The sequence below is a fragment of the Kitasatospora sp. NPDC001664 genome (genome assembly GCF_053596675.1).
Genome location: NZ_JBSFGS010000038.1, coordinates 1 through 57,671, shown reverse-complemented (window position 1 = coordinate 57,671; position 57,671 = coordinate 1). Strand labels below are relative to the sequence as shown.

Annotated in this window: 45 protein-coding genes (1 of these 45 running past the window's edge); 35 read left to right on the top strand and 10 right to left on the bottom strand. The window is 73.1% G+C overall.

Annotated elements, in window-relative coordinates:
* Positions 1-199, top strand: partial view of a ZIP family metal transporter gene (locus ACWCYY_RS35745; protein WP_345285628.1) — the 3' end only. Its footprint begins 569 nt before the window's first position; only the last 199 of its 768 coding nucleotides appear in the window; the start codon falls outside the window, past its left edge; its stop codon occupies positions 197-199.
* A gap of 42 nt (positions 200-241) precedes the next feature.
* Here the strand turns inward: ACWCYY_RS35745 and ACWCYY_RS35740 are convergent, their stop codons facing one another.
* Positions 242-1,144 (bottom strand): LysR family transcriptional regulator, encoded by a 903-nt coding sequence (locus ACWCYY_RS35740; RefSeq protein WP_345285630.1) that lies wholly within the window; start codon positions 1,142-1,144, stop codon positions 242-244.
* Positions 1,145-1,313: 169 nt separating this feature from the next.
* Between ACWCYY_RS35740 and ACWCYY_RS35735 the strand changes: the two genes are divergently transcribed.
* Positions 1,314-2,276, top strand: coding sequence for an EamA family transporter (locus tag ACWCYY_RS35735; protein WP_449798442.1), 963 nt, complete (start codon positions 1,314-1,316; stop codon positions 2,274-2,276).
* Here the strand turns inward: ACWCYY_RS35735 and ACWCYY_RS35730 are convergent.
* A complete protein-coding gene (locus tag ACWCYY_RS35730; RefSeq protein WP_345285632.1) occupies positions 2,188-2,676 on the bottom strand; it encodes a MarR family winged helix-turn-helix transcriptional regulator in 489 nt (162 codons plus the stop codon). The genes ACWCYY_RS35735 and ACWCYY_RS35730 overlap by 89 nt on opposite strands.
* 142 nt (positions 2,677-2,818) lie before the next feature.
* Between ACWCYY_RS35730 and ACWCYY_RS35725 the strand changes: the two genes are divergently transcribed.
* Positions 2,819-3,151 carry a DUF2218 domain-containing protein gene (locus ACWCYY_RS35725; protein ID WP_345285634.1) on the top strand — a complete coding sequence of 111 codons (333 nt, stop codon included), beginning with the start codon at positions 2,819-2,821 and terminating at the stop codon, positions 3,149-3,151.
* A gap of 76 nt (positions 3,152-3,227) precedes the next feature.
* On the opposite strand, the gene ACWCYY_RS35720 is transcribed toward ACWCYY_RS35725, so the two are convergent.
* Together ACWCYY_RS35720 and gabT are read right to left on the bottom strand one after the other, a co-directional pair.
* Positions 3,228-3,842, bottom strand: coding sequence for a phosphatase PAP2 family protein (locus ACWCYY_RS35720; RefSeq protein ID WP_449798435.1), 615 nt, complete (start codon positions 3,840-3,842; stop codon positions 3,228-3,230).
* Between the two features lie 409 nt (positions 3,843-4,251).
* Positions 4,252-5,592, bottom strand: coding sequence for a 4-aminobutyrate--2-oxoglutarate transaminase (gabT, locus tag ACWCYY_RS35715; RefSeq protein ID WP_345285638.1), 1,341 nt, complete (start codon positions 5,590-5,592; stop codon positions 4,252-4,254).
* Between the two features lie 219 nt (positions 5,593-5,811).
* Between gabT and ACWCYY_RS35710 the strand changes: the two genes are divergently transcribed.
* The 9 genes from ACWCYY_RS35710 (at position 5,812) to ACWCYY_RS35670 (ending at position 17,564) form a co-directional block, all read left to right on the top strand.
* A complete protein-coding gene (locus tag ACWCYY_RS35710; protein WP_449798434.1) occupies positions 5,812-7,896 on the top strand; it encodes an ATP-binding protein in 2,085 nt (694 codons plus the stop codon).
* Between the two features lie 142 nt (positions 7,897-8,038).
* Positions 8,039-9,601, top strand: coding sequence for a PucR family transcriptional regulator (locus ACWCYY_RS35705; protein ID WP_449798433.1), 1,563 nt, complete (start codon positions 8,039-8,041; stop codon positions 9,599-9,601).
* Positions 9,602-9,942: 341 nt separating this feature from the next.
* Complete coding sequence (locus ACWCYY_RS35700) at positions 9,943-11,385, top strand: aldehyde dehydrogenase family protein (protein WP_345285644.1); 1,443 nt, start codon at positions 9,943-9,945, stop codon at positions 11,383-11,385.
* A 118-nt stretch (positions 11,386-11,503) separates the two neighbouring features.
* Positions 11,504-11,908, top strand: coding sequence for a hypothetical protein (locus tag ACWCYY_RS35695; protein WP_345285646.1), 405 nt, complete (start codon positions 11,504-11,506; stop codon positions 11,906-11,908).
* A gap of 31 nt (positions 11,909-11,939) precedes the next feature.
* Complete coding sequence (gene dxr / locus ACWCYY_RS35690; RefSeq protein ID WP_449798432.1) at positions 11,940-13,160, top strand: 1-deoxy-D-xylulose-5-phosphate reductoisomerase; 1,221 nt, start codon at positions 11,940-11,942, stop codon at positions 13,158-13,160.
* A 38-nt stretch (positions 13,161-13,198) separates the two neighbouring features.
* Positions 13,199-14,503: a M50 family metallopeptidase gene (locus ACWCYY_RS35685; RefSeq protein ID WP_449798431.1), complete on the top strand. Its 1,305-nt coding sequence runs from the start codon at positions 13,199-13,201 to the stop codon at positions 14,501-14,503.
* A gap of 141 nt (positions 14,504-14,644) precedes the next feature.
* A complete protein-coding gene (gene ispG, locus ACWCYY_RS35680; protein WP_345285652.1) occupies positions 14,645-15,805 on the top strand; it encodes a flavodoxin-dependent (E)-4-hydroxy-3-methylbut-2-enyl-diphosphate synthase in 1,161 nt (386 codons plus the stop codon).
* A gap of 116 nt (positions 15,806-15,921) precedes the next feature.
* Positions 15,922-16,800 (top strand): GNAT family N-acetyltransferase, encoded by an 879-nt coding sequence (locus ACWCYY_RS35675; RefSeq protein ID WP_345285692.1) that lies wholly within the window; start codon positions 15,922-15,924, stop codon positions 16,798-16,800.
* Positions 16,801-17,003: 203 nt separating this feature from the next.
* A complete protein-coding gene (locus tag ACWCYY_RS35670; protein ID WP_345285654.1) occupies positions 17,004-17,564 on the top strand; it encodes a GNAT family N-acetyltransferase in 561 nt (186 codons plus the stop codon).
* Here the strand turns inward: ACWCYY_RS35670 and ACWCYY_RS35665 are convergent.
* The gene (locus ACWCYY_RS35665; protein ID WP_345285656.1) at positions 17,537-18,457 is read right to left on the bottom strand and encodes an aminoglycoside phosphotransferase family protein; all 921 of its coding nucleotides are present in this window, start codon (positions 18,455-18,457) and stop codon (positions 17,537-17,539) included. The two genes, ACWCYY_RS35670 and ACWCYY_RS35665, sit on opposite strands and share 28 nt — an antisense overlap.
* A gap of 152 nt (positions 18,458-18,609) precedes the next feature.
* A complete protein-coding gene (locus ACWCYY_RS35660; RefSeq protein WP_449798430.1) occupies positions 18,610-19,704 on the bottom strand; it encodes a ferritin-like domain-containing protein in 1,095 nt (364 codons plus the stop codon).
* A gap of 231 nt (positions 19,705-19,935) precedes the next feature.
* Between ACWCYY_RS35660 and rimP the strand changes: the two genes are divergently transcribed.
* From rimP to ACWCYY_RS35610, 10 genes are all read left to right on the top strand, one after another.
* Positions 19,936-20,487: a ribosome maturation factor RimP gene (gene rimP, locus ACWCYY_RS35655; protein ID WP_345285660.1), complete on the top strand. Its 552-nt coding sequence runs from the start codon at positions 19,936-19,938 to the stop codon at positions 20,485-20,487.
* Positions 20,488-20,533: 46 nt separating this feature from the next.
* Positions 20,534-21,547, top strand: a complete 1,014-nt coding sequence (gene nusA / locus ACWCYY_RS35650) for a transcription termination factor NusA (RefSeq protein WP_345285661.1) — start codon at positions 20,534-20,536, stop codon at positions 21,545-21,547.
* 69 nt (positions 21,548-21,616) lie between these two features.
* Complete coding sequence (locus tag ACWCYY_RS35645; protein WP_345285694.1) at positions 21,617-21,910, top strand: YlxR family protein; 294 nt, start codon at positions 21,617-21,619, stop codon at positions 21,908-21,910.
* A 186-nt stretch (positions 21,911-22,096) separates the two neighbouring features.
* Positions 22,097-25,234 (top strand): translation initiation factor IF-2, encoded by a 3,138-nt coding sequence (gene infB / locus ACWCYY_RS35640; RefSeq protein ID WP_345285662.1) that lies wholly within the window; start codon positions 22,097-22,099, stop codon positions 25,232-25,234.
* A gap of 130 nt (positions 25,235-25,364) precedes the next feature.
* Positions 25,365-25,661 (top strand): DUF503 domain-containing protein, encoded by a 297-nt coding sequence (locus ACWCYY_RS35635; RefSeq protein ID WP_345285664.1) that lies wholly within the window; start codon positions 25,365-25,367, stop codon positions 25,659-25,661.
* Between the two features lie 147 nt (positions 25,662-25,808).
* Positions 25,809-26,252 (top strand): 30S ribosome-binding factor RbfA, encoded by a 444-nt coding sequence (gene rbfA / locus ACWCYY_RS35630; RefSeq protein WP_345285666.1) that lies wholly within the window; start codon positions 25,809-25,811, stop codon positions 26,250-26,252.
* 2 nt (positions 26,253-26,254) lie between these two features.
* Positions 26,255-27,376, top strand: a complete 1,122-nt coding sequence (locus tag ACWCYY_RS35625) for a DHH family phosphoesterase (RefSeq protein WP_449798429.1) — start codon at positions 26,255-26,257, stop codon at positions 27,374-27,376.
* Between the two features lie 41 nt (positions 27,377-27,417).
* On the top strand, positions 27,418-28,347 hold the full coding sequence (gene truB, locus ACWCYY_RS35620) for a tRNA pseudouridine(55) synthase TruB (RefSeq protein ID WP_345285670.1): 930 nt from the start codon (positions 27,418-27,420) through the stop codon (positions 28,345-28,347).
* Between the two features lie 339 nt (positions 28,348-28,686).
* Positions 28,687-32,487, top strand: coding sequence for a hypothetical protein (locus ACWCYY_RS35615; protein ID WP_449798428.1), 3,801 nt, complete (start codon positions 28,687-28,689; stop codon positions 32,485-32,487).
* A gap of 65 nt (positions 32,488-32,552) precedes the next feature.
* Positions 32,553-33,500 (top strand): bifunctional riboflavin kinase/FAD synthetase, encoded by a 948-nt coding sequence (locus ACWCYY_RS35610; protein WP_345285674.1) that lies wholly within the window; start codon positions 32,553-32,555, stop codon positions 33,498-33,500.
* Between the two features lie 86 nt (positions 33,501-33,586).
* Here ACWCYY_RS35610 and ACWCYY_RS35605 read toward each other — a convergent pair whose 3' ends face one another.
* The 3 genes from ACWCYY_RS35605 to eccE form a co-directional block, all read right to left on the bottom strand.
* Entirely contained in the window at positions 33,587-35,602 is a 2,016-nt protein-coding gene (locus tag ACWCYY_RS35605; RefSeq protein WP_449798427.1) for a MinD/ParA family ATP-binding protein, read from the bottom strand.
* A 166-nt stretch (positions 35,603-35,768) separates the two neighbouring features.
* Entirely contained in the window at positions 35,769-36,527 is a 759-nt protein-coding gene (locus ACWCYY_RS35600) for a hypothetical protein (RefSeq protein WP_345285675.1), read from the bottom strand.
* Positions 36,527-37,783 carry a type VII secretion protein EccE gene (gene eccE / locus ACWCYY_RS35595; protein ID WP_380149480.1) on the bottom strand — a complete coding sequence of 419 codons (1,257 nt, stop codon included), beginning with the start codon at positions 37,781-37,783 and terminating at the stop codon, positions 36,527-36,529. The genes ACWCYY_RS35600 and eccE overlap by 1 nt, the downstream gene beginning before the upstream one ends.
* 355 nt (positions 37,784-38,138) lie before the next feature.
* Between eccE and ACWCYY_RS35590 the strand changes: the two genes are divergently transcribed.
* The 4 genes from ACWCYY_RS35590 to mycP all read left to right on the top strand — a co-directional run bounded on the left by ACWCYY_RS35590 (position 38,139) and on the right by mycP (position 42,036).
* Entirely contained in the window at positions 38,139-39,713 is a 1,575-nt protein-coding gene (locus ACWCYY_RS35590) for a type VII secretion protein EccB (protein ID WP_380149481.1), read from the top strand.
* A gap of 180 nt (positions 39,714-39,893) precedes the next feature.
* On the top strand, positions 39,894-40,199 hold the full coding sequence (locus tag ACWCYY_RS35585) for a WXG100 family type VII secretion target (RefSeq protein WP_380149482.1): 306 nt from the start codon (positions 39,894-39,896) through the stop codon (positions 40,197-40,199).
* A 79-nt stretch (positions 40,200-40,278) separates the two neighbouring features.
* Positions 40,279-40,569, top strand: coding sequence for a WXG100 family type VII secretion target (locus tag ACWCYY_RS35580; RefSeq protein WP_380149483.1), 291 nt, complete (start codon positions 40,279-40,281; stop codon positions 40,567-40,569).
* A gap of 162 nt (positions 40,570-40,731) precedes the next feature.
* Positions 40,732-42,036 (top strand): type VII secretion-associated serine protease mycosin, encoded by a 1,305-nt coding sequence (gene mycP, locus ACWCYY_RS35575; protein WP_449798426.1) that lies wholly within the window; start codon positions 40,732-40,734, stop codon positions 42,034-42,036.
* Between the two features lie 78 nt (positions 42,037-42,114).
* Here the strand turns inward: mycP and eccCa are convergent, their stop codons facing one another.
* Entirely contained in the window at positions 42,115-46,068 is a 3,954-nt protein-coding gene (eccCa, locus tag ACWCYY_RS35570; protein ID WP_380149485.1) for a type VII secretion protein EccCa, read from the bottom strand.
* A 354-nt stretch (positions 46,069-46,422) separates the two neighbouring features.
* Here eccCa and eccD point away from each other — a divergent pair, with 354 nt between their 5' ends.
* From eccD to ACWCYY_RS35525, 9 genes are all read left to right on the top strand, one after another.
* Positions 46,423-47,880 (top strand): type VII secretion integral membrane protein EccD, encoded by a 1,458-nt coding sequence (gene eccD, locus ACWCYY_RS35565; RefSeq protein WP_380149486.1) that lies wholly within the window; start codon positions 46,423-46,425, stop codon positions 47,878-47,880.
* Positions 47,881-48,030: 150 nt separating this feature from the next.
* Positions 48,031-48,321 (top strand): 30S ribosomal protein S15, encoded by a 291-nt coding sequence (gene rpsO, locus ACWCYY_RS35560; protein ID WP_345288773.1) that lies wholly within the window; start codon positions 48,031-48,033, stop codon positions 48,319-48,321.
* 425 nt (positions 48,322-48,746) lie between these two features.
* A complete protein-coding gene (locus ACWCYY_RS35555) occupies positions 48,747-50,957 on the top strand; it encodes a polyribonucleotide nucleotidyltransferase (protein WP_345288774.1) in 2,211 nt (736 codons plus the stop codon).
* Positions 50,958-51,055: 98 nt separating this feature from the next.
* Positions 51,056-52,435, top strand: coding sequence for a M16 family metallopeptidase (locus tag ACWCYY_RS35550; RefSeq protein ID WP_380149487.1), 1,380 nt, complete (start codon positions 51,056-51,058; stop codon positions 52,433-52,435).
* 30 nt (positions 52,436-52,465) lie between these two features.
* Positions 52,466-53,203, top strand: a complete 738-nt coding sequence (gene dapB / locus ACWCYY_RS35545; protein WP_345288776.1) for a 4-hydroxy-tetrahydrodipicolinate reductase — start codon at positions 52,466-52,468, stop codon at positions 53,201-53,203.
* A gap of 7 nt (positions 53,204-53,210) precedes the next feature.
* A complete protein-coding gene (locus ACWCYY_RS35540) occupies positions 53,211-53,672 on the top strand; it encodes a tetratricopeptide repeat protein (RefSeq protein WP_345288777.1) in 462 nt (153 codons plus the stop codon).
* Positions 53,669-54,391, top strand: coding sequence for an FAD-dependent thymidylate synthase (thyX, locus tag ACWCYY_RS35535; RefSeq protein ID WP_345288778.1), 723 nt, complete (start codon positions 53,669-53,671; stop codon positions 54,389-54,391). Before ACWCYY_RS35540 ends, thyX begins: the two co-directional genes overlap by 4 nt.
* A 238-nt stretch (positions 54,392-54,629) precedes the next feature.
* Positions 54,630-55,529, top strand: coding sequence for a 4-hydroxy-tetrahydrodipicolinate synthase (gene dapA, locus ACWCYY_RS35530; protein WP_449798425.1), 900 nt, complete (start codon positions 54,630-54,632; stop codon positions 55,527-55,529).
* A gap of 172 nt (positions 55,530-55,701) precedes the next feature.
* The gene (locus ACWCYY_RS35525; protein ID WP_345288781.1) at positions 55,702-57,387 is read left to right on the top strand and encodes a ribonuclease J; all 1,686 of its coding nucleotides are present in this window, start codon (positions 55,702-55,704) and stop codon (positions 57,385-57,387) included.
* Positions 57,388-57,671 lie beyond the last annotated feature (284 nt).

The following is a 57,671-nucleotide window of genomic DNA, read 5'->3' as shown; positions in this document are numbered from 1 at the left end:
TGCCGCGATCACGCTGCTGTTCACCATCCCGGAGCAGGCGCTCGGCCTGTACCTGGGGTTCTTCGCGGGGTTCCTGCTCTACCTGGCGACCTCGGACATCCTGCCGGAGGCGCACAGCCCGCACCCGTCCCGCACCACGCTGATCTGCACGGTGCTCGGGGTGGCGTTCATGTGGCTGGTGATCGGCTTCGCCGAGTAGGACCGCCCCCACGGCCGGTCGGCCGGCCCGCCTGACCGTCCGTCAGTGCGTGGCGTCCCACTGCTCGCGGACGGCGGCCAGGGCCGCGGCCACGGCGGGCCGCCGGCTGGTCCTGGTCCGCCAGAGGACGAACACCCGCCGGGCCGGTTCGGGCACCACGGGTCGGGCGACCACCCCGGGCGGCAGCGGGCCGCGGCCGAGCCGGGGGACGAGGCCGAGGCCGAGCCCGGCCTCGATCAGTGCGATCTGGGTCTCGAACTCGCCGACCTGGTAGACCACGTCGGGTTCCTCGCCGGCCTCCCGCATGGTGCGCACCAGCCAGTCGTGGCAGATGTTGCCGGGCGGCACGCTGGTCCAGCGTTGCCCGAGCAGGCGCTGGACGGGGACCACGGCGAGGGCCGCGAGCGGGTGTTCGGCACGCAGCAGCAGGTCGACCGGGTCTTCGCCGAGGTCGAGCCGGGAGAGGCCGTCCTGGACGGGGAGCGGGACGGTGGGCCAGTCCTGGACGAGGGCGAGGTCGACCTCGCCGCGCGCGACGAGTTCGGCGGCCTGGTAGGGGTCGGACTCCAGCAGCCGGACCTCCAGGTCGGGGCAGTCCCGCCGGAGGGCGGCGAGCGCGCCGGGCAGGACGCCGCGGGCGCCGGTGGCGAAGGAGGCGACCAGCAGACGGCCGACGGCGCGGCCGCGCTGGCGCTCCAGGGTGACCTCGGCCTGTTCGACCAGGGCGAGCACCTCACGGGCGGTGTCGGCGAGGGTGCGGGCGGCGTCGGTGAGGACCACGCCGCGGCCCTGCTTCTCCAGCAGTACGGTGCGGGTCTCCCGCTCCAGCTTGGCGATCTGCTGGGAGACCGCCGAGGGGGTGAAGCCGAGTGCGGCGGCCGCGCCGCCGACCGATCCGTGCACGGCGACGGCGTGCAGGGCGCGGAGCCGTCCGAGGTCCATCACGTGTGCCTCCTCTCCCCGGGCAGCATCGGGCTGTCGGGCTGTCGGGCTGTCGGGCGGGGCAGGCGGGGCGGGCCTGCGCCCGTCATCGTGCAGTGATGCTAAAGCATTCCCTGTAGGACAAGTCGCTGGTGCTACACGATCCCGCCGGGCCATGCTGACGGGCATGCAGATGAGCCCCCGTCACATCGCCCTCGCCGTGCTGGTCGCCGCCGTGTGGGGGGTCAACTTCGTGGTGATCCACGTGGGCCTGGGCCACTTCCCGCCGTTCCTGTTCGGGGCGCTGCGGTTCGCGGTGGTGGCGGTTCCGGCGGTGTTCTTCGTGGGGCGGCCGCGGGTGGCGTTCCGCTGGGTGGTGGCGGTGGGGCTGACGCTCGGAGTGGCCAAGTTCGGGCTGCTGTTCTTCGCGATGAACGCGGGGATGCCCTCGGGACTGTCGTCGCTGGTACTGCAGAGCCAGGCGGTCTTCACGGCGGTGTTCGCCGCCGTGCTGCTGCGCGAGCGTCCGCCGGTGCAGCGGATCGCCGGGCTGGCGATCGCCTTCGCCGGGATCGGCGTGGCGGCGGTGGACCGCGGGCTGAACGGCCCGGTCGGGGCGTTCGCGCTGGTGATCCTCTCGGCGGCGTTCTGGGGGCTGTCCAACGTGCTGACCAAGAAGGCCGCGCCGGCGGACGCGCTGCGCTGGATGGTCTGGATGAGCGCGGTGCCGGTGCTGCCGCTGCTGGCGCTCTCGCTGCTGTTCGAGGGTCCGTCGGCGGCGGGGGAGGCGTTCGCGGCGCTGAGTCCGGCCGGGATCGGGGCGGTGCTCTACGTCGGGCTGGGGTCGACCCTGTTCGGCTTCATGGCCTGGAGCTTCCTGCTGGGGCGCTACGACGCCTCGGCGGTGGCGCCGTACTCGCTGCTGGTGCCGGTCTTCGGGATGTCCTCGTCCTGGTTGCTGCTGGGGGAGGGGATCAGCCCGCTGGGGGCCGGGGCCGCGCTGCTGGTGGTGCTCGGCATCGGGCTCACCGCGTTGCGTCCGGGGGCGCTGGGTTCCGTCCGGGTGCTCAGCTCCGGTCGGCCGACCGGGCTGCTTCGAAGGCGAGTTCGGCCTGTCGCAGGGCCCGCAGCAGAGCCTCCTGCTCGACTCGGCTGACCGGCCCGAAGTACTCCTGGGCGACCTCCTGGCGGACCAGGCCGATCCGCTCCAGCGCGCCGTGCCCGGCGGCGGTCAGGACCACCCGCACGGCCCGGCGGTCGTCCGGGTCGGGGGTGCGCTCGACCAGGCCGGCCTCCTCCAGGGCGTCCACCACGGTGGTGGCGGAGCGGGGGGCGATGTGGAGGCGTTCGGCGAGTTCGCTCAGCCGCATGGTCTCCCGGCCCTCGCAGCCGGGGGCGTGCGCCAGGGTGCGCAGCGCCCGGGCCTGGCCGGGGGTGATGCCGTAGGGCTCCAGGCGCACCATGGTCTGCCGGCGGATCCGCTTCATCGCCCGGGTCAGTGCGTCGGCGAGGTCCGCGGCGGTCTCGGCGGGCGGCTCGGCGGCGGGCACGGACATGGGGGCGGCTCCTGGGACGGTAGGTGGCCACCAGGGTATCGGGGCTGCCGGAGAGCCCTCCGGGGTGTCGCCGTCGAAATACCTTGAGCTTGACTCACCATTCACTTAGGCTGACCTAATCTTAACCAAGAGGAGTACACCGATGTCCGTTTCCCAGGCCCGTGTCGTCACGGACCGTCCGTCCCGCTACGGCAAGCAGCTGGCTGCCCACATGGGCCGCAAGATCCAGGCCGACTGGTCCGAGGAGAGCGGCCGCGGCGAGCTGGTCTTCAGCGCCGGCACCGCCGTGCTGACCGCCGAGGAGGGTGCCCTGCTGCTGGTGGTCGAGGGCGCCGAGGAGAACCTCCCGCAGCTGGAGGACGTGGTCGGCCGCCACCTGGTCCGCTTCGGCACCCGCGACGAGCTGGTGGTGGAGTGGCAGCGCGAGAGCGGCGCCCCCGGCACCGTTCAGCGCAACGACGCTCCCGAGGAGTAGGGCCGCACCCGAGGAGCAAGGCCGCACCCGAGCAGCAAGGCCGCACCAGCACGGGCGGCCCGCGTCCGACGAGCGGTCAGCTCCGGCGCCGCGCCCACGGGATGACGTACCGCCACAGGCACCAGAGCGCCGTCCCGGTCAGGCACCAGCTGGCCACCACGTCCAGCAGCCAGTGGTAGTCGCTCCACACCAGCCCGGCCCCGACGCCCAGGCAGAGCAGTGCGGTCAGCCCGTACAGCCACTGCCGGGGGCGCCGGGCCAGGGTGGGGCCGAGCAGCAGGGCGGCGGTGCCGTAGGCGAGGGCCGAGGTGGCGGTGTGCCCGGACGGGTACCAGCCGAGCTGATCGGCGGCCAGCGGCACGCCGAACGGGCCGGGGCGGGCGAACAACGCCTTGGCCGGGACCACCAGCAGCGGCACCAGCAGCCCGGCTGCCGCTGCCAACGGCAGCGGGTACCACCAGCGCCGCCGCCCGGCCGTCCGCTCCCGCGCGGCCGCCAGCGCGGCCGCGCCGAGCAGCACCGGCATCGCGGGGAAGGGCCCGCCGAGGTCGGCCAGGCCGGCGCCCAGGTGGTTCAGCAGGGTGCTGTGCAGACCGGTGCGGACGGCCCGGGTGGAGCGCCTGGCCCAGTCGTCCAGCTCCAGCAGCGGACCGTCGGCGGCCACCTGCCAGGAGACCACCGCCAGCACCACGAGCAGCAGCGCCGGGAGCCAGAACCCGCCCAGGACATGCGAGAGCCGCCCCGGAGCAGGGGGGAGAGCTCCGGGGCGGCTGGGGAGATCGCCGTTCCGTGCGCCCCGGGGGGTGTGGGCCGGACGGTCGGTCGATCGGTCCTCGGCTGCCGCTGCCCCCGAGGGGGCGGGTGGCGTCGTCGGTAAGGAGTGTGGCTCGCTGTCCATCTGTCATGACAGTACGTCAGAACCCGGCGGAACAGGGCGGGCCGCGCGGTTTGCCACAGCATCTTCACCACTGCGCGTGCAGCCAGCGCGAGCATTCAGCGTGCGCATCCGACCGGCGCATCCGGCGCAAGCAAACGGAGGGGCCCGGTCCGTGCGGACCGGGCCCCTCGCGCGTGACGCGGCGTCAGGCGGAGCGGACGGTTCAGACCGCCGCGAAGGCGCTCTCGATGATGTCCAGGCCCTCGACCAGCAGGTGCTCCGGCATCACCAGCGGCGGCAGGAAGCGCAGCACGTTGCCGTAGGTGCCGGCGGTCAGCACGACCAGGCCCTCGGCGTGGCAGGCCTTCGCCACCGCGGCGGTGAACTCCGGGTTCGGGTCCTTGGTGCCCGGCTTGACCAGCTCGACCGCGATCATCGCGCCGCGGCCGCGGACCTCGCCGATCACGTCGAACTTCTCCTGCATGGCGCGCAGACGGCCGAGCATGACCTCGCCGATCTGCCGGGCCTTGCCGTTCAGGTCCTCGGACTTCATGGTCTCGATCGAGCCGAGCGCGGCGGCGCAGGCCACCGGGTTGCCACCGTAGGTGCCGCCCAGGCCGCCGGCGTGCGCGGCGTCCATGATCTCGGCGCGGCCGGTCACGGCGGCCAGCGGCAGGCCGCCGGCGATGCCCTTGGCGGTGGTGATCAGGTCCGGGACGATGCCCTCGTCGTCGCAGGCGAACCACTGGCCGGTGCGGCAGAAGCCGGTCTGGATCTCGTCGGCGACGAAGACGATGCCGTTCGCCTTGGCGTACTCGACGATGGCCGGCAGGAAGCCCTTGGCCGGCTCGATGAAGCCGCCCTCGCCCTGGATCGGCTCGATCACGATCGCGGCGACGTTCTCGGCGCCGATCTGCTTGTTGATCAGGTCGATCGCCTGGGCGGCGGCCTCGGGGGCGCAGTTCTCGGCGCCGGTCAGCCAGCGGTAGGGGTAGGCGACCGGGACGCGGTAGACCTCGGGGGCGAACGGGCCGAAGCCCTGCTTGTACGGCATGTTCTTCGCCGTCATGCCCATGGTGAGGTTGGTGCGGCCGTGGTAGCCGTGGTCGAAGACCACGACGGCGGTGCGCTTGGTGTAGGCGCGGGCGATCTTGACCGCGTTCTCGACGGCCTCGGCGCCGGAGTTGAACAGCGCGGTGCGCTTCTCGTGGTCGCCCGGGGTCAGCTCGTTGAGCTGCTCGGCCACGGCCACGTAGCCCTCGTACGGGGTCACCATGAAGCAGGTGTGGGTGAAGGCCTCCAGCTGCGCGGTGGCCTTGGCGACCACGGCGGCCGCGCTGTTGCCGACGTTGGTCACGGCGATGCCGGAGCCGAAGTCGATCAGCGAGTTGCCGTCCACGTCCTCCAGCACGCCGCCGCCGGCGCGCGAGACGTACACCGGCAGGGTGGTGCCGACGCCGGCCGCCACCGCGCCCAGCTTGCGGGCCTGCAGCTCCTGCGACTTCGGGCCCGGGATCGCGGTGACCAGGCGACGCTCCTGCGGAAGCGGCGTTGCAGTGCTCATCGTGTGTTCTCCATGTCTAGGGGCCCGGAATTACGAGGCGCGGTCCTCGCAGGCTACGGCCGGGTACGGCCGCCGGGCATGCGCCACTCGGTAGCAGTGGGCCACCCGAATTGTCCGGGGCGGCCAGCGCACGAGATCAGTTACGCGGCGCCTCCGCTCCACTACATTGGTGCCGACCTTCCAACGGGGGAGCGCGGGCAGAGGGAGCGGGGCCGCCACATGGGACTGGACGGGACCTACGGGCAGCGGGCGGCCGAGCAGGCCCAGGTCGCGGTGCCGCCGCAGCGCGGCGTCGCCCCCTTCGACCTGACCGCCTGGGTGAACGCGCCCAGACCCGAACTCGCCCCCGGCGTCTGGCGGCTGAACCACCGTCAGCGCACCGAGGCCGACCGCGAGGCGGCCGCCGTCCCGGCCGGCCCGCTGCTGTGGCGGGCGGCGCTGAACGCGCTGGTCGCCTGGTTCGCCTACCTCTACGGGGTCGAGCTGGTCTTCTGGGTGGCCGGTCTGCTCGACCTGCTGGACGGCCTCGGCCAGGCCACCTCGGTGATCGCCCTGCTGGTGGTCAACGGCCTGGTGCTCACCGTGGTGATCCGCGTGTTCGGCCGGATGGGCCGCTGGCCCGAGGTCTGGCGCCGCTGGGTCACCCCGCTGCTGGCCCGCACCGTCACCCAGGAGCAGCCGTCCGAGGACGCCGAGCCCGCCGGCCCCACCGACCCGTGGGCCGCACTCCGCCAGGGCGGCGCCGCCGAGGCGGCCCGGCTGCTGGACGGACGGCCGGTCGGCGACGTGGACTACGTCCGGATCCAGCGCGCCTGGGAGACGGTCCGGCAGGACCCGGCGCTGCTGCCCGCCTTCACCGAGCAGGTCGCGGCCCGCGGCCCCGCCGCCTGCGCGCACCCCTCCGAGGCCCGCGACCTGACCGGCCGCGGCCCCGGCCACGACCTGCTGACCCGTCAGGTCCGGCTCGGCGCGGCCCAGGACGTGGTGAAGAACCCGCAGACCCACCGGGCCACCGGCTTCGCCCTCGACCCCGCCCTGCTCGGCACCTCGCTGCTCGCGGTCGGCCCGGCCGGCACCGGCAAGACCGCCGGGCTGGCCCGTCCGCTGGCCGAGGCGCTCTGCCTCCAGGCGCTGGCCGGCACCGCCTGCGCGGTGGTGCTCGGCTCGGCGGAGGCCGATCTCGGCCCGGACGACTGGTACGACGTGGTGATCGCCCCGGGCGACCCGTCCTCCCCATACGGGCTCGACCTGTTCGGCGCCGCCGTCGAGGTGGAGCAGGCGACGGCCCGGCTGGCCGACGCGCTGCTGCCGGACGAGCTGGCGCCGCGCGGCGAGGCGGCCCGGGCCGCGCTCCAGCAGACCGTCGGCCCGTTCCACGCGGCCTACGGCCGCTACCCCGGGGTGCGGGAGCTGCGCGCGCTGCTCGGGGGCGCGGCCGCGGCCTGGCAGACGCTCCGTCAGACCCTCGACGACAACGGCCTGCTGGCCGCGCACGAGGCCGACCTCCAGCACCGGGAGCGCCAGCACGGCCGGGCCGACGACCCGGGCACCCTGCTGGCCGACCGGCTGGCCCTGCTGGACCGCCCGGCCTTCGCCGGGCACTTCCCCGGCGACGGCCCGGGCCGCCCGGCCTTCGCCGGGCACTTCCCCGGCGACGGCCCGGGCCGCCCGGCCTTCGCCATGCGGGCGCTGGACCACCCGCTGCGGGTGCGGGTGAAGCTGCCCGAGCGCGGCCACCCGGAGGCGGCCCGGATGCTGTCGCGGCTGCTCGCCGGCCAGTTCGTCCAGGCGGCCGCGGCCCGCACCGAGCGGGCGCTGTTCGCCGGCCTGGTGGTGGACGACGCCTCGGCGGCGGTGGACGCGCAGGTGATCCGCGGCCTGCAGGGCATGCGCGGGGCCAACGCGGGCGCGGTGCTGCTGCTGCGCACCCTGGTGGACCTGCCGGAGGCGCTGCGCACCGCGCTGTTCGGCGCGGTCGGCTGCCGGATGGCCTTCCCCGGCATCGCGCCCTGGGACGGCAAGCTGTTCTCCGAGGCCTGGGGCACCCACCTGGTCCGCGAGACCGCCGTCACCCACACCCCCGACACCTCCGGCGGGATGTTCCGCAAGGCCGGCCGGGGCCTGCGCAAGGCGCTGTCGGGCACCGCCGCGCAGACCGAGAGCGTCACGGTCCGGGACGTGGAGCGGCACCGCTGGTCACCCTCGGACCTGGCGCACGCGCTGCCGAGCGGGCACGCGGTGATCTCGCTGGCCTCGGTGACGGGTGATCAGGTCCCGCCGCTGCTGGTCGACCTGAGGGGTTAGTACCGGAGGAGGCGCGCGGCGGCGGACTACGGTCCGGAGGATTCGGTCCGTCCGCTTGTCCGGAGCGTCCATAATGGGGGAAGAAGCCCTCATCGCCAGGCCGCAACGGCGCGTCCCCGGCGGCAAACACTCCGAAGGTGCCATGCCCCCCACACTCGCCTCCGTCGTCCGCAACAGCTCGCTCCACCTGACGGTCCTCGCCGGCGCGGACCACCTGGAGCGGCCGGTCCGCTGGGTGCACACCAGCGAGCTGGACGACCCCACTCCGTTCCTGGAGGGCGGGGAGCTGCTGCTCACCACCGGCATCAAGCTGGGCAAGGCGGCCGCCAAGCTCCAGGCGTACGTGCACCGGCTGGCCGACGCGGGGGTGGTCGGGCTCGGCCTCGGCGTCGGGCTCTCGCACACCGAGGTGCCGCAGGCCCTGGTGGACGCCGCCGCCCAGCGCGGCCTGCCGCTGATCCGGGTGCCGGAGGCCACGCCCTTCATCGCGATCAGCAAGGCCGTCTCGGCCGCCCTGGCCGCCGAGCAGTACGAGGCCGTCACCACCAGCTTCGAGGCCCAGGAGGAGCTGACCCGGGCCGCCCTCGGCAAGGACGGCACCACCGCGGTGGTCCGCCGCCTGGCCGCCCGCCTCGGCGGCTGGGCCGCGCTCTACGACGGCTCCGGCGCGCTCTCCGCCGTCGCCCCCGACTGGGCCGCCCGCCGGGCCGGCCGCCTCGCCGCCGAGGTGGACCGGCTGCGCCGCCGTCCGGCCCCCTCCAGCGCCGCGCTGCAGGGCCGCGCCCCCGGCATCGACACCGCCGACGAGGACTACGTGGTGGTCCAGTCGCTCGGCGCCGACCGCCGCGCCCGCGGCTTCCTCGCCGTCGGCACCGAGGACCGGATCACCCCCACCGAGCGCTACGTGCTGAACGCGGCCGTCGCCCTCCTCACCCTCACCCTGGAGCGCTCCCGCGAGCTGCGGCAGGCCGAGGAGCGGATGGGCGCCGCCCTGCTCGGCATGGTGCTGGCCGGCGAGGCGGCGACGGCCCGTCAGGTCGCGGCCGGGCTGTTCGGCGGCCTGCCCGAGGGCACCGTCCGGGTGCTGGTCGGGGGCCTCGGCCCGAACGGCGACCCGGAGGCGCTGAACGAGCTCGGCGACCGGGCCGAGCAGGCCGGCAGCCGGGTCGGCGAGCGGCTGCTGGTCTCCCGCGAGGACGGACCGCACGGCCCCCGGCTCACCGTGCTGGCCCCCGACGGCGGCTCGGCCCACCGCGCCTGCCTGGGCGCGGCCGAGGAGCACGAGGGGATCGCCCTCGGCGTCTCCGCCCCGTGCACCGTGGAGGAGGCGGGCACCGCCTTCGCGCAGGCCGAGCGGGCCCTCGCGGTGGCACTGCGCGGCGGGCGCCGCTCGGTGGACCACGAGGAGGTCGGCGCCGGTTCGCTGCTGCCGCTGCTCGGCGAGGAGGCGGTCACCGCCTTCGCCGAGGGGCTGCTCAGACCTCTGCGCGAGCACGACCGCACCGCCCGCGGCGACCTGGTCGCCTCGCTGCGCGCCTGGCTCTCCCGACACGGTCAGTGGGACGCGGCCGCCGCCGACCTCGGCGTCCACCGGCACACCCTGCGCTACCGGATGAAGCGGGTCGAGGAGCTGCTCGGCCGTTCGCTGGACGACACCGACGTCCGGATGGAGCTCTGGCTGGCGCTGCGCGCGGGCGAGGACTGAGCCTGCTCCGGTGCGCGACGTTCGGTTGCGGCCGCCCAGGGGCGCGGGGCTCTGCTGATACGCGGCTCCGCCGTGCGGGCGCGCTTCGGACGGCGGATCACCGGCAACTGGATCGCCGTCAGCCGGTCGCACGTGCTGCGGCTCCCCCGCGCGCAGTTCCTCGCGCCCCTGGTGGCACAGCCACGTGCGCCCCGAGATCGCCGATCGTCGCCGGGCCACGTGCCGATCCGGAGTAGCGGTGTGCCGCAGTCCGCCGCCGTGTCCAATCCTGCTCGCGCGGGTGCGCCCCTACCGTGGATCCGGTAGAGCACCACACGACGACAGAAGGGGCCGGTACGACCGTGACCACCACCCATGAGTTCTGGCTGGCCGGCCGCAAGGCGTCGGGCGACGCCGAGTTCGAGGTCCGCCACTCGTACGACGGCAGCCTGGTCGGCAAGGTCAGCATCCCGACCGACGCCCAGGTCGAGGAGGCGCTGGACGCCGCCGTCGCGGTAGCCCCGGCCCTGGCCGCCACCCCCGCGCACGTGCGCGCCACCGCGCTGGACCACGTGGCCCGCCGGCTGACCGAGCGGACCGAGGAGATCGCCCGCCTGATCACCGCCGAGAACGGCAAGCCGATCAAGTGGGCCCGCGGCGAGGTCGGCCGCGCCGCCTCGGTGTTCCGCTGGGCCGCCGAGGAGGCCCGCCGGACCAACGGCGAGACCATGCGCCTGGACACCGACCCGGGCGGCGTGGGCCGCTTCGCGGTGGTGCGCCGCTTCCCGCGCGGCGTGGTGCTGGGCATCGCCCCGTTCAACTTCCCGCTCAACCTGGTCGCCCACAAGATCGCCCCGGCGATCGCGGTCGGCGCTCCGATCATCCTCAAGCCGGCCCCCGCCACCCCGCTCTCCGCGCTGGTGCTCGGCGAGATCCTGGCCGAGACCGAGCTGCCGGCCGGCTCCTGGTCGGTGCTGACGGTCGAGAACGAGAAGATGCCCGCCCTGGTGCAGGACAAGCGCCTGCCGGTGATCTCCTTCACCGGTTCGGACAAGGTCGGCTACCAGATCATGGACTCGGTGCCGCGCAAGCACGTCACCCTGGAGCTCGGCGGCAACGCCGCCGCCGTGGTGCTCGCCGACTGGTCGTCCGAGGCCGACCTGGAGTGGGCCGCCACCCGGATCGCGATGTTCTCCAACTACCAGGGCGGCCAGTCCTGCATCTCGGTGCAGCGCGTGATCGCCGACGCCTCGGTCTACGACGCGCTGGTGGAGAAGGTCGTCGCCAAGGTCGGCGCCCAGGTCACCGGCAACCCCTCCGACGACTCGGTGGACGTCGGCCCGCTGGTGGACGAGAACGCCGCCAAGCGCGTCGAGGCCTGGGTCGAGGACGCCGTGACCAAGGGCGCCAAGGTGCTGGCGGGCGGTACCCGCGAGGGTGCCACCTACGCCCCCACCGTGCTGGCCGAGCTGCCCGCGGACGCCATCCTGGCCAAGGCCGAGGTCTTCGGCCCGGTGCTCTCGCTGCACAAGGTCGACTCCACCGACGAGGCCTTCGCGCTGGTCAACGACTCGCCGTTCGGTCTGCAGACCGGCGTCTTCACCCACGACCTGCAGGCCGCCTTCAAGGCCCACCAGGTGCTCGAGGTCGGCGGCGTGATCATCGGCGACGCCCCGTCCTACCGCGCCGACCAGATGCCGTACGGCGGCGTCAAGGACTCCGGCGTCGGCCGCGAGGGCGTCAAGTACGCGATGGGCGACTTCACCTACGAGAAGGTCATGGTCCTCACCGGCCTCGACCTCTGAGCCACCCCCTGAAGCACCTTCTGATGCCCCGTCACCGACCGCTGGTGACGGGGCATCGGCCCGTCTTGACACCTCCCCGGGGCGGGCGTAGTCCGGAAGGACAGGAAGGGAGGTCGTCATGCTGGGTGACCTCATCGGACAGGAATCGGGGACGATCACCGGCCGTCGCGTGGTCGGTGGCGAGCACGGCCTGGCCCCGACGGTGGAGACCTCGTTCGCGGCCGGCGGCACGCTGCTCGGCGTCGAGGTGCAGGACATGGGGACCTACCAGGCGCGGATGCGCGCCGACGGGACCCTGGAGGGTGAGGGCCACGGCGTGCTGATGGGCCCGGGCGGCGCGAACGCGACCTGGCACGGCTGGGGCGTCGGCAGCTTCACGGAGAACGGCAACAGCTGGCGCGGCGCGCTGATCTACACCAGTGGCTCGCCCGAGTTCGCCGCACTGCGCGGCAAGGTCGGCGTCTTCGAGTGGGAGGTGGCGGCGGACGGCACGGCCGAGGGGAAGCTCTGGGCCTGGCAGTGAGCGCCCCGTCCGACAGGACACAATGGGGCGCATGACTTCGCTCGCCCACCCGCAGCTGCGCTTCTCACCCGTCGTCAGGGACCCGGAGGGGCCCCGGGAACTGGTGATCCTCGGATCGACCGGCTCGATCGGCACCCAGGCCATCGACGTGGTGCTGCGCAACCCCGGCCGGTTCAAGGTGGTCGCCCTCTCGGCGGCCGGCGGCCGGGTCGCCCTGCTCGCCGAGCAGGCGATGGAGCTGGGCGTGCACACCGTGGCGGTGGCCGACGAGGCCGTCGTCCCGGCGCTGCGCGAGGCGCTCGCCGCCCGGGCTGCCGGGCGGCCGCTGCCCGAGGTGCTGGCGGGCCCGGACGCGGCCACCGAGCTGGCCGCGATGGAGTGCCACTCGGTGCTCAACGGCATCACCGGCTCGATCGGCCTGCGGCCCACCCTGGCCGCCCTGCGGGCCGGCCGGGTGCTGGTGCTGGCCAACAAGGAGTCGCTGATCGTCGGCGGCCCGCTGGTCAAGGCGGTCGCGAAGCCGGGCCAGATCGTGCCGGTGGACTCCGAGCACGCCGCGCTCTTCCAGGCGCTGGCCGGCGGTACCCGCTCCGATGTGCGCCGTCTGGTGGTCACCGCCAGCGGCGGCCCGTTCCGCAACCGCACCCGGGACGAGCTGGCCGGGGTGACGCCGGACCAGGCACTGGCCCACCCGACCTGGGCGATGGGCCCGGTGGTCACCATCAACTCCGCCACCCTGGTCAACAAGGGCCTGGAGGTGATCGAGGCGCACCTGCTCTACGACGTCCCGTTCGACCGGATCGACGTGGTGGTGCACCCCCAGTCGGTCGTCCACTCGATGGTCGAGTTCACCGACGGCTCCACCCTGGCCCAGGCCAGCCCGCCGGACATGCGGATGCCCATCGCGCTCGGCCTCGGCTGGCCCGACCGGGTGCCGGACGCCGCCCCCGGCTGCGACTGGACCAAGGCCGCCACCTGGGAGTTCTTCCCGCTCGACACCGACGCCTTCCCGGCCGTCGACCTGGCCCGCGAGGTGGGTACGCTCGGCGGGACCGCCCCGGCGGTCTTCAACGCCGCCAACGAGGAGTGCGTGGACGCTTTCCTCAAGGGGCGGCTCCCCTTCACCGGAATCGTGGACACTGTGGCGAAGGTGGTGTCCGAACACACGGTGGGAACTTCGCTCACGGTGGAGGACGTACTCCACGCGGAGACCTGGGCACGTGCCCGGGCCCGCGAGCTGGCAGCCGGCTAGCGAGCAGACCTAGGGAGCGGCATGACGGAGGCTCAGCGGTGACATTGGTGTGGTGGGGCCTGGGCATCCTGGTCTTCTTCGGCGGCCTGCTGTTCTCGATCGCCTGGCACGAGCTGGGCCACCTGTCCACCGCCAAGCTCTTCGGCATCCGGGTGCCGCAGTACATGGTCGGCTTCGGCCGCACCGTCTGGTCCCGGAAGAAGGGCGAGACCGAGTACGGCCTCAAGGCGATCCCGCTCGGCGGGTACATCCGGATGATCGGGATGTTCCCGCCGGGCGAGGACGGCCGGATCACCCAGCGCTCCAGCTCGCCCTGGCGGACGATGATCGAGGACGCCCGGGAGGCCTCCTACGAGGAGATCAAGCCCGGCGACGAGGACCGGATGTTCTACACCCGGAAGCCGTGGAAGCGCGTCATCGTGATGTTCGCCGGGCCGTTCATGAACCTGGTCCTGGCCTTCGCGCTCTACCTCGCCGTGCTGATGGGCGTCGGTCAGCTGAACGCCGTGCCCACCGTCTCCTACGTCAACAAGTGCGTGGTGGCGGTCGGCCAGCCGACCGACAAGTGCCCCGACGGCGCGCCCGACAGCCCGGCCCTGCAGGCCAAGCTGCAGGAGGGCGACACCTTCCTCTCCTTCGGCGGCGTCCCGGTCACCGACTACAAGCAGCTCCAGGGCGAGATCCGCAAGGCCGCCGGGAAGCAGGTGTCGATCGTGGTCGAGCGGGGCGGCCGGCAGGTCACCCTGACGGCCAAGCCGGAGAAGAACGTCGTCCAGAAGATCGACGAGGACGGGTACCCGGTCAAGGGCGAGACCGTCGAGGCGGGCTTCCTGGGCTTCGCCCCGCGCCAGGTCATGCAGACCCTGACCTTCGGCGAGAGCGTCGACCAGATGGGCACCATGGCCCAGAACGGCATCTCCTCGCTGATCGCTCTGCCCGGCAAGATCCCCGGCCTGTGGCACGCCATCGTCAGCGACGACCCGCGCCCGGCCGACTCCCCGATGGGCATGGTCGGCGCGGCCCGGATCGGCGGCGAGATGTTCGAGATGGACATCCCCTCCTCCAGCAAGGTGGTCGGCATGGTCCAGCTGCTGGCCGGGATCAACCTCTCGCTCTTCCTCTTCAACATGCTCCCGCTGCTCCCGCTGGACGGCGGCCACATCGCGGGCGCCCTGTGGGAGTCGGTCCGCCGCCGCTGGGCCAAGCTGTTCCGCCGCCCCGACCCGGGCCCGTTCGACGTGGCCAAGCTGATGCCCGCCGCGTACGTGGTGGCCGGTGTGTTCATCTGCTTCACCGCGTTGGTGATGGTGGCCGACCTTGTCAACCCCATCCGCCTGAACTGACCCGGTTCCGTCGGGTACGTGCGTTGGCCACCTCGCCCGTGCCGTACCGTTGGACGCCGGGCGCCTCCTGACTACCGGGGCGCCCGGCCCGGCCGGAGCCGATGGCCGGACCACCACCGCACCCCTGGGGAACCTGCGCACATGTCCGCGATCTCGCTCGGAATTCCGTCCCTGCCGCTCAAGCCGCTGGCGACCCGTCGCGTCTCCCGGCAGATCATGGTCGGCAACGTCCCGGTCGGCGGCGACGCCCCGGTCTCGGTCCAGTCGATGACCACCACCGTCACCGCCGACATCAACGCCACGCTGCAGCAGATCGCCCAGCTGACCGCCTCCGGCTGCCAGATCGTGCGGGTGGCCGTCCCGACCCAGGACGACGCCGACGCGCTGGCCGTCATCGCCAAGAAGTCGCAGATCCCGGTGATCGCGGACATCCACTTCCAGCCCAAGTACGTCTTCGCCGCGATCGACGCCGGCTGCGCCGCGGTCCGGGTCAACCCGGGCAACATCAAGCAGTTCGACGACAAGGTCGGCGAGATCGCCAAGGCGGCCAAGGACGCCGGCACGCCGATCCGGATCGGCGTCAACGCCGGCTCGCTCGACAAGCGCCTGCTGGAGAAGTACGGCCGGGCCACCCCCGAGGCGCTGGTGGAGTCCGCGCTCTGGGAGTGCTCGCTGTTCGAGGAGCACGACTTCCGCGACATCAAGATCTCGGTCAAGCACAACGACCCGGTCGTGATGATCAACGCCTACCGCCAGCTGGCCGCCGCCTGCGACTACCCGCTGCACCTCGGCGTCACCGAGGCCGGCCCGGCGTTCCAGGGCACCATCAAGTCGGCGGTCGCCTTCGGCGCGCTGCTGGCCGAGGGGATCGGCGACACCATCCGGGTCTCGCTGTCCGCGCCGCCGGCCGAGGAGATCAAGGTCGGCATCCAGATCCTGGAGTCGCTGAACCTCCGTCAGCGCGGCCTGGAGATCGTCTCCTGCCCGTCCTGCGGCCGCGCCCAGGTCGACGTCTACAAGCTCGCCGAGGAGGTCACCGCCGGCCTCGAGGGCATGGAGGTGCCGCTGCGCGTCGCCGTCATGGGCTGCGTCGTGAACGGCCCGGGCGAGGCCCGCGAGGCCGACCTCGGCGTCGCCTCCGGCAACGGCAAGGGCCAGATCTTCGTCAAGGGCGAGGTCATCAAGACCGTCCCCGAGTCGAAGATCGTCGAGACCCTGATCGAGGAGGCCCTCAAGCTGGCCGAGCAGATGCAGGCCGACGGCGTGGAGTCCGGCGCGCCGGTCGTGACCGCCGCCGAGTAGTGCATTCCGGGAGGTGCGGGCGCTCGCTCGCTCGCACCTCCTCTCCGGCGGGGCGGGCGGAGTAGGGTGCGACAAGCGTTCCTAGTGGTGAGGTGCCCGTGCTCGATCGAGGTGTGATGCTCCCCGGCCCGTTCCAGGTGGCCCGGGCCCTGGCGACCACCCGGGTGCTCGACCCCCAGGACCTCGACGAGGCGCTGGAGATCCTGCACCGGGACCCGGTCGCCAACGCCTTCGTCGCCACCCGGGTGGAGGCCGTCGGGCTCGACCCCTGGCGGCTCGGCGGCGAGATGTGGGGCTGGTACGACGCGGACGGCCGGCTGGAGTCCCTCTGCTACGCCGGGGCCAACCTGGTGCTGGTCGACGCCGGCCCCGAGGCCGTCCGCGCCTTCGCCGAGCGGGCCCGCCGCCAGGGCCGCCGCTGCTCCTCCATCGTCGGCCCCGCCGGGCCCACCGCGGCCCTCTGGGCCTGCCTGGAGCGCAGCTGGGGCCCCGCCCGCGAAGTCCGCGCCCACCAGCCGCTGATGGCCACCCAGAGCCCCGCCCCGGCCTCGATCACCCCCGACCCGCTGGTCCGCCGGGTCCGCAAGAACGAGGTCGACGCCCTGATGCCGGCCTGCGTCGCGATGTTCACCGAGGAGGTCGGCATCTCCCCGCTGGCCGGCGACGGCGGCCTGCTCTACCAGGCCCGGGTCGCCGAACTGGTCGGCGGCGGCCGCTCCTTCGCCCGCTTCGACGAGGACGGCTCGGTGGTCTTCAAGGCCGAGATCGGCGCCGTCACCGCCGGCGCCTGCCAGATCCAGGGCGTCTGGGTCGCCCCCGCCCACCGCGGCCGGGGCCTCTCCGTCACCGGCATGGCCGCCGTCCTCGACATCGCCCTGCGCGAGGTCGCCCCGACCGTCTCGCTGTACGTCAACGACTACAACCTCCGCGCCCGCGCCAGCTACGCCCGGGTCGGCTTCCGCGAGATCGGCGCCTTCATGAGCGTGCTGTTCTGACGCCCGTTCAGCCCGCCGTCCGGCCGGAGCCGAGCTCCGCCACCACCCGGGGCGGGGAGGACCGCGGTCACCACGGCGAGGAACGCCAGGAACCCGTTGGACGGGTTGCGGTACATCGTCATGGTGGTCCGGCAGCCTTTCGTGATCTTCCCCGGCGCAGGGAGACGTACGTCGGGGAGGCGGGGAGAGTAACGTCCGGGGGCATGGAGCAGCTGACCGAGGTGACGATCGAGGCCGTGGAGTTGGCGGCGTGGGCGGCGGAGGCACTGGAGGTGCAGGCGGTCGCCTTCGGGCTGACGGCCGACGAGGTGGCGGTGCGGCTCCAGATCGTGCGGCGGCACGCGCTGCAGCCGGGGGTGCTGGCCTTCGGGGCGTTCAGCGGGCAGCGGTTGGTGGGCTTCGGGTACGGGATGCCGAACCGGCGCGAGCACTGGTGGAGCACGGTGATCGAACCGCACCTGGAGCACAACGGGTACGGCGACTGGCTGGACGGGACCTTCGCGGTGACCGAGCTGCACGTGCTGCCCGGCTTCCAGGGGCAGGGGGTGGGGACGCGGCTGATCCGGACCCTGACGGAGTGTTCGGGGGCGGACCGCAGCATCCTGTCGGCGATCGACGCCGAGACGCCCGCCCGCCGGCTCTACCGCTCGCTCGGCTACCAGGACCTGGCGCGGATGGTGGTGTTCCCGAACACGGTCCGTCCGTACGCGGTGATGGGGGCTCGACTGCCGCTGCTTCAGAGCCAGTCGGCGAACTCCAGGTAGAGCTCGGCGGTGTCGGTGGCGCCCGCCTCCAGGTGGCGCAGACCGGCCTCGACGGTCCGGAAGAGGGTCCAGCCGCGCAGCCGGTCGTGGTCCACCTCGACGGCGTCGGCGAGCTGGTGGAGGCGGCGGCGGACGGCGCCGCGCTGGCCGGGGGAACCGGCCAGGGTGTCCATCCGGTCCTGGGCCAACCGGGCCAGGTCCCAGGCGCGTTCGCCGACCAGGGGGCGGGGGGAGACGGCCAGCCAGGGGGAGCGGTCGGCGGCCAGCACCTTGCCGTGGTGGAAGTCGCCGTGCAGCAGGTACGACTCCGCGCCGGAGCCGAGGAGGCCGGTGGCCAGCTCCACCGCCTCGTCGGCCAACGGCGCCGCCTCCGGGGCGAGTTCGCGACGGCGTCGGACGCCGTCCGCCAGCTCGGCGACCCGCTCGGCCAGCGGGGTGAGGGCGTGGCCGTCCGGCGGTGCGGTCCAGAGCCGCTGGAGCAGTCCGGCCGCCTCCAGCATGGCCTTGGCCTCGGCCAGCGAACGCAGCGGGATGTCCCCGTGCAGGCGCTCCAACAGCAGTGCGCCGTCGGCCGGTTCGGCGGCCAGCGCCAGGACGGCGCCGCGTCCGGCCCAGTGGGCGAGCGCTTCGTGCTCCCGGGCGTTCTCGGGGGTGACCAGGGAGGTCTTCAGGACGGCCGGGGAGCCGTCCTCCCGCCGTACGGTGCAGACCAGCGAGAGCCGGCCGCCGGGCTCCACCACCCGCTCGGGGGTGAGCTCCCAGCGCTCCAGCCCGGTGCGGACCAGTCCGGGCAGGGCGGACAGCCAGGCCGCTCCCTCGGCGCCGTACCGGGACCGGACGGCCTCCGCGAGCCGCGCCGGGACGGTGATCTGCTGCCCTGCTGCTGCCGACATGCTGGCCTCTCGGTTGGCACCACCCGGCCGGGCCGGTGCGGCGGTTCACCCGCTCATTGTCGGCCATGGCGGTGAAACCGCTGGTCAGGGGCCCGGCGTGGCGTGCCGACGGTCCGTCAGGAAGCGCCGCCGGCCGGTCGGTTGAGGAAGGCTCAGGAGGCGGAGGGCGACGGCGAGGCGGGGCCGCCGGTGGCCGGGAGGCCGGGGAACGCGGTGAGGTCGCCGCCCCAGCGGCGGGCGTTCAGGGCGGCCTCGCGCAGCGCGGTGGCGGCGCTCTGCCGCAGCTCGCCGGTGGAGGCGGAGACCAGGCCCGCGTACACGCCGGCGAGCTGCACCTCGATGTGGGCGGCCAGCTGGCGGGCGGTCTCCGGGCTGTTCACGGTGAAGGGCAGCTGGTACCCGGCCGCGGCGGCGGTCGGGGTGGCCGACCCGGCGGCCAGCCGGCGCTGCCAGGTGTCCCGCTGCGCCTGGTGCGCGGCGAACACCGAGTGCGCCTCGGCCCGGCCCGGCCCCGGGATGCGGGCACCGACCACGCCGTAGCCGTAGACGGCGGCGTGCTCGGCGGCGAGCGCGGTCTGCAGGGCGGTGGCCGTGGCGGCGGGCAGCGGCACCGGCTTGGGGGAGGCGGTCCCGGAGCCGGCCCCGGAGGGCGAGGCGGAGGGGGAACCCGAGGCGGACGCCGACCCGCTCGCCGACCCGGAGGCGGACGCGGCGGCCGAGCCGTCCCCGGGTGCCGCGACCGGAGTGCGGTCGCCCAGCGCGGCGGCGTGCACCGCCCCCGAGGCGGCGACCACCGCCAGCAGCTTGGCCAGCTCCGGCGAGGCGCCCGCGAGCTGCGCCAGCCGGGCCTGGGCGGTGGTCCGCTCGGCGGCCGCCAGCTGCGCGACCGAGCCCACCGCGCCGTCGCCGCCGGAGGCCGCGGGGGAGGCCGGGACGGCCTGGGCGGTCGGGGCGGCGGACCCTCCGCCGGACAGCCCGGCCGCCAGCAGGGCGCGGTGCTCGGCCACCTCGGCCCGCAGCGCCTTCACCTGCTCGGCCTGGGCCCCGGCCGAGGCGGCCACCGCGTCGTACCCGGCGAGCAGCCGGTCGGTGTCGGCCACCGCCTTGGCCCGCACCGGCCGGTCGGCGTCCTCCCGTTGGCGCTGCTCGGCCGCCGGCCCGTCCTCGTCGGTGCAGCCGCAGACCAGCAGCGAGGCGCCGGTCAGTGCGCCGAGCGCGAGCAGGCTGCGCCGGGTGAGGGACGGCATCGGTGGGGCTCCCGGGTGAAGTCGTGGGAGGGCGTGGGCGGCCCCCCGGTGGCCCGTGCATCATGACAGACGGCCTGCGGCACCGTTGTGACCTTGCTCGCAGCGCGCCCGGCGCACGGGGCCCGCGCGCCGGACGGAGTCGGTGGAACGGCCCGCGACCGGATAGGCTTGCCGCTGCGCTGAGAAGCGAGCCCTACCGACAACAGCAGACGCGGCCGAGGAGTCACCCGGATGAGCACCACCCCCACTGACCGGCTGCGCGCGTTGTTGGAGCCGCTGGCGGCCGAGGCCGGTCTCGACCTCGAGGACGTCACCGTCACCCAGGCGGGCAACCGCCGCCAGGTGCAGATCGACGTGGACGCCGACGGCGGGGTCGACCTGGACGCGATCGCGGACTTCAGCCGGGTGGTCAGCGAGAAGCTGGACGCCGCCGAGGACGTGATGGGCTCCGCCCCGTACGTGCTGGAGGTCGGCTCCCCGGGGGCCGAGCGCCCGCTGCGCGAGCCCCGCCACTGGCACCGGGCCACCGGCCGCCTCGCCAAGATCCACCTGGTGGACGGCGGCGAGATCACCGCCCGGGTGCTGGAGAGCGACGAGGACGGCGCGCTGGTCGAGGTGCAGCCGGTGAAGGGCCGCGGCAAGCCCAAGGAGCGCCGCCTGGAGTTCTCCGAGGTGGCCCGGGCCCGGGTCCAGGTCGAGTTCAACCGCAAGGAAGACGAGGGGCTGCTCGACGAGTCCGCGCCCGTCGAGGACGACACCGACGAAGACGCCGACGACGAGTGAGCACCACCCCGAACATGACCGTGAAGAGAGAAGAGGAGGCGTAGCCGTGGACATCGACATGAGCGCCCTGCGTGGGCTGGTTACCGAGAAGAACATCCCGTTCGACCTGTTGGTCGAGTCGATCGAGTCGGCCCTCCTCATCGCGTACCACCGCACCGAGGGCTCCCGCCGCCGCGCGCGGGTGGAGCTGAACCGCAAGACCGGGCACGTCACCGTCTGGGCCCTGGAGGACGCCTCCGAGCTGGACGAGGGCGTCGAGCCCAAGGAGTTCGACGACACCCCGAGCGGCTTCGGCCGGATCGCCGCCTCCACCGCCAAGCAGGTGATCCTGCAGCGCCTGCGCGACGCCGCCGACGAGAAGACCTTCGGCGAGTACGCGGGCAAGGAGGGCGACATCGTCACCGGTGTCGTCCAGCAGGGCAACGACCCCAAGAACATCCTGGTCGACATCGGCAAGCTGGAGGCCATCCTCCCGCCGCAGGAGCAGGTCCCGGGCGAGGTCTACGCCCACGGCACCCGCCTGAAGTGCTACGTGGTGGCCGTCCGCCGCGGTGTCCGCGGCCCGTCCGTGACGCTGTCCCGGACCCACCCCAGCCTGGTGAAGAAGCTGTTCGCGCTGGAGGTCCCGGAGATCGCCGACGGCACCGTCGAGATCGCCGCGATCGCCCGCGAGGCCGGCCACCGCACCAAGATCGCCGTCTGGTCCCGCCGGGCCGGCCTGAACGCCAAGGGCGCCTGCATCGGCCCGATGGGCACCCGGGTGCGGAACGTGATGGCCGAGCTGCACGGCGAGAAGATCGACATCGTGGACTGGTCCGAGGACCCGGCCGAGATGGTCGCCGCCGCGCTGTCCCCCGCACGGGTGAGCAGCGTGGAGATCGTTGACTACGGTCAGCGCTCCGCACGGGTGATCGTGCCGGACTACCAGCTCTCGCTGGCGATCGGCAAGGAGGGCCAGAACGCCCGCCTGGCCGCCCGTCTGACCGGCTGGCGGATCGACATCCGGCCGGACACCGAGGCCCCCGCGGAGGACGATCGCCGGGAATCCCGGGCCGAGTAGTCACGTTGTAGACGTCCTACCGCGATCGGCGGGGCGGCGTCATGTCCCTCCGGAGGGGTAGACTTGAGCTTGTCTGGCCGGACGCATGTCCGAGCATGCCCGGAACGCACCTGCGTGGGCTGCCGCAAGCGCGCGGCCAAGCACCAGCTGTTGCGTGTCGTGGCGGTCGAGGGCATCTGCGTCCCCGACCTCCGCGGCGCACTGCCCGGCCGGGGCGCACACCTGCACCCCGACCTGGCCTGCCTCGACCTCGCGGTCCGCCGCCGGGCGTTCCCCCGGGCCTTCCGGCTCCAGGGGACGCTCGACACCGCGGCGCTGCGCGAGCACGTCGAGCAGCGGGCGGGTGACATCCCGCCAGGCTGAGAGAACCACCGCAACAAGCACCGGGAGGGCCGGCAGGCCCGCGCCCGGTGCGCACCACGTCAGGTACCTCGCGAGTTGGAAGTAGGTCGAGATTGCGATGAGCACTCGATGAGTACGCGATGAGTACGCCCATGAAGTAGCGATGGTCCGGCGGACGAATACCCCGGACACGTAGACAGGAGCGAAGTGGCTAAGGTCCGGGTATACGAGCTCGCCAAGGAGCTCGGCATGGAGAGCAAGGCCGTCATGGCCAAGCTCACCGAGCTGGGTGAGTTCGTCCGTTCGGCGTCCTCGACGATCGAGGCGCCGGTCGTGCGCAAGTTGACTGACGCTTTGGGAGTGGCTGCCCCCTCGGGCAGCGGTGCTGCCAAGCCTGGCCCGCGGAAGCCCGCGGCGCCCCAGCCCACCGGCGGTGCCGGTGCGGCCGCACCCAAGCCGGGTGCCCCCACCCCCGGACCGCGGCCCGCCGCGACTCCGGGTCCCCGTCCGACCCCGGCCGCCGCGGCTCCCGCCGCCCCGGCCGCCCCCGCCGCGCCGAAGCCGGCCGGCGCCCCGACGCCGGGCCCGCGCCCGGCGGCCCGCCCCGCTGCCCCGGCCGCTCCGGCCGCCCCGGCGGCGGAGTTCTCCTCCCCGGCTCCCGCCGGTGAGGCCCCGGCCCGTCCGGCCGCCCAGGCCGCTCGTCCGGCGAACCCCGCCAACCCGGCCGCCCGTCCGGGCCCGCGCCCGGCCGGCCCGCGCCCGGGCAACAACCCCTTCACCTCCGGCTCCGCGACCGGCATGGGCCGCCCCGGCGACCGTCGTCCGGCCGCGCCGGGTGGCGACCGTCCGCGTCCGGCCGGTGCGCCGGGTGCCGGTGCGCCGCGTCCCGGTGGCGACCGTCCGCGTCCGGCCGGTGCGCCGGGTGCCGGTGCCCCCCGTCCGGGTGGCGACCGTCCGCGTCCGGGTGGCGCTCCGGGCCAGGGTGCCCCGCGTCCCGGTGGCGACCGTCCGCGTCCGGCCGGTGCGCCGGGTGCCGGTGCCCCCCGTCCGGGTGGCGCTCCGCGTCCCGACGGGATGCCCCGTCCGGCCGGTCCGCGTCCGGGTGCCCCGAGCCCCTCGGGCATGCCCCGTCCGAACCCCGGCATGATGCCGCAGCGTCCGGGCCCGCGCCCGGGCCCGGGTGCCGGTGGCCGTGGCCCCGGTGGTCCCGGTGGCCGTCCGGGTGGTCCGGGTGCCGCGGGCGGTGCCCGTCCGGGCTTCGCCGGTCGTCCGGCCGGTCCGGGCTCGCGTCCGGCCGGTGGCGGCTTCGGCGGCCCGCGTCCGGGTGGTGCCGGTGGCGGCGGCGGCTTCGCCGGCGGCGGTGCCCGTCCGGGTGGCTTCAGCGGCCGTCCGGGTGGTCCGGGTGCCCGTGGTGGCACGCAGGGTGCGTTCGGCCGTGGCCCCGGTGGCCGTCCGGCCCGTGGCCGCAAGTCGAAGCGGGCGAAGCGCCAGGAGTACGAGGCCATGCAGGCCCCGTCGGTCGGCGGCGTGATGCTGCCGCGCGGCAACGGCCAGTCCGTTCGCCTGTCGCGGGGCTCGTCCCTGACGGACTTCGCCGAGAAGATCAACGCCAACCCGGCCGCGCTCGTCTCGGTGATGTTCAACCTCGGTGAGATGGTCACCGCGACCCAGTCGGTCTCCGACGACACGCTCCAGATGCTGGCCGAGGAGATGGGCTTCCAGCTGGAGATCGTCAGCCGGGAGGACGAGGACCGCGAGCTGCTCGAGTCCTTCGACATCGACTTCGGTGCCGACGAGGGCGACGAGGAGATGCTGGCCGCGCGTCCGCCGGTGGTCACCGTCATGGGTCACGTCGACCACGGTAAGACCCGCCTGCTCGACGCCATCCGCAAGTCCAACGTGGTGGCGGGCGAGGCCGGTGGCATCACCCAGCACATCGGTGCGTACCAGGTCGTCACCACGGTGAACGGCGAAGAGCGCCCGATCACCTTCCTCGACACCCCGGGTCACGAGGCGTTCTCCGCCATGCGTGCCCGTGGTGCCAAGTCCACCGACATCGCGATCCTGGTGGTCGCGGCCAACGACGGCGTCATGCCGCAGACGGTCGAGGCGTTGAACCACGCCAAGGCCGCCGGCGTGCCGATCGTGGTCGCGGTCAACAAGATCGACGTCGAGGGCGCGGACCCGACCAAGGTCCGCGGCCAGCTGACCGAGTTCGGTCTGGTGGCCGAGGAGTACGGCGGCGACACCATGTTCGTCGACATCTCCGCCCGCCAGGGCCTGCACATCGACTCCCTGCTGGAGGCCGTGGTCCTGACCGCGGACGCCTCGCTCGACCTCCGGGCCAACCCGGAGCAGGACGCGCAGGGCATCGCGATCGAAGCCCACCTCGACAAGGGCCGCGGCGCCATGGCGACCGTGCTCGTGCAGCGCGGTACCCTCCGCGTCGGTGACTCGATCGTGGTCGGCGACGCCTACGGCCGCGTCCGCGCGATGCTGGACGAGAACGGCAACAGCCTCGCCGAGGCCGGCCCGTCCCGCCCGGTGCTGCTGCTCGGTCTGACCTCGGTGCCCCGCGCCGGCGACAGCTTCATCGTCGTCGACGAGGACCGCACGGCCCGTCAGATCGCCGAGAAGCGCTCGGCCCGCGACCGCAACGCCGCCTTCGCGCAGCGTCGGGTCCGGATCTCGCTCGAGGACCTGGACAAGGCCATCGCAGCGGGCTCCATCGAGCAGCTCAACCTCATCATCAAGGGTGACGTCTCCGGTTCCGTCGAAGCCCTCGAGGACGCCCTCGTCAAGCTCGACGTGGGCGAGGAGGTCGAGCTCCGGGTGCTGCACCGCGGCGTCGGTGCGATCACCGAGTCGGACGTCGACCTGGCCATGGGCTCGGACGCCATCATCATCGGCTTCAACGTGCGCGCCGAAGGCCGCGCCCGTACCGCTGCCGAGAAGGAAGGCGTGGACGTCCGGTACTACTCGGTCATCTACCAGGCCATCGAGGAGATCGAGAACGCCCTCAAGGGTCTTCTCAAGCCGGAGTACGAGGAGGTGCGCCTCGGCTCCGCGGAGATCCGCGAGGTCTTCCGCTCCTCCAAGTTCGGCAACATCGCGGGTGTCATCGTCCGCGAGGGCCTGCTGCGCCGCAACGCCAAGGCCCGCCTCATCCGCGACGGCAAGGTCATCACCGAGAACCTCACCATCGAGGGTCTGCGCCGCTTCAAGGACGACGCCACCGAGGTCCGCGAGGGCTTCGAGGCCGGTGTCACGCTCGGTTCGTTCAACGACATCAAGGTCGAGGACGTCATCGAGACGTACGAGATGCGCGAGAAGCCCCGCGCGTAACGCGGTGTGAGCCGGGGCCGGTCGACGGGTGCAAATCCCGTCGACCGGCCCCGGCCTCACTGTTAGCCTCCAGGTACGCCCGTTCGGGCAACTCCTTCGAGGCCCCCAGGCCGGCTCTGGCCTGTCATACATGTTCGTAGGAACACTCACCTTCGACCTTCTCCTCGGCGACGTGCACTCGCTCAAGGAGAAGCGGTCGATCGTGCGGCCCATCGTGGCCGAGCTGGCGCGCAAGTACAGCGTGTGCGCCGCAGAGGTAGGGAACCAGGACCTCCACCGCAGGGCCGAGATCGGCCTGGCGGTCGTCTCCGGCGACGCCGGGTACGTCACCGAGGTGCTGGACAGCTGTGAGCGGCTGGTCGCCGGCCGCCCCGAGGTGATGCTGCTCTCCGCGAGGAGGCGGTACCACGGCGACGACGATGATTGAGGTGGGACGTCCGGCCGGCCGGTCGGGAGCGTCACACCGACGAGGACCGAGAGCGCCCGCAAGGCCGGGCGCGGGCGGGTACGTTGGGGCCAGGGCCGCACCGGGTGCGACCGTCCCGGTACCGCGCTCACTGCACGAGGAGGCAACGTGACCGACACCGCAAGGGCGCGCAAGCTCGCCGACCGCATCCAGGTGGTGGTGGCCGAGACCCTGCAACGCCGGATCAAGGACCCGCGGCTGGGCTACGTGACCATCACCGACGCCCGGGTCACCGGTGACCTGCGCGAGGCCACCGTCTTCTACACCGTCTACGGTGACGAGGCGGAGCGGGAGGCCAGCGCCGCGGCGCTGGAGAGCGCCAAGGGCGTGCTCCGCTCCGAGGTCGGCAAGCAGACCGGCGTCCGCTTCACCCCGTCGCTGACCTTCGTCGCCGACGCGCTGCCGGACAACGCGAAGAACATCGACGACCTGCTCGACAAGGCCCGGCTCTCCGACGCCGCGGTGCGCACGGCCTCGGCCGGCGCCACCTACGCCGGGGACGCCGACCCCTATCGGGTGCCGGCCGCCGAGCGCGACGACGAGGACGAGTAGCCATGACCGGCGAGCCGGCCGAGGCCGGCCAGGGGGCATCTTCCACCGACACGGTGGAGGGTGCCCTCGCGGTGCTTCCCGGGCCGCGCAGCGCGGGTGACGGCGGATCGTCGGCCGCGGGCGAGCCCGGGGCCCCCGCGCTGGCGGGCGAGTGGCAGCGGGTGGTGGAGCTGCTCGGCCGGGCCGACGAGGTGGACCTGATCTGCCACGTGAACCCGGACGGCGACGCGCTCGGTTCGGCGCTGGCCGCCGGGCTGGCGCTGCGGGCCCGCGGCTGCCGGGTCCGGGTGTCCTTCGGCGACGACCCGCAGGTGATCCCCGAGTCGCTCTCCTTCCTGCCCGGTCAGGAGCTGATCGTGCCGGCCGCCGAGGTGCCCGAGGTGCCCGCGCTGGTGGTCTGCTTCGACGTGGCCTCCACCGGCCGGCTCGGCCTGCTGCACGACAAGGCCTTCGCCGCCCCCGCCCTGGTGGTCATCGACCACCACGCCTCCAACCCCGGCTTCGGCACCCACCGCCTGATCGACCCCACCGCCCCGGCCACCGCCGTGCTGGTGGACGAACTGCTGCGGCGGCTCGGCGTCGAGCTCGACCAGGCGCTGGCCACCTGCCTCTACACCGGCGTGGCCACCGACACCGGCTCCTTCAAGTACGCGGCCACCACCCCGGCCACCCACGAGTTCGCCGGGCGGCTGCTGGCCACCGGCATCCGGCACGACCTGATCTCCCGTCAGCTCTGGGACACCTCCTCCTTCGGCTACCTCAAGGTGCTGGCCGCAGCGCTCGGCCGGGCCGTCTACGAGCCGGACGCGGCGGGCGGCCGCGGGCTGGTGTGGACCTGGGTGCCGTACCAGGAACTGGTGCTCTACGGCGTCACGGTGGAGGAGATCGAGGGCCTGATCGACGTGCTGCGGCGCCCGGCCGAGGCCGAGGTGGCACTGGTGCTCAAGCAGGACCCGGACGGCACCCTGCGCGGCTCCTGCCGGGCCAAGGGCGAGGTCGACGTGGCCGCGGTCTGCGCGGACCTCGGCGGCGGCGGGCACCGCTTCGCGGCGGGGTTCTCCGCGCGGGAGGACGTGGACGCCACGGTCGGGCGGTTCCGGGCGGCGCTGGGCGCGCACGGCTGATTTCTTCTTCTTGGTAAGTACTAGGCGCAGAGAAAGAACTGATGAAGCGTAAAGGCACGGGCCCGGACGGACTGGTCATCGTCGACAAGCCGGAGGGCCTGACCTCGCACGGCGTGGTGGCCAAGCTGCGCTGGCTGGCCGGCACGAGGAAGGTCGGGCACGCGGGGACGCTGGACCCGATGGCGACCGGCGTGCTGGTGATCGGGGTCGAGCGGGCCACGCGGCTGCTCGGGCACCTGATGCTCACGGCGAAGACCTACGAGGCGACGATCCGCCTCGGGCAGACCACCGTCACGGACGACCGCGAGGGCGACGTCACCGCCTCGGCGGACGCCTCCGCGGTGGCGCGGGAGGCGATCGACGCCGGGATCGCGGCGCTCACCGGCGAGATCATGCAGGTGCCGTCGAAGGTCAGCGCGATCAAGATCGACGGGAAGCGCTCCTACGCCCGGGTCCGGGAGGGCGAGGACTTCGAGCTGGCCGCGCGGCCGACCACCATCCACTCCTTCGTGGTGCACGAGCAGCGCGCGGCGGTGGCGGAGGACGGCACCCCGGTGATCGACCTCGACGTCACGGTGGAGTGCTCCTCCGGCACCTACATCCGGGCCCTGGCCAGGGACTTGGGCGCGGGCCTCGGGGTCGGCGGCCACCTGACCGCCCTGCGGCGGACCAAGGTCGGGCCGTACGGGCTCGACTCGGCGCGGACGCTGGAGCAGCTGGAGGAGGCCGTCAAGGGGGAGGACGGCGCCCCGCTGGAGGTGCTGGCGATCGGGGACGCGGCAGCCGCGGCGTTCCCCCGCTGGGACGTCGACGCCGAGCAGGCCGAGCAGCTCTCGCACGGGACCCGCCTCAAGGCTCCGGGCCTGGGCGTGGACGGGCCGATCGCGGTCTTCGCGCCGGACGGGCGCTTCCTGGCCCTGATCGAGGAGAAGGCCGGCCAGGCCAAGCCGGTCGCGGTCTTCGTGGGCTGACGACGCACCCTGCCGGGGGCAGCGGACGAAATTGGTCATACCGGGGGCGCGGGGAACTGCGCGCTGCGGGAGGAAACGACCCGTGTGCCGGGTACGGACACTCACTTGCACGTGGATCTCCGTACCCGGCACACGGGTTTTCGTCTTCCGATTCGCGCAGTTCCTCGCGCCCCTGACCGCCCTCCGGGCGGTTCGAGGGCGGTTCGAGGGAGGTCCGAGGGCGGTTCGAGGGCGGCCGGGTCGCGGTGAAGTTCATCCCTTCAGGTGAGTGGCGGTAGCGGTCCGGGTGGGAGCGGGCAGGTACCGGGCGGGTGTTGCCGGGGACGAGGGGCGGGCGTCGTGCTGCTGCGGATCTGCGGGGCGGACGGACTGGTGCGCGGGCTGGGCTTCGTGGCGGACCGGTCGGGCACCGTGGTGACGGCCCGTCAGGTGGTGGCGGGGGTCGCGGAGCTGGTGCTGCACACGGCGGGCGGGCAGGCCCGGGTGCTCGGGCGGGAGAGCGTGGAGGAGCTGCCCGGTGCGGGCTTGGCGCTGCTGCACACGGCGGGCGTCGGGGGCCTGCCCGATCAGCCGCCGCCGATCGCGGCGGGGGTGGGCAGCGGGCTGCTGACCGTCTGCCAACTCGCCGCCGGGGTGTGGGAGCTGACGCAGCTCCAGGGCGGCGTGCGGGCGGTCGGGCCGGACGGGGTGCTGGAGCTCGAGCTGCCGCAGCTGCGCGGCCCGGTGACGGCGGGCGCGCCGGTGCTGTGCGCGGAGAGCGGGGCGGTGCTCGGGGTGCTGGCGCCGGGGCCGGGTGCGCGGCCGGTCGCGCTGCCGCTGGACGGGCCGGAACTGGCGGCGCTGCGGGCCAGGAACGCCGAGGCGGCCCCCGCGCACGGGCGGGCGCTCAACCTCGGTGGGGTGCTCCAACTGGCCTCGGTGCAGCTCGGTTCGGCCGGCGCCGGGCCGGGCCGGATCGCGGACCTGGCGGCCGACCGGGTGGACCGCCCGGACGGGCTGACCGGGGAGGAGCCGCAGGCGGTGGTGTCGGCGCTGCTCGGCCCGGCCGGGAGCGGGCGCTCCACCGAACTGGCGGCGTTGGCGGTCCGCCGGATGGGCGGGCCGGGGCCGCTGCCGACGATCTGGCTGCGCGGGGCCGACCTGCTGGCGGGGGAGCCCACTCCGGCCGCCGCGGTCCAGCGCCAACTGGGGCGGGCGGCGGGCCTGTTGGGCGTGCCGGAGCCGGGGCTGCCGGAGGTGCTGCTGGTCTGTGCGGCGGCGGAGCGGCCGCTGCTGGTGCTGCTGGACGGGCTGGAGGAGGCGCCGGCCGTCGTCACGGGGGAGTGGCTGGCGGGGACGGTGGAGTGGCTCGCGTTCGCCGGAGCGCGGCTGCTGGTGGCGGCCCGGCCGGAGGGCTGGCCGGGGCTGGCGGGGGCGGCGGTGCACGGGCTGGGGGAGCTGCCCGCCGAGGCGGCGGCCCGGGTGGCCCGCCGGTACGGGACGGAGCCCTTCGACGGGCGGCCGCTGGCACTGCGGCTGGCGGGCGAGACGGGAGCGCCGGCGGACCTGGCGGAGCTGTACGCGGGCTGGCTGGAGCGGGGTTGCCGGGAGGCGGCCCGGGCGGTGGCGGCGGCCGGGGCCGCCCGGCGGGCGGGGGCGCACCGGCGGGGCGGGCCGTCCCCGGAGCTGGCGGAGGCCCGGGAACGGGAGCGGGCGGGGGTGGTGGCGGAGCGGCTGCGGGAGGTGGCCCGCCGGATGCTGTCGAGCGGTCACGGCACCCTGGACGCGGCCGACTTCGACGAGCTCTTCCCGGCGACGGGCGGCTGGGCCGGCGCGGCGTTGGGTGTCCCGCTGCTGGTCCCGGCGGGGCGCGGCTACCGCTTCCCGCACGAGGACCTCGCGGACTGGCTGCAGGCCGCCCAGCTCGACCTGGACGCGGCCCTGCGGCTGCTGCTCGGCGAGGTGGGGGGAGGCGGCGGCGCGGCGTGCGGCGCTCCGGACGGGTCGGTGGGGCAGGGGGCGGCGTCCGGGCCGGCCGGCGGCGCTCCGGACGGCCACCCGGACGAGTCGGTGAGGCGAGGGCTGGGGTCCGGGACGGCGGGCGGTGGCGCGCGGGACGGTGGGCCGGCGGGGAGCGCTGCCGCGGCGTGCGGTGCGGTGGACGGGCACGGGTCCGGCGAGCCGGCGCCGTCCGCGGCCGGCCCGGGCGCCACGGCCCGCTCCGGCCCGTCGGAGGATCCCGCGCGGGGCTTGGGCGGTCCGCCCTCCTCCGGTGCCCCGTCCGGCCCCGCTTCGCCGTTCTCCGGCTCCGCGTCCGCCGAGGCCCTCGTCGGTTCCGCGTCGGGCGCCGGCTCCGCCCCGGCTGCCTCCGAGTTCCCGTCCGGCCTGGCTTCGCCCTGCGCGGGCTCCCCCTCCGTCCCCGCCCCCGCCGGTTCCGCGTCCGGTGCCGGCTTCGCCCGGGCCGTCTCCGAGCTCCCGTCCGGCCCGGCTTCGCCGTTCTCCGGCTCCCCCTCCGCCCCTGCCCCGGCTGCGGCCGGTTCCGCGTTCGCTGCCGGCTCTCCCTCCGTCCCTGCCCCGGCCCCCGCCGGAGGCGTGCCGCGGTGGCGGGTCGGGGTGGTGGGGTGGGCGCTGCGGCGGGTGGCGGAGCGGTACGGGGCGCAGGGGTTGGACGGGTGGTTGTGGCGGTTGTGGCGCGGGGTGGAGACGGCGCCGGGGCCGGAGGAGGGTTGGTGGGCGCGGCGGCTGCTGGTGGACGGGCTGGGGTTCGGGGCCGGCCCCGCCGCGCACCGGGAGCTGCTGGAGCGGATCGCCGAGCGCGGTGGCGGCGGCCTGGAGCCGGGCTTCTGGACCGGGCTGCCGTTGCCGGTGGAGGACCGGGTGGGGCTGTTGCGGCGCCTGGTGACGGCGGGTCAGCCGGCCGGCCCGGCGGTGGCGGGGCTGTTGGCGGCCGAGCCTCGGGCGGTGCTGCCGCTGCTGTGCGGCTGGTACCGGGAGACCGGCGGCAGTGCGGCGGGCGACCTCGCGGACGACCTGCTCTTCGCGCACCGGCACGGTGCGGTGGACGACCTGACGGAGTGTCTGGCGATCGCCGCCCATCCCCGGGCGGACGCGCTGCTGGCCCGGCTGGCCGCGGAGGAGCCCTCGGCGCTGTGCAGGGCGGTGGACCGGTGGAGCCACCGGCCGGGCCCGCACTGGCACGTGGCGGCGGCGGTGCACGGGCTGCGGGTGGCCCCGTACGCCGCCGGGACGGGGGCCGAGCTGCTGTGGCACGCCGCCCGGACGCTGCTCGCCCGGGAGGAGGAACCGGCGCTGCACGGTGCGGCGTTGGCCCTGCTGGTGCGGGAGCCGGCGGGCCGGGTGCGGCATCTGGAGCGGGCGCTGGAGGCGTTCCTGCGGGACGATCCCTTCGTCACCGCCGAGGCGCTGGCCCCGGTGCTGGCGGACGAGCCGGGGCCGGTGCTGGAGGCCTTCCGGCGGCGGCTGGCGGAGCCCGGGGCGGCGGTGGCGGAGGTGCTGCGGGTGCTGGCCGGGCAGCCGGGCCCCGAGCTGCTCGGTCCGGCCCTGGACCTGGCCGCCGAGCTGCTGGAACGCGCGGAGCGGGAGGGCGGCCCGGCCCGTGAGCGGACGGCGGGTCAGGTCGTCGAGCACCTGGTGGGACTGCTGGTGGGCCCGGCCGGTCCGGAGGCGGTGGTGGCCGCGGCGGCGGGCGGGCCGCCCGGGCTGCGCGCGGTGCTGGCGCTGCTGCTGACCGAGCCGGAGCACCCCACCGGGCTGCTGGCCGCGCTGCTCGCCGAGGAGCGGGACCCGCTGGTGCTGGTGCCGGTGGTGGAGCGGCTGGCGGCCCGCTATGACGGCGAACCGCCGGACGGCACCAGGGAGTTGGTGCGGATCGCGGCGCAGGGCGGCGGGCCCGGGGTGGACGCCGCGCTGGTCCGCGGGGCGGGCCGCTCGGCCGGGTTCGCCCGGCTGCTGGCCCACTGGCCGCCGGACGAGCCGGGTCCGTGCGGTGGCCCGTTGCTGACCCGGATGCGGCTGTTGGCGGCCGACGGGCGGGACCCTCAGTACGCGGCGGCGGAGGCCGAGCGCTGCGCCTTGGTGCGGACGCCGCGCGCAGCTGCGGTTCCGGTGCCGACACAGCATCGGGCGCATGGCACGCTATAGGGGTCCGGTAAGGAAGCGAGGGCGTGCGGTGACCGCACGCCGGTTCGGGAACAAGGAGCGGTCAGGTGCAGCGCTGGCGTGGCCTGGAGGAGATCCCCGGGGACTGGGGGCGCAGCGTCGTCACCATCGGATCGTTCGACGGTGTGCACCGGGGCCACCAGCTGATCATCGGCCGGGCCGTGGAGCGGGCCCGGGAGCTCGGGGTGAAGGCGGTCGTGGTCACCTTCGACCCGCACCCGAGCGAGGTCGTCCGGCCGGGCAGCCACCCGGCCCTGCTGGCGCCGCAGCCGCGGCGGGCGGAGCTGATCGAGGGGCTGGGCGTGGACGCGGTGCTGGTGCTGCCGTTCACCGCCGCGTTCTCCCAGGAGTCCCCGGAGACCTTCGTGCGGACCGTCCTGGTGGAGGCGCTGCACGCGAAGCTGGTCATCGAGGGCCCGAACTTCCGGTTCGGCCACAAGGCGGCGGGGAACGTCGCGCTGCTGGCCGAGCTGGGCCGGGCGGACGACTTCGCGGTGGAGGTGCTCGACCTGGAGCTGCGCGGCACGGCCGGGGACGGCGTGCCGTTCTCCTCCACGCTGACCCGCCGACTGGTCGCCGAGGGAGAGGTGGAGGCCGCCGCCGAGGTGCTCGGCCGTCCGCACCGGGTCGAGGGCGTGGTGGTCCAGGGCGCCCAGCGCGGGCGGGAGTTGGGCTACCCGACGGCCAACGTGGACACCGTCGCGCACAGCGCGGTCCCGGCCGACGGCGTCTACGCGGGCTGGCTGACCGCCGACGGCGAGCGGATGCCGGCGGCCATCTCGGTCGGCACCAACCCGACCTTCGACGGGACCCACCGGACGGTCGAGGCCTATGCCATCGACCGGGTCGGCCTGGACCTGTACGGCCTGCACGTGGCCGTGGACTTCCTGGCCTACCTGCGCGGGATGGAGAAGTTCGACTCCATCGAGGCGCTGCTCGACCGGATGGCCGACGACGTGAAGCGGGCCCGTGAGCTGACCGACTCGGCGCCCTGACCCGGCACTCTCGCCCGGGGTCTGACGGACCGTACGCCGGAGGGCGGCCCACCAGCTCGGTGGGCCGCCCTCCGGCGTGACGGGTGCTACTGCTGCGGCTGCTGGGGCGGCGGCGGGTAGCCGTACCCGGGCTGCTGCGGGGGCTGCTGCGCCCACTCCTGGGGCAGCGGCTGCTGCGGGTAGCCGTACTGCTGCGGGGGCTGCTGCTGGGGGGCCCAGGGCTGGCCCTGCGGCGGGTAGCCCGGCTGCTGGCCCTGCTGGGGCGGGTAGCCGCCCTGCTGGGGGTAGCCCGGCTGGCCCTGCTGCTGCGGGTAGCCGCCCTGCTGGGGGTAACCGCCCTGCTGCTGGGGCTGGCCCCAGCCGCCGGCCGCGTGCTGGGCGCGCATGATGTCCTCGCCGACCAGGGTGGCGAGTTCGAAGTAGGCGTCGCGGACCTTGGGGCGCATCATCGCGAGGTTGACCTCGGCGCCGGCCGCCAGGCTCTCGTCGAAGGGCACCACCACGACGCCGCGGCAGCGGGTCTGGAAGTGCGCGACGATGTCCTCAACCTTGATCATCTTGCTGGTCTCGCGGACCCCGGAGACCACCGTGATGGAGCGCTGCACCAGGTCGGCGTAGCCGTGCGCGGAGAGCCAGTCCAGCGTGGTGGAGGCCGAGCTGGCGCCGTCCACACTGGGCGTGGAGACGATGATCAGCTGGTCGGCCAGGTCGAGCACGCCGCGCATCGCGCTGTAGAGCAGGCCGGTGCCGGAGTCGGTCAGGATGATCGGGTAGTGCTGGCCGAGCACCTGGATCACCTGGCGGTAGTCCGAGTCGTTGAAGGTGGTCGAGACGGCCGGGTCGACGTCGTTGGCCAGGATCTCCAGGCCCGAGTGCAGGTCCTGCGAGGTGAACTGGCGCACGTCCATGTAGCTGCGCAGGTGCGGGATGGCGGTCACCAGGTCGCGGATGGTCGCGCCGGTCTGCCGCTTCACCCGGCGGCCGAGCGTGCCGGCGTCCGGGTTGGCGTCGATCGCGATGACCTTGTCCTGGCGCTCGGTGGCCAGCGTGGCGCCCAGCGCGGTGGTCGTGGTGGTCTTGCCGACGCCGCCCTTGAGGCTGATGACGGCGATCCGGTAGCAGGAGAGCACCGGGGTGCGGATGACCTCCAGCTTGCGGGCCCGGTCGGCCTGGGCCGCCTTCCCGCCGAACTTCAGCCGGGACTCGCGCTGCTGCTTCGGCTGGCCGCGCAGCAGGCGGTCCGAGGAGAGCTCCACGGCCGCGGTGTAGCCGAGCGCGGCGCCGTGCGCCATCGGCTGCTGCTGGCCCTGCCCCTGGAAGGCGACCGGTGCCTGCGGCACGGCCTGCTGCGGGTACGGCTGCTGCACCTGCTGCTGGGGGTACGGCTGCGGTGCGGCCTGCTGGGGCGCTGCCTGCGGCCAGCCGCCCTGCCGCGGGTCCACCGGCTGCTGCGGCGGGGCGGTCTGAGGGTGCGTCGGCTGCTGGGGCCACGGCCCGGGCTGCGGACCGGGCGGGACGGCCCCGCCCTGCTGCGGGTACGGCGGCTGCGGCGGGCCGGGCTGGGCGTGCGGCGGCTGGGCGTGCGGCGCCTGAGGGTGCGGTGGCTGGGCCTGGACGGGCTGCGGCGGCACCGGGCCGGGGACGGCCTGCCCGTCCGCCGGAGCCGGAACGGGCACCGGGGCGGGGGCGGGCGGTACCGGGGCCACGGGGGCCACGGGCTCCGGGGTGGACTGCAACTCGACCGGGGCAGGCGCCGGTTGGCCGTGGTCGGTGACCGGCGGCAGCACGGCGGTCTCGACCACCTCGGCGGGCGCGGGGGCCGGAGCCGGGACGGCGGGCGCGGGAGCCACCGGCGCGGGCGTCTCGGCGACCGGGGCCGCGGCCACCGGTGCGGGTGCGGGCGGAGCGACCGGGCCCGGCGCCGGCGCGGGGGCCGGGACGGGCGCCGGAGCGGGCGCGGGGGGCTGGGCGGCGGCGGGCGCTGCCGCCGGGTCGCCCTGGGTGTACCAGGAGGGCGGGGAGTAGTCAGGAACGTCCGACCAGTCGTCGTCGTCCTCCGCCGCGTTGTCGCCGACGTAGACGCCGTCCCGATCGCTGCTCACTTGGGCTCCCTCGTGTTCGCCGCCGCTGTTCGCGGTGCCGTAGGCACAAGACTAGGACGTGTGGTCCGGTTGGCCTAAGGCGGTGCCGGAACTCACACCATCGTGGACGAATGGAGAGGTCCGTACACCGTGCCCACGGTGTACGGACCTTCTCGCCGGTCCGCCGTCAGTCCATCCGGCGCGGGCCGCCGAGCACCTGTGCCTCGGCCTCGCCCGGGTTGGTCATCACGAACTGACGCCGCATCCGGGTCGCCCAGAGCGTGATGTTGTCGCCCAGGGTGGGCAGCGCGGCGACCTCCTGGTCACCGAGCGAGAGCAGCCGGGCGAGGATCTCCGCCTCCTGCGGGGAGACCCGCTGGATGCCCACCAGATCGGCCGAGTTGATCACCCGTGAGGCGTTCGGGCCGAGGTAGGGGAGCAGGGTCAGGGTGGTCTGCCAGGGCGAGGCGGAGAGCCGGCTGCGCGGCGGACGGGCACCGAGGTCGCGCACCACCAGCACCGGCGAGGCGACCGAGGCGCCCTGGGCGCCGAGGCGGCCGACCTGGTGGATCGTCACGCACGGCTGGCCGCCGCCGGCCGCCTGGGCCATCGGGGACCAGGCCTGCGGGCGGGCGGTCTCGACCGCGACCCGGGCGCCGGTGGCGGCCGCCCGGAGTGCGATCACCTGGGCCGTCCACATGCCGCCGACCAGCACCAACTCGTACTGGCTGGGGCGGAACAGGCCGATCACGGCGGGCTGGTTCTGCGGGTCCACGCCGACCAGCACGCCGTCGTCGCCGACCGGGAAGGCCAGCGCGGCCAGGTCCTCGGCGGCCAGCACGTGGCGCTCGCGGCGCGGGCCGCGCAGGCCGAAGCCGGGGCGCAGTCGGGGGGCGCGGGCGGTGGGCTCGGGCGCGGTCTGGCCGGGATAGGTCTGATAGGCCATCAGGAAGTCCCTCCCAGGGGCAGCGTGGCGAGCAGGCCGGGCGCCTGCTCCAGGTCGAGCCGGGTCAGGCCGATCCCGGAGCTCTGGGCGCGCGACTCCACCATCCGGCCGACCTGGGTGACCTCGCTCTCGCTGCGGCCGGTGACGCGCACGTGCGCGCTGACCGCGATCGAGTCGCCGGTGCCGCGGCTGGCGGTCAGGCTGAAGGTGCTGGCCAGCGCCGGGGTGTTGGTGACCAGGTTGACCAGGTCGGGGGCGGCGATCCGGCCGGGGGCGCCGCCGGGGCGGCTGAGCTGGGGCCACTTGGCGACCCAGAAGGTGGCGTGCCAGCGGTCGTCCACCCGCCAGAACTTGCGGCTCTCCTGGGTGCGGCGGCCGTTGCCGCCACCGCCGCCGGTGCCCTGACGGCCCGCCACCGCGATCGGGTTGGCGCAGACCGAGATGGCCAGCGCGGCGATCAGCTCGCGCTCGTCCAGCACGGTGGCGGTGAAGCCGGCCCCGTTGAGGCGTCCGGCCAGCTGGTCGGTGACGCGCTGGAGCGCCTTGCGGGCACCCTCCTCGCCGCCGCCGCGGGCCTCGACGGCGGTGCGGGTGTGCTCCGGGCTGAGCTTGAGGGCGACCCAGGTGAGCCGCAGGCCCGGGGTGGCGACGCCGTCCGGGAGCTGGTGGTAGGCGCGGGCGGCCAGCGACTGGTCGGGCAGGTGCGGGGCCGGGGCCGGCTGGGTGTGCTGCACCAACTGCACCGACTCCAGGGCGATGTCGTCCACCTGGAGGGCCGAGCAGAGCACGTCCAGCGGGAGCGGCAGCGCGTTGCGGTGCGGCCGCAGCGGCTGGTCCTTGGCCTGCACCAGCAGGATCGAGGTGAGGAATGTGCCGTCGCCCACCATGCCGGTCTCCCGGCGGACGGGGCGGCCGCCGCCGAGGTCGGCCTCGATCGCGTGGGTGTAGGTGCGCAGCGCCGGTTCGAGCTCCAGGGCCGGGGCCAGCGCCGGGTCGGTGCCGGGCGGCGGCACGTTCTGCTGGGCCTGGCGGCGGCGGGCGTTGAGCTCGGCGCGGACCCTCAGGCCCTCGGGCAGGCTGAGGCCGTTGAGCGGCAGCAGCGCGAGCACCACCAGCAGCAGCGCCGGGACGGCGAACGCCCCGGCCATCGCCTTGCTGATGGTCCAGCCGACCGCCACCAAGGCCAACGCGACCTCCAGCAGCACGAGTTGCTGAAGCCTGAGGCGGGTGCCGAGCAGGCCCGGCCGCGGGTGCACCTTGACCGGAACCGGAGCGGTGGCCCGGGCGGGCCCGGACTGCGCGCGGCGGCTCCCGCCGCTTCCCCTGCCGTGCCCTGTGCTGCGTCGCCCTGGAGCGGTCTGACTTGGCATCCCCCGAGTGGCCCTCTCTGAATCAGATAATCCACGGCCCGGTTGACCGGTCGGCAAACCGTACCCGTACCGTACTCACCGTCTGCTGCCGCATCGTAGAGGGTTGGCTGCGACGTGCGCCCGGCGGGTGGCAGACTCAGCCGCCGTGGCCCGCGACGGGGAACGCGCGTGCGGGCCGGTCGTGCTGACGCACACACAGTTGTCGGACTGGCAATTCGGTCGAACAGGGGAGACGACGAGCATGGCATCACGCCGCGACGAGCTGAACGCCTACACCTCGGCGCGCAAGCGGACGGTGGGGGCCTTCCTGCTGCCCAGCGGCGGGGGGAACGACGAGGACGCGCCGCGTCCGGTGAAGGCGATCCTGCCCAGTGTGGTGGTGGCCGCGGTGATCGTGGCCGGCTTCGGCATGTGGGGAGTGATCAAGCCCGCCGCGCCGAAGGACTGGGACAGCGGGGCCAACATCATCCAGGGCAAGCAGTCCACCACCCGCTACGTGATCCTGCCGAACCAGAAGACCAAGGAGAAGGAACTCCACCAGGTCCTCAACATGTCCTCGGCGCGCCTGGTCCTGCCGGCCGGCGCCAAGGTAGTGATCGTGGCGGACAAGGTGCTGGACGCGTACAAGAACCACGGCCCGACCATCGGGATCCCGTACGCCCCGGACAAGCTTCCGCTGGACTCGGTGGCCGGCCAGACCAAGCTCTGGACGGTCTGCAACCGCCCCGGCGCGGACGAGAAGAAGCCGCCGAACCAGGCCGTCTTCGTCGCCGCCGACAAGGACGCGGCCGCGCTGCGCGACCCGGCCCGGATGCTCGGGCCGGGGCAGATGATGTACGTCCAGGGGCCCAAGCAGGGCACCTACCCGGGCTCCAAGTACCTGGTGGACAACAAGGGTTCCCTGCACTTCCTGGGCGGTCCCTCGGCCACCGCGCAGCAGCGCTCGGCGATGGAGGACGGCCTGTTCGGCTCCAACGCCGACCCGCAGCAGGTGACCCAGGAGTGGCTGGACACCCTGGACAAGGGCGGGGCGGTGGAGTTCAAGCGCCCCGACGAGTTCGACACCAAGAAGAACCAGCGCTCCCAACTCCCGCTCAGCAACGCGGAGGACCGGAAGGTCGGCCGGCTGGTCTCCTTCCAGAACCGCAGTTTCTTCATGGTGGGTTACGACAAGCTCTACGAGATCTCCCCCTTCCAGTCCCGACTGATGGTCAACGACCTCGAACTGCGGGCGCTCTACGGCGGCAGCACGCCCAAGTTCGCCGAGCTCTCTCCGAACGACTTCGCCCAGGTGAAGGGCATGATCGACGAGAAGGCGCTGCAGGACGACAAGGACCTGCCGGACGAGCTGCCGCAGGACCAGGCGGTCAACTTCGACAAGGACCGCCGCACGCTCTGCAGCACCTACGAGGGCATGGACGGACAGACCGTCAAGCGCAGCGTCTGGGCCGCCAAGGACTACCCGGCGACGATCTCCTCCGGCGCGGCCAGCGCCCGGGTCTCGCCCGGCCACGGCCTGCTGTTCCGCTCCCTGGACTCCTCCGGCGACGACACCTCGGGCTCCAACTTCCTGATCACCGAGACCGGTCTGCGCTACTCGGTGCCCAGCAACAACGACGGCGGGAAGACTGCCCAGTCGGGCACCGAACAGAGCGCGCAGGGGCAGCAGGCGGGGCAGGAGAAGAGCAACGAGGCCCAGGCCAGGCTCGGTTACGAGAAGGTGACCCCGGTGCCGGTGCCGTCGGTGTGGGCCAAGTTGGTGCCCGCAGGACCGGTGCTGAACACGGCGGCCGCACTGCAGGCGCAGATCGCCTGACGCCCGCTCAGTTCGCCTGCCCAGGGCGTGTGTCATGGCTTGGTAACTACCTGGCTCCCGATGTTGGGACCCTTGCGGGCGGCGGCTACAGTGCTGGAGGACATCACACCGTGATGTCCGGCGGACCGTCCGTGCCAGTACGGTCCGTGGGGAAGTCTGTCTCATGGGGGACGGTGGATCATGGCTGGTCAGTTCACGACGACCGCTGACGAAATGAACGCGTTTGCCAACCGCATTCAGGAGGTGAACTCGTCCGTCCAGGGTGAGATCCAGCGCCTGAACACGCTGGTCGACGAGATCAAGGCGGGCTGGCAGGGCCAGGCTGCTGCTGCCTACCAGCAGCTCCAGACCCGGTTCAACGAGGACGCCACCAAGCTGAACCAGGTGCTCGACGAGATCCGTCAGGCGATCGTGGCCACCACGCAGGCCTACACCGCCACGGAAGAGGAGCAGCGCGCCGCGATGAACACCGGCGGCGGTTTCTGAGTCTCTCGGCGAAGCCGAAGACAGCACTCGCGGTCCGCCGGATGCGGGCCGAATCGACTCCATCGGAACAGGGGAAACCATGGGCGACCACATTCTCGTCAGTTTTGAGACCATCCGGAACGCCAGCAACGAGGTCAAGCAGGGTGCCGCGCGCATCCAGTCGCAGCTGGACGACCTGAAGGCCGGCGTGCAGAAGATCGCCGTCTCGTGGCAGGGTGCGGCCCAGGAGGGCTACCAGGCCCGCCAGGCGCAGTGGGACCAGAGCGCGGCCGACCTCCAGCAGGCGCTGCAGCAGATCTCGGTCTCGCTGGACAACGCTGCTCAGAGCTACCAGGCGACCGAGCAGAAGAACGTCACCATCTGGGGCTGACCGCGCCGCCGTCCCACGTGGACGGCGCGGTGGTCATCACCGGTGGCACTGATGGGGCGGGCGCCCGGCCGGGCGCCCGCCCCCGGTGCGTATCCTGGCCCGGGCACGGACGCCCGGCCCGGGGAGGGCCGTTCCGCGGGGGTACGGCACGGGGTGTGGAGCATGAGGGGACGTCAGGTGTCGTTCGTCGGGTACCGCAGGGCCGCTGCCGCCTTCGTCGCGCTGGGGGTGGTCGGCGGTCTGGCCGCGACGCCCGCGCAGGCGGAGCAGGCGGGCGAGCACTGGTCGCCGCTGGGGATCGCGGCCTCGGCCGAGTGCAGCTTCCCCTCCAACAACGTGGAGAGCACGCCCTGGTCGATCCAGCGGCTGCTGCTCGACCAGCTCTGGGGCTCCGACGCCAAGCCCGACGCCAACGGCAAGAAGGTGGAGCTGAACGGCTCCGGCGTGAAGGTCGCCGTGATCGACACCGGCGTCGACGACACCAACCCCCAGCTCCAGGGCAAGGTGGACGAGGGCCTGTTCACCCTCTTCGACAAGTCCGCCAACAAGAAGCCCGACGGCAACGCCAAGACCGACCCGGTCGGCCACGGCACCAAGGTGGCCGGCATCATCGCGGCCCGCAAGGTGCCGGGCACCGGCTTCGTGGGCATCGCCCCGGGCGCCTCCATCGTGAGCTACCGGCAGAACGACGCCCAGGGCAACGGCGACGTGAAGACCCTGATCGACTCGATCAACGACGCCATCGGGCGCGGGGTCGACGTCATCAACATCTCCCAGGACGTCCGGGCCACCAACGAGAAGGGCGACTTCGACCACAGCGAGGAGCTGAAGGCGGCCATCAAGGCGGCGGAGGAGCGGAACATCGTCGTGGTGGCCTCGGCCGGCAACGACGGCCACGAGATCCCCACCTACCCCGCCGCCTACGAGACCGTGCTCGCGGTCGGCGCCTCGGACCGCAACAACGAGCGGGCCGGCTTCTCCCAGTACGGCGAGTTCGTCGACGTCGCCGCCCCCGGGGTGGACATGCTCTCCACCGTCCCCAAGGGCGGCCAGTGCGTGGACAACGGCACCAGCTTCTCCACCCCGTACGTGGCCGGCGTGGCCGCCCTGCTCAAGCAGCGGCACAAGGACTGGACCGCCCGTCAGATCCGCACCCGGATCATGCAGACCGCCCAGCGCACCGAGCGGACCAGCAACCGCTTCGTCGGCTGGGGCGTGGTCGACCCGGTGAAGGCCGTGCGCAGCACCGCGCCGCCGGCCGAGGCCCCGGAGGACGACCCGCCGGTGATGCTGGCGCAGGAGCCGCTGTCGGCCCAGCCGGCCGGCCTGGTGGAGACCCAGTCGGACCGCGACGCCCGCACCGCCACCTACGTGCTGGGCCTGGGCGGCCTGCTGGTGGGCGGTCTGGCGGGCGGCTCGGTGGTGCTGCGCGACCGCCGCCGCCGCGAGGACCCGGACGCCATGTAGCCGTAGCCGGGAACAGCTCGTGCAAAGGGCCGTGGCCCCTCCTTCCGGAGGGGCCACGGCCCTCTGTCGCACCACCTGTCAGAGAGTCGGCAGCCAGCCCGTCTGGACGGTCTGGCCGGCGGACTGACGGCGGGTCACCAGCACACCGCGGCCCGGGGGCAGCGGCTGCGGCTTGACGGTGCCCAGCAGGGCGCCCTCGGCCTTGTCGCCGGAGAGCAGCATGCCCTGGCCGCCGAGCTCCTTCATGCGCTGCATGACCGGCTCGAACAGCGAACGGCCGGCGCCGCCGGCGCTGCGGGCGATGATCACGCGCAGGCCGATGTCCCGGGCGAACGGGAGGAACTCGGCCAGCGGCGCCATCGGGTTGCCCGAGGAGGTGGCGACCAGCTCGTAGTCGTCCACGATCACGAACATGTCCTTGCCGGTGTACCAACTGCGGTTGCGCAGTTGCTCCGGGGTGATGTCCGGGCCCGGGAGGCGCCGCGAGCAGGCGCCGCGCAGCATCTCCACGATCGAGGACATCGCCGGGGCGGCGGCCGCGTACTCCACCAGGTACTCCGGCGGGACGACGCCCAGCAGCGAGCGGCGGAAGTCGCCGACCACGATGCCGGCCTGCTCCGGGGTGTACCGCTCGGTGATCTGCTTGATCAGCATGCGCAGCACGGCCGACTTGCCGGACTCGCTCGCACCGAAGACCAGGAACAGCGGGTCGGTCTCGAAGTTGAGGAAGACCGGCGCGAGTTCGACCTCGTCCACACCGAAGGCGACGCCCAGCTCGGGGTGCTCGAAGCCCTTGGGCAGCGAGTTCCCGTCGAGCACCGCGGGCAGCATCCGGACCTGCGGGGCGCGCTGCCCGGTCCAGCCCGCGTCCACCTGGGCGACCAGGTCGGCGACCCCGTCGACCAGGTCCTCGATGGTGCTGTTGCCGTCGAGGCGGGGCAGGCCCGACAGGAAGTGCAGCTTGTCCGCGGTCAGACCGCGGCCGGGCTGGCCGGCCGGGACGTTCTGCGCGACCTTGCGGTCGATCTCGGACTCCATCGCGTCACCGAGGCGCAGCTCGGTGCGGTTCTGCAGCAGGTCCTTGAGGGCCGGCCGGACCTCCGCGTAGCGGGCGGCGGTCACGATCACGTGCACGCCGTAGCCGAGACCGCGCTGGGCGATGTCGGCGATGACCGGCTCCAGGACCTCGAACTCCTGCTTGAAGGTCAGCCAGCCGTCGATGATCAGGAAGACGTCGCCGAACTGCTCGTCCGGGAGCTGCCCGTTGGCCCGCTTGGAGCGGAAGGTGGCGATGGTGTCGATGCCGGTCGAGCGGAACAGCTCCTCGCGCCGGTTGAGCACCCCGTGCACCTCGCTGACGGTGCGTCGGACCTTCTCCACGTCCAGACGCCCGGCCACACCACCGACGTGCGGCAGGCCCTGCAGGGCCTGGAAGCCGCCACCGCCGAAGTCCAGCATGTAGAACTGCACCTCGGCCGCGGTGTGGGTGACGGAGAAGCCCGCCACCATGGTGCGGATCAGGGTGGACTTGCCGGAGCGCGGACCACCGACCACCAGGCCGTGGCCGGCCGCGCCGGAGTAGTCCTGGTAGAGCACGTCGCGGCGCTGGTCGCGCGGCTTGTCGACGATGCCGACCGGCACCACCAGACGGCCGAGCGCGCCGAACTCCGGCGAGGTGAGGCCGCGTTCGGAGGTGACCTGGAGCGGCGGCACCAGCTGGTCCACCGACGGCGGGGTCTCCAGCGGCGGAAGCCAGACCTGGTGGGCCGGCGGGCCCTGGGAGATCATCCGCTGCACGAAGACGTCGAGCATGGTGTCCAGCAGCGAGTCGTCGATCTCCTCGGCGGCCTCCTCGACCGGGACCTCCTCGACCACCGGCTCGACCACCTCGACCTCGGCGGCGGTGAACAGCACCGGCTGGGCGGTGACCACCCGGCCGCCGGAGACGACCTGCTGGCCCGGCGGACGGTACGGACCGGACACGTACGCGGCCCGGAACCGCTCCATCACGTCGGAGCCGAACTTGAGGTAGCCGACACCCGGGATGGGCGGCAGGTGGTACGCGTCCGGCACGCCGATCGCGGCCCGCGACTCGGCGGCCGAGAAGGTGCGCAGACCCAGGCGGTAGGAGAGGAAGGTGTCCAGACCGCGGAGCTTGCCCTCCTCCAGACGCTGGGAGGCGAGCAGCATGTGCATACCGAGCGAACGGCCGATGCGGCCGATCTGGATGAACAGGTCGATGAAGTCCGGCTTCGCGGTGAGGAGTTCGGAGAACTCATCGATGATCATCAGCAGCGAGGGCAGCGGGTCCAGCGGGGCGCCGGCGGCGCGGGCCCGCTCGTACTCGTTGATGTTCGCGTAGTTGCCCGCCGAGCGCAGCAGCTCCTGACGGCGGTTCATCTCACCCTCGATCGCATCGCGCATGCGGTCGATCAGGGTGGCCTCGCCCTCCAGGTTGGTGATCACGGCGGCGGTGTGCGGCATCTCCGCCATGCCGGCGAAGGTCGCACCACCCTTGAAGTCCGCGAGCACCAGGTTGAGCACCTCGGAGGAGTGCGTGACCGCGAGCGCCAGCACGATGGTGCGCAGCACCTCGGACTTGCCGGAACCGGTCGCGCCGACGCACATGCCGTGCGGGCCCATGCCCGCCAGCGAGGCCTCCTTGAGGTCCAGCCAGACGTACTCGCCGTTCTGGCCGACGCCCAGCGGCACCTTGAGCTTCTCCGAGACCGGCTTCGGCCGCCAGTGCCGGGCCGGGTCGAAGGAGCCCGGGTCGCCGGTCTCCATCATCTCGGTGAAGTCCATCGAGACCAGCGACGGGTCGCCGTCGTCACCGCCGGCCGAGACCCGGAACGGCGCCAACTGCCGCGCCAGCGCCTCGGACTGCCAGGACGACAGGGTGTCCGGCTTGCCCGAGTACGAGGCACCCGAGGCGGACTCCAGCAGCAGCCGGTCCTTGGTCAGGGTGACCACCAGGTGGCCGCTCGGCTCGTCCAGGTCACCCGGCACCACCTCGATGATGGTGACGTTCTCGACGCCCTCGACCCCGGCCAGCACCGAGTCGTGCGGGACGGAGGCCCCGTCCATCACGACCACCAGGTGCGGCTGGTCGGCGGAGGGAATGGAGTCCCGGGAGAAGCCCTTGCGGCCGTTCAGCTCGGTGGCCAGCAGCACCTCCAGCTCGCCCAGCCCGGTGGCGATCAGACGGCGCGAACCGGCGCCGTCGGTCTCCTTGCGGTGCTGGGTGTGCGGCAGCCACTTGGCCCACTCCCACTCGTCCACCGCGCCGGGCGCGGCGGCCACCCCGATGACCAGGTCGTCGGGGGAGTGCAGGGTCGCCAGCTGGGCCAGCATCGCGCGCACGTTGCCGTACACGGTGTCCGGGTCGCCGCAGACCGTGATGTGGTAGAAGGCGCGCAGCGAGACCGCCAGCGGCAGGTCCTGCAGGGTGCCGTGCGCGGTCAGGAAGTCCTTCATCGCGGCCGCCGAGAGCGGCTCCAGCTCGTCCAGCGGAGCGGTCTCGGGCGCCTTCAGCGGGGTGTTCAGCTGCTGAGGGCCCTGGCCGAGCCGGATCTGCGCGAAGTCCGGGTCGCTCGGCCGCCGCTCCCAGAGCCGGCGGCCCTCGGCGACGATCGACCAGAGCTGGTCCGGCTCCGGGTGCAGGAACAGCTGCGCGCCGCGCTGCCGGTCCGCGGTGCGGCGGACCTGACGGCGCATCTGCTGCAGGTACTTCAGGTAGTCGCGGCGCTCGTCCGCCGTCCCGGCGCTGCCGCCCTTGCGGGCCTTGACGACCTGCGCCACCGCCATCGCGGCGGTGGAGGCCACCATCAGCACGCCCATCATCTTCATCGGCCCCTGGCCGTTGAAGAGGAAGGCCGCCGAACCGCCCATGCCCAGCAGCGGCAGCAGGGACATCATCCAGTCCTCGCCACCGGCCCGCGGCAGCTCCGGTGGCGGCACCAGCTCCACCGGCTCGTCCGGTACCGGCGGCGGATACGCCCGCGCCGGACGCTTGACCGTAATCACACTCACTGGCATCAGCCCTCACGCACACGCAACTGGACACGTACGGGTATTGAGGGCGCCCCGTGTGTGATGACGCCGCCCCCGCTCCGCCGATCGCAGGCGCCCCGGGGTCGCGCGTCATCGCCCCCCGTACGCCTCGCGCAGGGGCCCACCCTACTGGGAGCACGTCAACCGTTCGAGCACGGGGGCGTAACTCGCCTGCTCCGCACCGGCTTGACGCTCCGTCCGGGGGCAGGTATCCCGGCCCGAACCATCTGACGGTAGGGTGTCGCCGCGCCAACTCTTGGTCGGGTCGTGCCAATTACCGGCCCCGAGCGGGCGCCAAGCTGACAACGGACACAGCAACAGGGGGAAGCGCCGGTGAGCTCTAACGCCACTACCGGATTCTGCCGGGTCACCGTCGTGGCGCCGGACAGCCGGATCGACGTCGCACTGCCGGAGGACGTTCCGCTCGCGGACATCTACCCCGAGGTGCTGCGGCTCTCCGGGCAGACCCAGGTGGACGGTGCGCCGACCGGCTTCCACCTGGTGCGCCGCGACGGCACGGTGCTGGACAGCGGGCTCCCGCTGGCCGCCCAACAGGTGCGCGACGGGGATCTGCTGAGCCTGCGTCCGTTCGCGGAGTCGCTGCCGCCGGCCGTCTACGACGACGTGGCCGACGCCATCGCCAGTGCGGTCGGTGCCGACCACCGCTTCTGGAGCCCGGAGCTGATGCGCTCCTTCGGCCTGATCGGGGCGGGCGTGCTGCTCACCCTGCTCGGCTTCGCGCTCTGGTTCGCCGACCTCCGGCACGACATGCACGGCCTGCCCGGGATCCTGGCCGGCGTCACCGCCGTGGTGCTGGTCGCCTTCGCCGGCGTCCGCGCCCGGGTGTACCAGGACCACGACGCCGCCCTCGCGCTCGGCCTCGGCGCCCTGCCGCACACCCTGATCGCCGGCAGCGGCATCGTCGCGGTGGCCACCGTCGGCGACGGCCCCGGCCGTCTCCAGCTGCTGGTCGGCTGCGTCGCCGTCCTGGTGGTCTCGGTCCTGTTGGTCGGCATGCTCCCGGAGAAGGACTCGGCCTTCGTGGCCTCCGCCTTCCTGGCCGCCTCCGGCACCCTGGCCTCCTTCGCCGCCGTCCTGCTCTCCGACACCCCCGCCACCGACATCGCCGCCGTCACCGGCGTCGCGGCCGTCGCGGCCGTCGGCTTCCTGCCCGCGCTCTCCGCCCGCTTCGCCCGCCTGCCCGTCGGCTTCAACGCCCCCGGCCAGACCCGCACCCGCGGCAGCTCCTACGCCGAGGAGGCCGCCGCCTCCGAGACCGTCCAGTACGAGCGGATCGCCCACCAGGCCCGCCGCGGCCACGAGGTGCTGGTCGGCCTGGTCGGCGGCTGCGCCGCCACCGTGATCGGTGCCTGCACCGTGCTCGGCTTCAGCGACCGGCAGTGGGGCGAGCTGCTGGCCCTGGCCATCGGCATCGCCACCATGCTGCGGGCCCGCCTGTTCCGCTACACCGGCCAGGTCTTCGCCCTCACCATCGCCGGCCTGATCAGCCTGGCGCTGCTGATCATCGGGCTCTCGCTGCACACCCCGCAGTTCATCCTCACCTCCACCACGTCCTCCTCGGTGGACCTGCGGACGGTCTGGCTCTCCGCCTCCATCGCGGCCGGCGCGGCCATCCTCACCGGCATCGCCCTGGTCGTCCCCCGCCTGGGCGTCTCCCCCTTCTGGGGCCGCATCCTGGACATGGTCGACGGCCTGACGCTGGTCGCCCTGGTCCCGCTCGCCCTGGCGGTCCTCGACGTCTACGGCCTGATCCGCGGCGCCACCGGCTGACCGCGACCCGCTGACGAGGCCCCACCGCGCCCGTCGTCACCCCTGCGGCAAGGGGCGGCGGCGGGCGCTGGTACTCTTGGTCAGTCCGAGTTCAGTCAGACCCCTGTGCCGTCTACCAAGGGTCACTCGGAAAACCTTGAAGGAGATGCCGTGGCTCTCGCCGCTGACGTCAAGAAGCAGATCTTCGCCGAGTTCGGCCAGAAGGAGGGCGACACCGGCTCTCCCGAGGTTCAGGTCGCGATGCTCTCCCGCCGGATCTCGGACCTGACCGAGCACCTCAAGTTCCACAAGCACGACCACCACTCGCGTCGTGGCCTGCTGATCCTGGTCGGCCAGCGCCGCCGCCTTCTCCAGTACCTGGCCAAGAAGGACATCGAGCGCTTCCGTACCCTGGTGGACCGCCTCGGCATCCGCCGCGGTGCCGCCGGCGGCGCCCGCTAAGACCGCTGCAAGGGGCGGCTCCCCGACACCGGGGAGCCGCCCCTCGCTGCATACCCGAACGAGAACGGCGCACCCCGCCGCACCGCACGCGTCCTAATGACGAGCTCGGTAGGGTGTGAATTTGTAAAGTGAGGGGCATGCCCGGTCATGGTGCCGACACGACGTCGGCCCGACCCAGGCAACAAACGCACTCACCCAGCGGGGAGAAGGGCCTCAAACGGAGGCCGCCCGCATCCGGAGGAGCGTCCAGACGCGACCGCCGACCAGGCCCGAGAGGCGCCGGTCCTCGGTAGTGGCCCCCGGGAGTCCCCACCGCGGGAAGCCCCGGAGGCTTCGATCGAAGACCGGCCCGAACTGCCCAGGGCCGCCGGCAGACAGCAGCGCTGACGCTCCTCCGGGAACGTACGAAAGAGGAGATCTTCCAGGTGGAAGAGAACGTGTTCTACGCCGAGGCCGTCATCGACAACGGCAGCTTCGGCACCCGCACCATCCGTTTCGAGACCGGCCGCCTGGCCCGTCAGGCCGCCGGCTCCGCCGTGGCCTACCTGGACGACGACACCATGGTGCTGTCGGCCACCAGCGCCTCCAAGCAGCCGAAGGAGCACTTCGACTTCTTCCCGCTGACGGTGGACGTCGAGGAGCGGATGTACGCCGCGGGCCGCATCCCCGGCTCGTTCTTCCGTCGTGAGGGCCGGCCCTCCGAGGACGCGATCCTCACCTGCCGCCTGATCGACCGCCCGCTGCGCCCGTCCTTCGTCAAGGGCCTGCGCAACGAGGTCCAGGTCGTCTGCACCGTCATGGCGCTCAACCCGGACCACCTGTACGACGTGGTGGCCATCAACGCCGCCTCGGCCTCCACCCAGCTCGCGGGCCTGCCGTTCTCCGGCCCGATCGGTGGCGTCCGGGTCGCGCTGATCAAGGGTCAGTGGGTGGCCTTCCCGACCCACTCCGAGCTCGAGGACGCCGTCTTCGACATGGTCGTGGCCGGCCGCACCCTGCCGGACGGCGACGTCGCGATCATGATGGTCGAGGCCGAGGCCACCACCAAGACCATCACCCTGGTGGGCGAGGGCGCCGAGGCTCCGACCGAGGAGGTCGTGGCCGCCGGTCTCGAGGCCGCCAAGCCGTTCATCAAGGTGCTCTGCGCCGCCCAGGCGAAGCTGGCCGCCCAGGCCGCCAAGCCCACCGGCGAGTTCCCGGTCTTCCTGGACTACCAGGACGACGTGCTGGCCGCCCTGACCACCGCCGTCAAGGGCGAGCTGGCCAAGGCGCTCACCATCGCCGGCAAGACCGAGCGCAACAACGAGATCGACCGCATCAAGGGCATCGCCGCCGAGAAGCTCCTGCCGGAGTTCGAGGGCCGCGAGAAGGAGATCGGCGCCGCCTACAACGCGCTGACCAAGAAGATCGTCCGCGAGCGCGTCATCACCGACAAGGTGCGCATCGACGGCCGCGGCGTCACGGACATCCGTACGCTGGCCGCCGAGGTCGAGGCGATCCCGCGCGTGCACGGCTCCGCCCTGTTCGAGCGCGGCGAGACCCAGATCCTGGGCGTCACCACGCTGAACATGCTCCGCATGGAGCAGCAGCTCGACACGCTCTCCCCGGAGACCCGTCGCCGCTACATGCACAACTACAACTTCCCGCCGTACTCGGTCGGCGAGACCGGCCGCGTCGGTTCGCCGAAGCGCCGCGAGATCGGCCACGGCGCGCTGGCCGAGCGGGCGATCCTGCCCGTGCTGCCGACCCGCGAGGAGTTCCCCTACGCGATCCGCCAGGTCTCCGAGGCGCTGAGCTCCAACGGCTCCACCTCGATGGGCTCGGTCTGCGCCTCGACCATGTCGCTGCTGAACGCGGGTGTCCCGCTGAAGGCCGCCGTGGCCGGCATCGCGATGGGCCTGATCTCGCAGGAGATCGACGGCGAGACCCACTACGTCACGCTGACCGACATCCTCGGTGCCGAGGACGCGTTCGGCGACATGGACTTCAAGGTCGCCGGTACCCGCAACTTCATCACCGCGCTGCAGCTGGACACCAAGCTCAACGGCATCCCGGCCTCCGTGCTGGCCGCCGCGCTGAAGCAGGCCAAGGACGCCCGCCTGCACATCCTGGACGTCATGAACGAGGCGATCGACGCCCCGGACGAGATGTCGCAGTACGCGCCGCGCATCATCACCATCAAGATCCCGGTGGACAAGATCGGTGAGGTCATCGGCCCCAAGGGCAAGATGATCAACCAGATCCAGGAGGACACCGGCGCCGAGATCACGATCGAGGACGACGGCACCATCTACATCGGTGCCAGCGACGGTCCGGCCGCCGAGGCCGCCCGCACCACGATCAACCAGATCGCCAACCCGACCATGCCGGAGGTCGGCGAGCGTTACCTGGGCACCGTGGTGAAGACCACGACCTTCGGTGCGTTCGTGTCGCTCATGCCGGGCAAGGACGGCCTGCTGCACATCTCGCAGATCCGCAAGCTCGCCGGTGGCAAGCGCGTGGAGAACGTCGAGGACGTGCTGGCCGTCGGCGCCAAGGTCCAGGTCGAGATCGCCGAGATCGACCCGCGCGGCAAGCTCTCGCTGATCCCGGTCGTCGAGGGCGAAGAGGGCGACGCCGCCCCCGCCGCCGAGTAGTAACGCTTAACCCAGGGGCGCGAGGAACCGCGCGACCAGCCGTGCACTATCCGCACTGGTTGGTCGGCCGCGCAGTTCCTCGCGCCCCTGGTTCGTGCATGGTTCCGACTGAGAGGTACTACCCCGTGGCCCAGGCCAGCGCGGCGCAGCAGCGCCCCGGCTCCACCCGGACCCTGCTCAAGGGCGTGGACGGCGCCGGCACCGTGCGCCGCACCGTCCTCCCCGGCGGTCTGCGGGTCGTCACCGAGACCCTCCCGACGGTCCGCTCCGCGACCTTCGGCATCTGGGTCGGCGTCGGCTCCCGGGACGAGACCCCGGCGCTGAACGGCGCCACCCACTACCTGGAGCACCTGCTCTTCAAGGGCACCGCCCGCCGCACCGCGCTGGAGATCTCCGCCGCGCTGGACGCGGTCGGCGGCGAGATGAACGCGTTCACCGCCAAGGAGAACACCTGCTACTACGCGCGGGTGCTCGACACCGACCTGCCGCTGGCCATCGACGTGGTCTGCGACATGCTCACCGGCTCGCTGATCCGGCCCGAGGACGTGGAGGCCGAGCGCGGCGTCATCCTCGAGGAGATGGCGATGGCCGAGGACGACCCGGGCGACGTGGTGCACGACCTGTTCGCCAAGGTGATCTACGGCGACACCCCGCTGGGCCGCCCGATCCTCGGCACCCAGGAGACGGTCACCAACCTGACCCGCGATCAGATCGCCGGGTTCTTCCACCGCCGCTACAAGCCCGAGCAGCTGGTGGTCGCCGCGGCCGGCAACCTCGACCACGCGACCGTGGTCCGGCAGGTCCGCAAGGCCTTCGCCCCGGTCCTGGCCCGCTCGGCCGGCCACCCCGCCGAGGTCCGCAAGGGCGTCCGCGCGCTGCGCACGGCCGGCAAGGTCGAGGTGCTCAACCGCCCGACCGAGCAGGCCCACCTGGTGCTGGGCGTGCCCGGCGTGCCGCGCCACGACGAGCGCCGCTGGGCCCTCGGGGTGCTCAACGCCGCGCTCGGCGGCGGGATGAGCTCGCGGCTGTTCCAGGAGGTCCGGGAGAAGCGCGGGCTGGCCTACTCGGTCTACTCGTACTCCTCCTCGTACGCCGACAGCGGCCTGTTCGGCATCTACGCCGGCTGCCAGCCCAAGCGGGTCGAGCAGGTGCTGGAGATCTGCCGCGAGGAGCTCGCCAAGGTGGTCGCCGAGGGCATCACCGAGGAGGAGCTGCGCCGCGCGATCGGCCAGATCTCCGGCTCCACCGTGCTCGGCATGGAGGACACCGGCTCGCTGATGAACCGGATCGGCAAGGCCGAGATCAGCTACGGCCAGCACCTGTCGGTCAGCGAGATGCTGGAGCGGATCGCCGCCGTCACCCTGGACGAGGTCCACGCGGTGGCCCGGGACGTGCTCGGCGCGCACCGGCCCTCGCTCGCACTGATCGGCCCGATCAACCAGAAGCGGGCCGACGCGCTCGCCGCCCTGCTCGCCTGACCATCCCGTTGGCCTGAGAGGACATCTGACATGACGTCTGTCGCCGTGATCGGCGCCACCGGCCGGATCGGCTCGGAGGCGGTCAAGGCCGTCACCGCCGCCCCGGACATGGAGCTGACCGCCGCGCTCAACCGCTCCTCCTCGCTGGAGGAGCTCAAGGGCGCCGAGGTCGCGGTCGAACTCACCCACCCCGACGCGGTGATGGCCAACCTGGAGCACTGCGTCCGCAACGGCATCCACGTGGTCACCGGCACCACCGGCTGGACCGAGGAGCGGCTGGCCACCCTGCGCGGCTGGCTGGCCGAGGCCCCCGGGGTCGGCGTGCTGATCGCCCCGAACTTCTCCATCGGCGCGGTGCTGTCGATGAAGTTCGCCCAGCAGGCGGCCAAGTACTTCGAGACCGTTGAGGTCGTCGAGCTGCACCACGACCACAAGGCGGACGCCCCCAGCGGCACCGCCACCCGCACGGCCCAGCTGATCGCCGCCGCCCGGGAGGAGGCCGGCCTGCCCCGGCAGTCCGACCCGACCACCCACGGCCTGCCCGGCGCCCGCGGCGCCGACGTGGACGGCGTCCCGGTGCACTCGGTCCGGCTGCGCGGCCTGCTGGCGCACCAGGAGGTGCTGCTCGGCGACACCGGCGAGACCCTGACGATCCGTCACGACTCGCTGCACCACAGCTGCTTCATGCCGGGCATCCTGCTCGGCGTGCGCAAGGTGGCCGAGCACCCGGGGCTGACCTTCGGCCTCGAGCACTTCATGGAGCTCTGAACACGGCATGACCTCCCGCACCGGCTTCTTCCTGCTCTCGGCGGCGCTGCTGCTGGTCTCGCTGATCTGCATGGGCGAGGGCGTCCAGCTGATCGCCACCGGCAAGCCGCTCGGCATCGGCCTCGGCGTCTGCGCCTTCGTCGTCCCGGCGATCGGGGTCTGGTTCCTGCGCCAGACCATGCGGTTCGGGAAGGCCAGCGAGCGGCTCGCCAAGGAGCTGGAGGCCGAGGGGGGCCTCCCGGTGGACGAGCTGCGCCGCACCGCCGGGGGGCGGATCGACCGGGCGTCGGCCGACGAGGTGTTCGCCCGCCGCAAGGCGGAGGCGGAGGCGGCACCGGGGGACTGGCGGGTGTTCTTCCGCCTGGCGGTGGCGTACGCGGACGCGGGTGACACGCCACGGGCCCGCAAGGCCATGCAGCACGCGATCAAGCTGCACGGGAGCAACGAACCGATTGGGAGCAAGAGTTGAGCAGCGAAGTGAAGTTCCGGGACGACGTGACGGTGCAGTTGGTGCGCAGCGCCGCCGCCGACTCGGACGTCATCTGGGCCGCCCGGGTCTCCACCGCGGGTGAGCAGTCGCTGGAGGCACTGGCCCAGGACCCGGAGAAGTCGGCCGGTCTGATCAACTTCCTGATGCGGGACCGCCACGGCACCCCCTTCGAGCACAACTCGATGACCTTCTTCATCAGCGCGCCGATCTTCGTCTTCCGCGAGTTCCACCGGCACCGCAGCGGCTGGTCGTACAACGAGGAGTCCGGCCGCTACCGCAACCTGGAGCCGGTCTTCTACGTGCCCGGCGCCGACCGCAAGCTGGTCCAGCAGGGCCGCCCGGGCCGGTACGAGTTCGTGGACGGCACTCCCGAGCAGCAGAGCCTGGTGAACGAGCGGATGGAGGAGGCCTACCGGGCCTCGTACACCGCCTACCAGGAGATGCTGGAGGCCGGCGTCGCCCGCGAGGTGGCCCGGGCCGTGCTGCCGGTCGGCCTGTTCTCCTCGATGTACGCCACCTGCAACGCCCGCTCGCTGATGCACTTCCTCTCGCTGCGGACCAAGAAGGAGAACGCCACCGTGCCGTCCTTCCCGCAGCGCGAGATCGAGATGGTCGCCGAGGGCATGGAGGCGGCGTGGGCCGAGCTCATGCCGCTCACCCATGCGGCCTTCGAGAAGCACGGCCGCGTGGCCCCCTGACCTGGGCCGACGGGCATAGGAGTGGCATGTCCGGCATGTCTGGATTGCGGTGATTCTGAGCGCTCCCTAGGCTCAGGTCACGGATTCCGGTGCTGCTCGAACCCCCGAGCGAGTAGCACCGGAATCCCATGCCGGGACCGGAACGGACGGCTGACGGGCCGTCAGTACCACGCCACACCTGTCCGAACCCTGGACCGCTCCGGATACCCCCGGGGTGCCTACGAGTAGTTTTGGACACATGGCTCCGACCTCCACCCCCCAGACGCCTTTCGGCCGGGTCCTGACCGCGATGGTCACCCCGTTCACCGCCGACGGCGCGCTCGACCTCGACGGCGCCCAGCGCCTCGCCACCCACCTGGTGGACTCCGGCAACGACGGCCTCGTGGTCAACGGCACCACCGGCGAGTCCCCCACCACCAGTGACGCGGAGAAGGCCCAGCTGGTCCGCGCTGTCGTGGAGGCGGTCGGTGACCGGGCGCACGTCGTCGCCGGGGTCGGCACCAACGACACCCACCACAGCGTCGAGCTGGCCCGCCAGGCCGAGGCCGCGGGCGCCCACGGCCTGCTGGTGGTCACGCCGTACTACAACAAGCCCCCGCAGGAGGGCATCTACCGGCACAACGTGGCGATCGCCGACGCCACCGGACTGCCCGTGATGCTCTACGACATCCCCGGCCGCTCCGGCGTCGCGATCAGCACCGAGACCCTGGTCCGCCTCGGCCAGCACCCCCGGATCGTCGCCAACAAGGACGCCAAGGGCGACCTGGGCGAGGCCTCCTGGGCCATCGCCCGCTCCGGCCTCGCCTGGTACTCCGGCGACGACATCCTGAACCTGCCGCTGCTCTCGGTCGGTGCGGTCGGCATCGTCAGCGTGGTCGCCCACGTGGTGGCCGGCGAGCTGCGCGCCATGCTCGACGCCTTCCGCGAAGGCGACGTGGCGAAGGCCACCGCGATCCACCAGAGCCTGCTGCCGGTGTTCAGCGGTATGTTCCGCACTCAGGGCGTGATCCTCACCAAGGCCGCGCTCGACCTGCAGGGCCACCCGGCCGGGCCGCTCCGCCTGCCGCTGGTCTCCGCCACCGAGGAGGAGATCGCGCGGCTGAAGGAGGATCTCGCCGCCGGCGGGGTACACCTGTAAACGACAAGACGTGCGCGCCCCGGCTCGCCGGGCCTCCCGAGGCCTGCCGCTGGACCGGACCGAAGGCGCGAGGCATCAGACCTGGCAAGTAGGAAACCATCGAAGCACGCACGCCACGTGTCAGCAGGGGAGGACCCCCGGGGCATGTGGCGTGCGTCGTAAGGAGAGTCTTTTGAGCCACCCTCACCCTGACCTCGGCACGCCCCCGGCCCTCAAGCCCGGCGCCATCCGGATCACCCCGCTCGGCGGCCTCGGCGAGATCGGCCGCAACATGACCGTGCTGGAGCACGCGGGCCGGCTGCTGATCATCGACTGCGGCGTGCTCTTCCCCGAGGACGAGCAGCCCGGCGTCGACCTGATCCTGCCGGACTTCAGCTCCATCCGGGACCGCCTCGACAAGATCGACGGCATCGTCCTGACGCACGGTCACGAGGACCACATCGGTGCCGTCCCGTACCTGCTCCGGGAGAACCCCGACATCCCGCTGATCGGCTCCAAGCTGACCCTCGCGCTGATCGAGGCCAAGCTCGCCGAGCACCGGATCCGCCCGTACGTCCTGGAGGTCAAGGAGGGCGACCGCGAGCGGATCGGCCCCTTCGACTGCGAGTTCATCGCCGTCAACCACTCCATCCCGGACGCCCTGGCCGTCGCCGTCCGCACCCCGGCCGGCATGGTCGTCGCCACCGGTGACTTCAAGATGGACCAGCTCCCGCTGGACGGCCGCCTCACCGACCTCCCGGCCTTCGCCAAGCTGGCCGAGGAGGGCATGGACCTGCTGCTGGTGGACTCCACCAACGCCGAGGTCCCCGGCTTCATCCCGCACGAGCGCGACATCTCCGCGGCGCTGCGCAACGTCTTCGCCAGCGCGGAGAAGCGCATCATCGTGGCCTCCTTCGCCAGCCACGTGCACCGCATCCAGCAGGTGCTGGACGCCGCGCACGAGCACAAGCGCAAGGTCGCCTTCGTCGGCCGCTCGATGGTCCGCAACATGGGCATCGCCCGTGACCTCGGCTACCTCAAGGTGCCGGGCAACATGATCGTCGACGTGAAGACCCTGGACGACCTGCCGGACAAGGACGTCGTCCTGGTCTGCACCGGCTCCCAGGGCGAGCCGATGGCGGCGCTGTCCCGGATGGCCAACCGCGACCACCAGATCCGGATCGTCGAGGGCGACACCGTCATCCTCGCCTCCTCGCTGATCCCGGGGAACGAGACCGCGATCTACCGCGTCATCAACGGCCTGACCCGCTGGGGCGCCAACGTCGTCCACAAGGGCAACGCCAAGGTGCACGTCTCCGGCCACGCCTCGGCCGGCGAGCTCCTGTACTTCTTCAACATCTGCAAGCCGAAGAACCTGATGCCGGTTCACGGCGAGTGGCGCCACCTGCGTGCCTGCGCCGACCTCGGCATCAAGACCGGTGTCCCGAAGAACCGCACCGTGATCGCCGAGGACGGCGTCGTGGTCGACCTCGAGAACGGCGTCGCCAAGATCGTCGGCAAGGTGCAGGCCGGCTACGTGTACGTCGACGGCTCGTCGGTCGGCGACATCACCGAGGCCTCGCTGAAGGACCGTCGGATCCTCGGCGAGGAGGGCTTCATCTCGGTCTTCGTGGTGGTCGACTCCAACAGCGGCAAGATGGTGAGCGGCCCGACCATCCAGGCCCGCGGCTCCGGCATCGACGACGGCGCCTTCGCCCCCGTGGTGGCCCGCCTCCAGGAGGCCCTGGAGAAGTCGGCCGGCGACGGGGTCCTGGAGGTCCGCCAGGTCCAGCAGCTGGTCCGCCGCACCATCGGCAAGTGGGTGGCGGACAACTACCGCCGCCGTCCGATGATCGTTCCGGTGGTCGTGGAGGTCTAGACCTCTCGGTTTGACTTGGGGCAGCCCGGTGCGTAACGTTCTCCGGGTTGCCCCAAGCGGCCGAAAGAACTTCTCCGAGTGAAATCGGGAAGGAAAAACGGCCCGAAGAACTCTGGTAGAGTTCGGGAGCGCCGAAAGGCGAAGAGCGAAATCGGAAAGCGAAACTCCGGGAAATCGGAGCGGAAGACATCTGATAAGCTCGAAACACGAACGAAGCGCCCGGAGGGCCCGCTGGAAGGCGGACCGAAGGAAGCCACCGTTCCTTGAGAACTCAACAGCGTGCC

Coding starts and splice junctions, on each gene's coding strand:
- ACWCYY_RS35585 (WP_380149482.1), top strand. CDS start 39,894: ATGGCTGGTCAGTTCACGACGACCGCTGACGAAATGAACGCGTTTGCC.
- ACWCYY_RS35670 (WP_345285654.1), top strand. CDS start 17,004: ATGGAGCAGCTGACCGAGGTGACGATCGAGGCCGTGGAGTTGGCGGCG.
- ACWCYY_RS35635 (WP_345285664.1), top strand. CDS start 25,365: ATGTTCGTAGGAACACTCACCTTCGACCTTCTCCTCGGCGACGTGCAC.
- ACWCYY_RS35730 (WP_345285632.1), bottom strand. CDS start 2,676: ATGTCCGTGCCCGCCGCCGAGCCGCCCGCCGAGACCGCCGCGGACCTC.
- ACWCYY_RS35580 (WP_380149483.1), top strand. CDS start 40,279: ATGGGCGACCACATTCTCGTCAGTTTTGAGACCATCCGGAACGCCAGC.
- ACWCYY_RS35625 (WP_449798429.1), top strand. CDS start 26,255: ATGACCGGCGAGCCGGCCGAGGCCGGCCAGGGGGCATCTTCCACCGAC.
- dxr (WP_449798432.1), top strand. CDS start 11,940: ATGACTTCGCTCGCCCACCCGCAGCTGCGCTTCTCACCCGTCGTCAGG.
- dapA (WP_449798425.1), top strand. CDS start 54,630: ATGGCTCCGACCTCCACCCCCCAGACGCCTTTCGGCCGGGTCCTGACC.
- dapB (WP_345288776.1), top strand. CDS start 52,466: ATGACGTCTGTCGCCGTGATCGGCGCCACCGGCCGGATCGGCTCGGAG.
- truB (WP_345285670.1), top strand. CDS start 27,418: ATGAAGCGTAAAGGCACGGGCCCGGACGGACTGGTCATCGTCGACAAG.
- ACWCYY_RS35705 (WP_449798433.1), top strand. CDS start 8,039: ATGCCCCCCACACTCGCCTCCGTCGTCCGCAACAGCTCGCTCCACCTG.
- ACWCYY_RS35600 (WP_345285675.1), bottom strand. CDS start 36,527: ATGGCCTATCAGACCTATCCCGGCCAGACCGCGCCCGAGCCCACCGCC.
- ACWCYY_RS35695 (WP_345285646.1), top strand. CDS start 11,504: ATGCTGGGTGACCTCATCGGACAGGAATCGGGGACGATCACCGGCCGT.
- ACWCYY_RS35710 (WP_449798434.1), top strand. CDS start 5,812: ATGGGACTGGACGGGACCTACGGGCAGCGGGCGGCCGAGCAGGCCCAG.
- mycP (WP_449798426.1), top strand. CDS start 40,732: ATGAGGGGACGTCAGGTGTCGTTCGTCGGGTACCGCAGGGCCGCTGCC.
- ACWCYY_RS35660 (WP_449798430.1), bottom strand. CDS start 19,704: ATGCCGTCCCTCACCCGGCGCAGCCTGCTCGCGCTCGGCGCACTGACC.
- ACWCYY_RS35550 (WP_380149487.1), top strand. CDS start 51,056: ATGGTTCCGACTGAGAGGTACTACCCCGTGGCCCAGGCCAGCGCGGCG.
- ACWCYY_RS35540 (WP_345288777.1), top strand. CDS start 53,211: ATGACCTCCCGCACCGGCTTCTTCCTGCTCTCGGCGGCGCTGCTGCTG.
- gabT (WP_345285638.1), bottom strand. CDS start 5,592: ATGAGCACTGCAACGCCGCTTCCGCAGGAGCGTCGCCTGGTCACCGCG.
- rimP (WP_345285660.1), top strand. CDS start 19,936: ATGAGCACCACCCCCACTGACCGGCTGCGCGCGTTGTTGGAGCCGCTG.
- ACWCYY_RS35675 (WP_345285692.1), top strand. CDS start 15,922: ATGCTCCCCGGCCCGTTCCAGGTGGCCCGGGCCCTGGCGACCACCCGG.
- ACWCYY_RS35735 (WP_449798442.1), top strand. CDS start 1,314: ATGAGCCCCCGTCACATCGCCCTCGCCGTGCTGGTCGCCGCCGTGTGG.
- ACWCYY_RS35590 (WP_380149481.1), top strand. CDS start 38,139: ATGGCATCACGCCGCGACGAGCTGAACGCCTACACCTCGGCGCGCAAG.
- ACWCYY_RS35725 (WP_345285634.1), top strand. CDS start 2,819: ATGTCCGTTTCCCAGGCCCGTGTCGTCACGGACCGTCCGTCCCGCTAC.
- ispG (WP_345285652.1), top strand. CDS start 14,645: ATGTCCGCGATCTCGCTCGGAATTCCGTCCCTGCCGCTCAAGCCGCTG.
- ACWCYY_RS35665 (WP_345285656.1), bottom strand. CDS start 18,457: ATGTCGGCAGCAGCAGGGCAGCAGATCACCGTCCCGGCGCGGCTCGCG.